Annotated in this window: 43 protein-coding genes; 26 read left to right on the forward strand and 17 right to left on the reverse strand. The window is 68.7% G+C overall.

The features are described from left to right. Positions 1 to 307 precede the first annotated feature (307 nt). Entirely contained in the window at positions 308 to 1906 is a 1599-nt protein-coding gene (locus tag ACWELJ_RS14560; protein ID WP_452366642.1) for a dynamin family protein, read from the forward strand. A 9-nt stretch (positions 1907 to 1915) separates the two neighbouring features. Here the strand turns inward: ACWELJ_RS14560 and ACWELJ_RS14565 are convergent, their stop codons facing one another. Further along, entirely contained in the window at positions 1916 to 3076 is a 1161-nt protein-coding gene (locus ACWELJ_RS14565; RefSeq protein ID WP_452366643.1) for a zinc-binding dehydrogenase, read from the reverse strand. Between the two features lie 100 nt (positions 3077 to 3176). After that, entirely contained in the window at positions 3177 to 4859 is a 1683-nt protein-coding gene (locus tag ACWELJ_RS14570) for an MFS transporter (RefSeq protein WP_452366644.1), read from the reverse strand. Between the two features lie 117 nt (positions 4860 to 4976). Here ACWELJ_RS14570 and ACWELJ_RS14575 point away from each other — a divergent pair, with 117 nt between their 5' ends. The 3 genes from ACWELJ_RS14575 to ACWELJ_RS14585 all read left to right on the forward strand — a co-directional run bounded on the left by ACWELJ_RS14575 (position 4977) and on the right by ACWELJ_RS14585 (position 7350). Beyond that, entirely contained in the window at positions 4977 to 5492 is a 516-nt protein-coding gene (locus ACWELJ_RS14575; protein ID WP_452366645.1) for a MarR family winged helix-turn-helix transcriptional regulator, read from the forward strand. Positions 5493 to 5561: 69 nt separating this feature from the next. After that, positions 5562 to 6449 (forward strand): haloalkane dehalogenase, encoded by an 888-nt coding sequence (locus tag ACWELJ_RS14580; protein WP_452366646.1) that lies wholly within the window; start codon positions 5562 to 5564, stop codon positions 6447 to 6449. Positions 6450 to 6504: 55 nt separating this feature from the next. Next, positions 6505 to 7350, forward strand: coding sequence for an RNA polymerase sigma factor (locus ACWELJ_RS14585; protein ID WP_452366647.1), 846 nt, complete (start codon positions 6505 to 6507; stop codon positions 7348 to 7350). A 25-nt stretch (positions 7351 to 7375) separates the two neighbouring features. Here ACWELJ_RS14585 and ACWELJ_RS14590 read toward each other — a convergent pair whose 3' ends face one another. Further along, positions 7376 to 7852: a winged helix-turn-helix transcriptional regulator gene (locus tag ACWELJ_RS14590; protein ID WP_452366648.1), complete on the reverse strand. Its 477-nt coding sequence runs from the start codon at positions 7850 to 7852 to the stop codon at positions 7376 to 7378. A gap of 121 nt (positions 7853 to 7973) precedes the next feature. Between ACWELJ_RS14590 and ACWELJ_RS14595 the strand changes: the two genes are divergently transcribed. Beyond that, complete coding sequence (locus tag ACWELJ_RS14595) at positions 7974 to 8462, forward strand: SRPBCC family protein (RefSeq protein WP_452366649.1); 489 nt, start codon at positions 7974 to 7976, stop codon at positions 8460 to 8462. Between the two features lies 1 nt (position 8463). Here ACWELJ_RS14595 and ACWELJ_RS14600 read toward each other — a convergent pair whose 3' ends face one another. Continuing rightward, a complete protein-coding gene (locus tag ACWELJ_RS14600) occupies positions 8464 to 9357 on the reverse strand; it encodes an LLM class flavin-dependent oxidoreductase (protein WP_452366650.1) in 894 nt (297 codons plus the stop codon). A gap of 191 nt (positions 9358 to 9548) precedes the next feature. Between ACWELJ_RS14600 and ACWELJ_RS14605 the strand changes: the two genes are divergently transcribed. The 8 genes from ACWELJ_RS14605 to ACWELJ_RS14640 all read left to right on the forward strand — a co-directional run bounded on the left by ACWELJ_RS14605 (position 9549) and on the right by ACWELJ_RS14640 (position 18174). Continuing rightward, positions 9549 to 10187 (forward strand): endonuclease, encoded by a 639-nt coding sequence (locus tag ACWELJ_RS14605; RefSeq protein ID WP_452366651.1) that lies wholly within the window; start codon positions 9549 to 9551, stop codon positions 10185 to 10187. Between the two features lie 84 nt (positions 10188 to 10271). Next, entirely contained in the window at positions 10272 to 11342 is a 1071-nt protein-coding gene (locus ACWELJ_RS14610; protein ID WP_452366652.1) for a DUF1707 SHOCT-like domain-containing protein, read from the forward strand. Between the two features lie 8 nt (positions 11343 to 11350). Continuing rightward, positions 11351 to 12124, forward strand: a complete 774-nt coding sequence (locus ACWELJ_RS14615) for a DUF1707 SHOCT-like domain-containing protein (protein WP_452366653.1) — start codon at positions 11351 to 11353, stop codon at positions 12122 to 12124. A gap of 211 nt (positions 12125 to 12335) precedes the next feature. Next, on the forward strand, positions 12336 to 14174 hold the full coding sequence (gene dnaK, locus ACWELJ_RS14620) for a molecular chaperone DnaK (RefSeq protein WP_452366654.1): 1839 nt from the start codon (positions 12336 to 12338) through the stop codon (positions 14172 to 14174). 20 nt (positions 14175 to 14194) lie between these two features. Then, positions 14195 to 14779: a nucleotide exchange factor GrpE gene (grpE, locus tag ACWELJ_RS14625; RefSeq protein WP_452366682.1), complete on the forward strand. Its 585-nt coding sequence runs from the start codon at positions 14195 to 14197 to the stop codon at positions 14777 to 14779. 75 nt (positions 14780 to 14854) lie between these two features. Beyond that, entirely contained in the window at positions 14855 to 16036 is a 1182-nt protein-coding gene (gene dnaJ / locus ACWELJ_RS14630; RefSeq protein WP_452366655.1) for a molecular chaperone DnaJ, read from the forward strand. Beyond that, positions 16036 to 16431 carry a heat shock protein transcriptional repressor HspR gene (locus tag ACWELJ_RS14635; RefSeq protein WP_452366656.1) on the forward strand — a complete coding sequence of 132 codons (396 nt, stop codon included), beginning with the start codon at positions 16036 to 16038 and terminating at the stop codon, positions 16429 to 16431. The genes dnaJ and ACWELJ_RS14635 overlap by 1 nt, the downstream gene beginning before the upstream one ends. Positions 16432 to 17004: 573 nt before the next feature. Beyond that, on the forward strand, positions 17005 to 18174 hold the full coding sequence (locus ACWELJ_RS14640) for a globin domain-containing protein (protein ID WP_452366657.1): 1170 nt from the start codon (positions 17005 to 17007) through the stop codon (positions 18172 to 18174). 23 nt (positions 18175 to 18197) lie between these two features. On the opposite strand, the gene ACWELJ_RS14645 is transcribed toward ACWELJ_RS14640, so the two are convergent. From ACWELJ_RS14645 to ACWELJ_RS14655, 3 genes are all read right to left on the reverse strand, one after another. Continuing rightward, positions 18198 to 18983 (reverse strand): FAD-binding oxidoreductase, encoded by a 786-nt coding sequence (locus ACWELJ_RS14645; protein ID WP_452366658.1) that lies wholly within the window; start codon positions 18981 to 18983, stop codon positions 18198 to 18200. Between the two features lie 210 nt (positions 18984 to 19193). Continuing rightward, a complete protein-coding gene (locus tag ACWELJ_RS14650; RefSeq protein WP_452366659.1) occupies positions 19194 to 20354 on the reverse strand; it encodes a globin domain-containing protein in 1161 nt (386 codons plus the stop codon). A 134-nt stretch (positions 20355 to 20488) separates the two neighbouring features. Further along, positions 20489 to 21466, reverse strand: coding sequence for an NADP-dependent oxidoreductase (locus ACWELJ_RS14655; RefSeq protein WP_452366660.1), 978 nt, complete (start codon positions 21464 to 21466; stop codon positions 20489 to 20491). A gap of 214 nt (positions 21467 to 21680) precedes the next feature. Between ACWELJ_RS14655 and clpB the strand changes: the two genes are divergently transcribed. From clpB to ACWELJ_RS14690, 7 genes are all read left to right on the forward strand, one after another. Continuing rightward, on the forward strand, positions 21681 to 24236 hold the full coding sequence (gene clpB, locus ACWELJ_RS14660; protein WP_452366661.1) for an ATP-dependent chaperone ClpB: 2556 nt from the start codon (positions 21681 to 21683) through the stop codon (positions 24234 to 24236). A 115-nt stretch (positions 24237 to 24351) separates the two neighbouring features. Then, positions 24352 to 25236, forward strand: coding sequence for a DUF5666 domain-containing protein (locus ACWELJ_RS14665; protein WP_452366662.1), 885 nt, complete (start codon positions 24352 to 24354; stop codon positions 25234 to 25236). A gap of 59 nt (positions 25237 to 25295) precedes the next feature. After that, positions 25296 to 26411: a hypothetical protein gene (locus ACWELJ_RS14670; RefSeq protein WP_452366663.1), complete on the forward strand. Its 1116-nt coding sequence runs from the start codon at positions 25296 to 25298 to the stop codon at positions 26409 to 26411. Positions 26412 to 26557: 146 nt separating this feature from the next. Beyond that, on the forward strand, positions 26558 to 27373 hold the full coding sequence (locus ACWELJ_RS14675) for an SDR family NAD(P)-dependent oxidoreductase (RefSeq protein WP_452366664.1): 816 nt from the start codon (positions 26558 to 26560) through the stop codon (positions 27371 to 27373). Between the two features lie 8 nt (positions 27374 to 27381). Continuing rightward, positions 27382 to 27927: an orotate phosphoribosyltransferase gene (gene pyrE / locus ACWELJ_RS14680; RefSeq protein WP_357284893.1), complete on the forward strand. Its 546-nt coding sequence runs from the start codon at positions 27382 to 27384 to the stop codon at positions 27925 to 27927. A 153-nt stretch (positions 27928 to 28080) separates the two neighbouring features. Then, a complete protein-coding gene (locus tag ACWELJ_RS14685; RefSeq protein ID WP_452366665.1) occupies positions 28081 to 29139 on the forward strand; it encodes a beta-ketoacyl-ACP synthase 3 in 1059 nt (352 codons plus the stop codon). Beyond that, positions 29139 to 29825: a lysoplasmalogenase gene (locus tag ACWELJ_RS14690; RefSeq protein ID WP_452366666.1), complete on the forward strand. Its 687-nt coding sequence runs from the start codon at positions 29139 to 29141 to the stop codon at positions 29823 to 29825. The genes ACWELJ_RS14685 and ACWELJ_RS14690 overlap by 1 nt, the downstream gene beginning before the upstream one ends. 110 nt (positions 29826 to 29935) lie before the next feature. Here the strand turns inward: ACWELJ_RS14690 and ACWELJ_RS14695 are convergent, their stop codons facing one another. From ACWELJ_RS14695 to ACWELJ_RS14720, 6 genes are all read right to left on the reverse strand, one after another. Then, positions 29936 to 30442, reverse strand: coding sequence for a hypothetical protein (locus ACWELJ_RS14695; RefSeq protein WP_452366667.1), 507 nt, complete (start codon positions 30440 to 30442; stop codon positions 29936 to 29938). A gap of 190 nt (positions 30443 to 30632) precedes the next feature. After that, positions 30633 to 32081: a DUF1254 domain-containing protein gene (locus tag ACWELJ_RS14700; RefSeq protein ID WP_452366668.1), complete on the reverse strand. Its 1449-nt coding sequence runs from the start codon at positions 32079 to 32081 to the stop codon at positions 30633 to 30635. Positions 32082 to 32253: 172 nt separating this feature from the next. Continuing rightward, entirely contained in the window at positions 32254 to 33333 is a 1080-nt protein-coding gene (locus ACWELJ_RS14705; protein WP_452366669.1) for a phosphotransferase enzyme family protein, read from the reverse strand. Beyond that, the gene (locus tag ACWELJ_RS14710) at positions 33330 to 34649 is read right to left on the reverse strand and encodes a purine-cytosine permease family protein (protein WP_452366670.1); all 1320 of its coding nucleotides are present in this window, start codon (positions 34647 to 34649) and stop codon (positions 33330 to 33332) included. The genes ACWELJ_RS14705 and ACWELJ_RS14710 overlap by 4 nt, the downstream gene beginning before the upstream one ends. A 97-nt stretch (positions 34650 to 34746) precedes the next feature. Next, positions 34747 to 35193, reverse strand: a complete 447-nt coding sequence (locus tag ACWELJ_RS14715) for a hypothetical protein (protein WP_452366671.1) — start codon at positions 35191 to 35193, stop codon at positions 34747 to 34749. Between the two features lie 112 nt (positions 35194 to 35305). After that, positions 35306 to 35965 (reverse strand): Uma2 family endonuclease, encoded by a 660-nt coding sequence (locus ACWELJ_RS14720; protein ID WP_452366672.1) that lies wholly within the window; start codon positions 35963 to 35965, stop codon positions 35306 to 35308. A 104-nt stretch (positions 35966 to 36069) separates the two neighbouring features. Here ACWELJ_RS14720 and ACWELJ_RS14725 point away from each other — a divergent pair, with 104 nt between their 5' ends. The 3 genes from ACWELJ_RS14725 (at position 36070) to ACWELJ_RS14735 (ending at position 38414) form a co-directional block, all read left to right on the forward strand. Continuing rightward, on the forward strand, positions 36070 to 36471 hold the full coding sequence (locus ACWELJ_RS14725) for a DUF4190 domain-containing protein (RefSeq protein WP_452366673.1): 402 nt from the start codon (positions 36070 to 36072) through the stop codon (positions 36469 to 36471). A gap of 28 nt (positions 36472 to 36499) precedes the next feature. After that, positions 36500 to 37207 carry a TrmH family RNA methyltransferase gene (locus tag ACWELJ_RS14730; RefSeq protein WP_452366674.1) on the forward strand — a complete coding sequence of 236 codons (708 nt, stop codon included), beginning with the start codon at positions 36500 to 36502 and terminating at the stop codon, positions 37205 to 37207. 64 nt (positions 37208 to 37271) lie between these two features. After that, positions 37272 to 38414: a glycoside hydrolase family 76 protein gene (locus ACWELJ_RS14735; protein ID WP_452366675.1), complete on the forward strand. Its 1143-nt coding sequence runs from the start codon at positions 37272 to 37274 to the stop codon at positions 38412 to 38414. Between the two features lie 17 nt (positions 38415 to 38431). Here the strand turns inward: ACWELJ_RS14735 and ACWELJ_RS14740 are convergent, their stop codons facing one another. Both ACWELJ_RS14740 and ACWELJ_RS14745 read right to left on the reverse strand, forming a co-directional pair. Next, complete coding sequence (locus ACWELJ_RS14740) at positions 38432 to 39148, reverse strand: DedA family protein (RefSeq protein WP_452366676.1); 717 nt, start codon at positions 39146 to 39148, stop codon at positions 38432 to 38434. 8 nt (positions 39149 to 39156) lie between these two features. Next, complete coding sequence (locus tag ACWELJ_RS14745; protein ID WP_379103686.1) at positions 39157 to 39810, reverse strand: DedA family protein; 654 nt, start codon at positions 39808 to 39810, stop codon at positions 39157 to 39159. A 228-nt stretch (positions 39811 to 40038) separates the two neighbouring features. On the opposite strand from ACWELJ_RS14745, the gene fbaA reads away from it, so the two are divergent. The 3 genes from fbaA to ACWELJ_RS14760 all read left to right on the forward strand — a co-directional run bounded on the left by fbaA (position 40039) and on the right by ACWELJ_RS14760 (position 43837). After that, on the forward strand, positions 40039 to 41076 hold the full coding sequence (gene fbaA, locus ACWELJ_RS14750) for a class II fructose-bisphosphate aldolase (protein WP_452366677.1): 1038 nt from the start codon (positions 40039 to 40041) through the stop codon (positions 41074 to 41076). 110 nt (positions 41077 to 41186) lie between these two features. Beyond that, complete coding sequence (locus tag ACWELJ_RS14755) at positions 41187 to 42305, forward strand: BTAD domain-containing putative transcriptional regulator (RefSeq protein WP_452366678.1); 1119 nt, start codon at positions 41187 to 41189, stop codon at positions 42303 to 42305. A gap of 65 nt (positions 42306 to 42370) precedes the next feature. Beyond that, positions 42371 to 43837, forward strand: a complete 1467-nt coding sequence (locus tag ACWELJ_RS14760; protein ID WP_452366679.1) for a DUF4185 domain-containing protein — start codon at positions 42371 to 42373, stop codon at positions 43835 to 43837. Between the two features lie 60 nt (positions 43838 to 43897). Here ACWELJ_RS14760 and ACWELJ_RS14765 read toward each other — a convergent pair whose 3' ends face one another. Beyond that, the gene (locus ACWELJ_RS14765; protein ID WP_452366680.1) at positions 43898 to 45007 is read right to left on the reverse strand and encodes a fused (3R)-hydroxyacyl-ACP dehydratase subunits HadA/HadB; all 1110 of its coding nucleotides are present in this window, start codon (positions 45005 to 45007) and stop codon (positions 43898 to 43900) included. Between the two features lie 180 nt (positions 45008 to 45187). Beyond that, on the reverse strand, positions 45188 to 45613 hold the full coding sequence (locus ACWELJ_RS14770; RefSeq protein ID WP_452366681.1) for an Rv0361 family membrane protein: 426 nt from the start codon (positions 45611 to 45613) through the stop codon (positions 45188 to 45190). Positions 45614 to 45734: the final 121 nt, after the last annotated feature.

A 45734-nucleotide genomic window follows, 5' to 3' on the forward strand; every position in this document is an offset into this window, starting at 1 on the left:
CTGTCGCCGGGCGATCGCCCGCAGCTCCCGCCCACCGCGCGCTGAACCTCCTGCGCACCGAGCCGCAGGGGGGCTCGGTGCGCACGGGAGGCCGGTACGGCACACCGAGGCCGGGTCGGGTGGATCGGCTCCGGACCGGGCAAGATCAGGGTGTGGCGGACGGAGTCGCGTCCCCGGACGGCGTGGTCCGATTCCCGGGGCTGGGAATCGGCTGTGAGACCTGGCGGGGTCTGATAACGATTCCGCGTGTCCCGGCGAATGCCTTGCGGATGCGTGGAGGTGCGGTGTGCTTCGGAATCGGGAGCCTATGAGGGACGACGCGAGCGGTGTCGGATACGGGCTGGTACCGGAGACGCGCGGGCTGCTGGCCGCGGCCCGGCGGGCGCTGGGCGAGCAGCCGCGGGTGCGGGCTCAGCTGGACGAGTGTGTGCGCCGGCTGGACGAGCCGCTGCGGGTGGCCTTGGCGGGCCAGCTCAAGGCGGGCAAGTCGACCCTGTTGAACGCCCTGGTCGGGCAGGACATCGCGCCCACCGACGCCACCGAGTGCACCCGCCTGGTCACCTGGTACCGCAATGGGACCGCGCCCCGGGTCACCGCGTACAGCGTGGACGGCGCCCGCGCGGACGTGGTGGTGCGCCGCGGTCGCGGGGCGGAGGGGCTGCCCGGCGCGCACGGTCTCACCTTCGACCTGTCGGCGTTGCGCTGGAATTCGCCGACCCCGCGCGAGGTGGATCAGCTGGCGGTGGAGTGGCCGTCGGCGGAGCTGGCGCAGACCACCATCATCGACACCCCCGGCATCTCGTCGCTGTCGCGAGAGGTGTCGGCCCGCACGTCGCGGCTGCTGACCCCCGGCGGCCCGGGTCCGGCCCTGCCGCCCGCGGACGCCGTCCTCTATCTCCTGCGCCGCCTGGACGCCGCCGATGTCGACTTCCTGGAGCGGGTCGGTGGCGGTCACAGCGGCAATACCGGTGCGCCGCAGAGTTTCTCGGGGCCGCTCGGCGTGGTCGGCGTGGTGTCGCGGGCCGATGAGATCGGTGCGGGCCGGATCGACGCCCTGCACTCGGCGCGCGATGTGGCCGCGCGTTTCGCGACGGAGCTGGAGCGAACGGGCTTGTGCCAGTCCGTGATTCCGGTGGCGGGCCTGCTCGCCTTCGCCGCCGCCACGCTCCGGCAGCGGGAGTACGACGCCTTCGAGGCGCTGGCCGCCATCCCTGTCGACGACCTGACCATCGCGCTCCTGTCGGCCGACCGTTTCGCCCACCCCGACCTACCCCTCCCGGTCCCGGCGGACCTACGCGCCCACCTGGCCGCGCGTTTCGGCTTGTTCGGCATCCGCCTGGCCGTCACCCTGATTCGCCTGGGTGTGCGCGGCTCGCAAGCGCTGGCCGCCGAACTCTCCAGCCGCAGCGGTCTGGACGAACTCCGCACCGTCCTGGATGTCCAATTCGCCCAGCGCGCGGACGAATTGAAGGCTCACTCGGCGCTGACCGCGCTGGCCCGTATCCTCGCCGCCAACCAGGGTTCCCCCGCCGACGCCCTCCTCCCGCGCGTCCGCACCCTGCTCGCCGACGTCCACGGCTTCGCCGAACTGCGTCTTCTGTCCCATCTCCGCGCCGACGAACTCCCTGTGCCCCCGGACGATCTCGCCGAGCTCAACCGCCTGATCGGCGGCACCGGCGTGGCCCCCACCCGCCGCCTGGGCCTGCCCGCCCACACCGATGTCGCCACCCAGCGCGAAGCCGCCCTGGCCGCGGTTCAGAAGTGGCGGAATCGCGCCCGCCACCCGCTGGCCGATCAGGTCACCGCCAACGCCTGCCTCACCGCCGCCCGCAGCGCCGAGGGTCTCCTGGAAATCCTCCACGAGCCCCCGACGACGCCGTTCCCGGTCCTGCGCCCCGGCCGATAAGGTCCCCGGTCAGGGTGCGGTGCGGTCGCTGCGGGGGTCGATGAGGATCTTGGCGTGGTGGTCGGGTGAGGCGAGGGTGGTGAAGGCGGTGTCGATGCCCTCGAGGCCGACCGTCCCTGTGATCAAGGGTGAGGGATCGACCTTGCCCTCGGCGATCATGTGCAGGGTGTCGCGGAATTCTCCGGGATCGTAGCCGAGTACGAAGCGGAGCTCGATCTCCTTGTTGATGGCGGTGGCGGGATGGAACGCGTCCTGCTGCATGCACACGCCGACGACCACGACCCGGGTCAACGGCGGTGCGGCGGTGAGGATCTGGTCGATGATGCCGGGGACGCCGACGCATTCGAAGACGACCGGGCCGGAGGGCCCGCGCTGCAGGGTGTGGGCGGCGCGGAACAGATACCACCACGGGATGCCGGGCAGGCGGCGCAGTCGCTCCATGGCGTCGAAGCCCAGGTTGAGGATGTCGGCGGCGCCGGTGATCCGGGACTTCTTCGGCGTTGCCTCCCACGGGGATTCGGTGCCGGGGTCGACCACCACATCGGCTCCGCAGGCCGTGGCCAGTTCCCGGCGGCGGGGGGAGAAGTCGCTGGCGACGACGGTGTGAACGCCGGCCGCCTTCAACATCGCGATCACGGCCAGACCGATCGGCCCGCAGCCGATGACGAAAGCGGTCTGGCCCTTGGTGATCCGGCTCTTGCGGACCGCGTGCCACGCCACGGCCATGGGTTCGGTGAGGGCGGCGAGGTCGGGGGACAGGCCGTTGGGGACCGGGAAGGTCATGGGTTCCTGGATCAGGACCTGTTCGGCGTAGCCACCCGGCGCGTGCGCGGACAGGCCGGTGAGTTCGGGCTGCCGCCCGGTGCGCAGGATCGGCAGGGCGACCACCGGGGTGCCGGGCTTCCAGCGCCGTCGGGTGCCGGGACCGTATTCCTCGATCTCCCCGGTGAATTCGTGGCCCATGACGATGCGCTGCTCCGAGCGCATGAACCGGTCGTAGCCGGTGGCGGCGGCCAGGTCGGCGAGTTCGTCGCAGTGCAGGCGGGCGTGCAGGTCGGAGCCGCAGATGCCGCAGCGGGTGACGGAGATGAGTACTTGGCCCGGCCCCGGTACGGGAGCCGGGAGGTCCTCGACCTGGAATTCGCCCTTACTGACCACGGCCGCGCGCATGACTGGCTCCTGTCGGAAGTCGATGATTCGTCTGGATTCTTCCCCCGAAACGGCCGCCGGTCCGGGGATTCACCGAACCGGCGGCCGCGGCGCGTGGCGGTCAGACGCCGACGAGGTCCGCCTCGGCGGCCACCTCGTGCTGTTCGAGTCGGGTGTCGCGCGGCAGCGCCAGGAATCCGGCGCAGACCAGGGCCATCAGCCCGATGCCCCACCACAGCGTGTACTCGAAGGTGTGCGCGAAGTTCACCGCATTGGCGTCCTCGCCGGCCCGGGTGAGGATCCGGCCGATCGCGGGGTCCGCGGGAGCGGACTGACAGCTGGCCGGAACCACCGACGGATCCACCTCACCGGAGCGGTCCCGCACGCAGGCGGAGAAGCCCGCGAGAATCTGCTCCCGCGCACCGTCCGGCACGCCGGCCGCGGCCAGCTCCGTGCGGGTCTGCGCCGCGACGGAATCCACGCCACGTGCCGAATCGTGATCCAGCTGCCCGAAGAACAGGATCCCGACCAGCGCCACGCCCAGCGCCAGACCCAGTTGCTGTCCGGTGTTCAGCAGCCCGGACGCGGCCCCGGCCTCGCGGTCGGGAATCCGCCCGAGCAGCATGTCGATGGTCGGCGCGACCACGATGCCGAATCCGATACCGGTCACCAGCAGCGGGAAAACCATTTGCCACGAGGCGAAATCGGATTCGTACCGGGTGGCCAGCGCGCCGTAGAACGCGAATCCGCCCGCGGTGACCAGCCCGCCGACCAGCAGCACCCACTTGCCGAACCGCGGCGCGAGGGCGCTCACCGAGATGCCCGCCCCGATGCCCGCGCCGACCGCGAAGAACGCCGAGGTGAGTCCGGCCCGCATGGGCGACCAGCCGAGCCCGGCCTGCATGAACAGCGTCCAGATCAGGAAGAACCCGCCGAATCCGATCCAGAACAGCAGCCAGCTGGCCAGGCCGACCGTGAACGGCCGCGACCGGAACAGTTCCAGGTCCACCAGCGGTGACCCGGCGGTGCGGGCCCGCCACCGCTCGTAGACCAGGAAGGCCGCGAAGGTCACCGCCGCCGCCCCGATCATGCCGAAAGTCCAGGCGGGCCAATCCAATCGGCGGCCCTCGGTGAGCGGGTACACCAGCAGCAGCACCGCGGAGACGGCCAGCGCCATGCCGACGATGTCCAGCCGCGGCGCGTGCGCGGACCGCGAATCCCGCATGACCAGGGCGGCCGCGCCCAGTGCGAGCAGCCCGACCGGCACGTTCACCAGAAAGATCGGCCGCCAGCCCAGGTCGAACAGATTCCCTTCGACGAGCAGCCCGCCCAGTGCCAGCCCGACCGCCGACGCGGACCCGCCGACCCCGCTGTACACGGCGATCGCCTTGGCGCGCTCGTCCTTCGGGAAGGTGACGCGGATGATGGCCAGGATCTGCGGCACCATGAGCCCGGCCATCGCGCCCTGCACGAACCGGGAGCCGATCAACATCGCGGGCGAGCTCGCCAGGCCGCAGGCCAGCGAGGCCGCGGTGAATCCGGCGACGCCGATCAGGAACAGGCGTTTGCGGCCGTAGATGTCGCCGAGCCGGCCGCCGGTGATGAGCACCGCCGCGAAGGACAGCACATAGGCGGCGATGATCCATTCGATCTGCGAGTAGGCCGCACCCAGGTCCTGCTGGATGCTGGGCACGGCGACGTTGACGATGGTGACGTCGAGCAGGTCCATGAAGCCCGCGGCCAGCACGACGGCGAAGGCGATCCAGCGGCGTGGATCGAGGGTGGGGGAGTTGTCGGTATCCACTGCGAACTCTCTTCGATTCGGTGTGGGTGGAGGTCCGCTTCAAACTATGCACCTGAAGTGATTATCAAACAAGAGGGCAATCACTGATTGTGCTCATGGGTCGGGTAGGCTATGCGGGTGACCGACGTCGATCCCCAGCGCGCGCCCCTCGTCGACAGCGCCGCGTTCCTGTTCGCGCAGCTGGGTTCCCACTCCGCGTACCGCTTCGACCAGCTGCTCGCCCCCCTGGGCATCAAGCCGCCGCAGTACGGCACCCTGCGCATGCTCGAGGCCAATGACGGCCGCACCCAGCAGCAGCTCTGCGACGCGCTCGGGATCCACCGCAATGTGATGGTCAGCCTGATCGACGACCTGGAGAAGCGCGGCCTGGTCGAACGCCGCAAACACCCCGCCGACCGGCGCGCGCACGCCGTGCACCTGCTGCCCGCCGGCCGCGAGACGATCGGGCGCGCCTCCGCCCTGGCCGATCGGTTGAACGACGAACTGCTGCACATGTTCGACGCGGACGAGCGGTCGCGGCTGCTCGCCATGCTGCAGCGGGCCGCGGTCGGCAACGGCCTCACGCCCGGCGTCCACCCGGCCCTGACGGTCGAGCCGGGCACCGTGCCGATGTATGACACAGGTCACATCTAGGTCTGGTCACAGCCCGTCCCGGCGCGTGTCCAACCCGGTGTAGGCAACTCACCCGGAAGGACACGAACGATGGCCACCATCGACGTTCTGGACTCGTACATCAACTACACCGACACCGGCAGCGGACCCGTCGCGGCCGGTACGGTCCCCGTCGTCTTCCTGCACGGCAATCCCACCTCGTCCTACATCTGGCGCGATGTGATCCCGCACGTCAGTGGTGAAACCCGGGTCCTGGCACCGGATCTCATCGGCATGGGCGCATCCGGCAAACCGGACAGCGACTACCGCTTCGTCGATCACGCCCGCTACCTGGACGCCTGGTTCGACGCCCTGGGCCTGGACCAGGTCGTCATCGTCGGCCACGACTGGGGTGGCGCGCTCGGAATGGACTGGGCCGCACGCCATCCCGGGCAGGTGCGCGGCATCGCCGTGGTGGAGACCTTCCTGCGGCCGCTGAGCTGGTCGGAGATGCCGCCGCAGGGCGCGGAACTGTTCCGCCGCTTCCGTTCCCCCGAGGGCGAGGAGATGGTGCTGGAGCGGAACATGTTCATCGAGTTCAACCTGCCCGCCTCCACCCGCAACCTCACCCCGGAGGCCCTCGACGCCTACCGCGCGCCGTACCCGACGCCGGAGTCGCGCAAGCCGATGCTGGTGTGGCCCAGGGAGTTCCCGCTCGACGGCGAGCCCGCCGACGTGGTCGCCATCATCGAGAACTACGACGCCTGGATGGCCGCCAGCCCGGCGGTGCCCAAGCTGATCATGCACGTCGACGGCGGCGTCGGCCTGGGCTCGCCGGACGCGGTGGAATGGGCGGCACGGACCTTCGCCACGGCCGAGCTCGCGAATATCGGCCCGGCCGGGCATCACTGCCCGGAGGATCAGCCCGACGCCATCGGGCGGGCCGTGGCGGACTGGCTGCGCCGGCACGCCCTGCTCACCGCCGCGGCCGTCGCCTGAGCGGCGGCCGGCCGGACGGCCCCGCGATGTCGGACCCCTTCCCTATGCTGGCGGCATGGAGACCGGGTCGGAGATCGACGAGCGCGATCTCGTCGCGCGGGCCGTCGGTGGTGATCGCGCCGCCGTCGCGGATGTGGTTCGGCTGCTGCAGGATCCGATCTACCGGCTGGCGCTGCGCATGGTGTGGCGGCCCGCCGACGCCGAGGACGCCACCCAGGAGATCCTGCTGCGCACGGTCGGCAATCTGGCGAGCTGGCGCGGCGAGGCCAAGCTCACCACCTGGGCGTACCGCATCGGCGTCAACTATCTGCTGAACCTGAAGCGGCAGACGCCGCAGGAGGCGCAGGCGCTGAGCCTGGACCAGTTCGGTGCGGGATTGCGGGACGGCTTGGCGGACGAGGACTTTCGCGGTCCGGAGGCCACCCTGCTCACCCATGAGGTCCGGCTCAATTGCAGTCAGGCCATGCTGCAATGCCTGGCCCGGGACGAACGCGTCGCGTACGTGCTCGCCGAGGTCTTCGAGGTGAGCTCGGAGGAGGCGGCCTGGATCGTCGGGGCGACGCCCGCCGCGTATCGGAAACGGGTGGAGCGGGCCAAGAAACGGCTCGGCAACTTCCTGCGATCCACGTGTGGCCTGGCCGATCCGCAGGCGTTCTGCCGGTGCTCGCGGCGGGTGGAGAAGGCCGTCGAACTGGGGCGGGTGGATCCGAAGCGCCCGGCCTTCGCCGCGCACCCGGTGACGCCGGGCGGGCGGAGCGTCGCGGAGGCGGAGCGGCAGATGATCCGGCTGCACGATGCCGCGGCCGTGCTGGGCGCGCACCCGGATTACGCCGCGCCGCGGGCGAAGATGGAGGCCATCGCGGGATTGTTGCGCTCGGGCCGGTTCCCGCTGTTGGAGTGAGATTCGCGTCGGACCGAGGGCTTCGCTAGGACAGCGACGCCGACGTCCCGTACTTCCGTTCATACGCCCACGGTGCGACGTCCGCGGTCACCTCGGACAGCCCGGGTGCGCGGTCGCAGTCCGAACATTCCAGGCGCACCGCGACTTTCCCGCCGCATCCACTGTGCCGGTAGGTGACCGGCGGCCCGTCCGGCGCGGCCCAGCGGTCACCCCATTCGGTGAGCGCGAGGATGACCGGTTTCAGGTCGAGTCCCTTGTCGGTGAGCAGATATTCGGGATGGCCGCCGGTGACGCGCTGCTCGAAGATCCCGGCGTCGACGAATTCGGCGAGCCGCTTGGTCAGGATGTTCGGCGCGATGCCGAGCGCGCGCTGGAACTCGGTGAACCGGGTCATGCCCGCGAACATGGCATTGCGCACGATCAGCAGACTCCAGCGCTCGCCGACCAGTTCCAGCGTGCGCGCCGCCGAGCAGACCTCCCCTTCGTACATGCGTCCCAACATGACTCCAGGGTGACTTATCCGCTTGTGTGATGCAAGCAACGTCGCTATCGTGATGCAAGTAAGTTCTCGCGAGACAGTCCCATCAATCCGCTGAACCCTGAGAGAAGAGTCGGGATCCGCCATGACTGATCAGAACTTCACCACCTCCATCACCGTCGACCGCACGCCCGCCGAGGTCTTCGCGGCGGTCCTGAACGCCCGCGGGTGGTGGTCGCCCGGCATCAAGGGCGGCACCGAGCGGGCGGGCGACCGTTTCGTCTTCGAGGCCCCCGGGGTGCACCGCAGTGAGATCGAACTGACCGAGGTGGTGCCGGACGAGCGCGTGGTCTGGCTGGTGAAGGACAACCACATGACCTTCATCGAGGATCAGACCGAATGGGTGAACACCGAGATGCGCTTCGAGATCGCGGCGACCGCGGGCGGTACCGAACTCACCTTCACCCACGTCGGCCTGGTGCCGGACTACGAGTGCTACGACGCGTGCTCCCCCGCCTGGACCTTCTACATCACCGAGAGCCTGCGCGACCTGGTCACCACCGGTGTCGGCCAGCCCAGCGAGTTCCCGGGCCAGGTCGAGGCCGAGGCTGCCGCCGCGGCCGCCCAGCACTGAATCAGAACTCCGACAACAGCTTTCGTGCGAGAGGCACGACCTGTCGTGCGAAACGCTGTACCTGGTCGACGTCGAATCCGGGCGGCCAGTAGATGAAGGTGTCGAATCCGCCGGAGTGCGCGAGGTCGGCGATGATGCCCGCCCACTCCTCGGGCGAGCCGTGGATCGGGTCGGTGCCCCGCGGATTCGGGTGCAGCGCCCGGTCGCTCACCACCCCGGGCAGCGCGGCCAGCCGGGCGATGGCGCGCGGGTCGCGGTCGTGCGCGCGGGCGGCGGCGTCGATGCGGGCATTGGCGGCGGCCCACTGCTCCCACGGCATCCAATTGGGCAGTGGCGCAACCCATCCGTCGGCGGTCGCGCCGATCAGATCGAGGGCGTGCGGGCCCATGGCCCCCAGCCAGATCCCGATCCGGTGCACGGGCGCGGGCCCGCCTTCGATGCCCTGCACGGTGTATTCGGTGCCGATCACCGACACCGGCTGGGCCGGCCGCCATTCGGCCCGGATGATGGCGATGCCCTCGGCGATGGCCATGAGCGCGGCCCGGCCCTTGCGGGCGGGTCCGCCCATGGCCACCACGCCGCTCTCGAAAGCGCCCGCCCCCAAACCCAATTCGAAGCGGCCGCCGCTGAGGATGTCGAAGGTGGCGGCCTGTTTGGCGAGCATGGCGGGTGTGCGCAGCGGCAGGTTCGCGACCCCGGGATAGAGGCTGACCCGCCCGGTCGCGGCGAGGCAGGCCCCGATGACGGCGAAGGCGTCGCCGAACTGCGCGTTGTAGGGGTGGTCCTGGATGCCGACCAGATCGAGTCCCTCGGCGTCGGCGGCCAGGGCCATGTCGATGACGTCCGGCAGCGCGGACGCGACGGGCGGGATCGAAATACCGAACCGGGCCTGCATCGAACCTCCTCACCAGCGGAAATCCATGAATCGATCTTCGTGTGCGGCCCCGCGCAACCCCGGCATTTCGGACGTCCGGCCCGCACCCGGGCGTGTCTGGGCCGCATCTCGGCGGACGCGTTCGTCCCGCCACGGATGCGGGTATAGCCGACGTGGAAGTGGATATCGTCCGCGAGAGGAGGCGGTCGCCCATGAACGAGCGGGACACGGTGCGCGCGCTGCTGGACCGGGCCGGCACCGGCTATGCCGCCGAGGCCGGCATCCATCTGGCCGACAAGCCCGCGCCGCTCTACCAGCTGCTGACGCTGGCGCAGCTGCTCAGCACCCGGATCTCGGCCCGCATCGCGGTGGCCGCCGCCCGCGAACTCCGGACCTCCGGTTACACCACCCCGCGGCACGTGGCCGAGGCGGAATGGTCGGATCTGGTCGCCGCGCTCGGCCGCGCCCATTACGTCCGCTACGACGAATCCAACGCGACCCGCCTGATCGCCAACGCCACCGCGCTGCTCGAGCGGTGGCACGGCGATATGCGCGGGCTCGCAACCGAATCGGGCCACGACCCCGCCGCGCTGTCGCGCTTGCTCCAGGAGTTCCGGGGCATCGGCCCGGTCGGTGCGGACATCTACCTGCGTGAAGTGCAGGACATCTGGACGTGGGTACGACCCTGGTTCGACGATCGGGCCCGGCAGGGCGCGAGTGAACTGGGCCTGCCGGCCGATCCGTCGGCGCTCGCCGACCTCGCTCCGCCCGGTCACGCCGCCGAGCTGGCCGCGGCGCTGGTCCGCGTCACCCTGGACCACGGCCTGAAAGCCGACCTGGGCGTTCGATAAGCGACGCGATTCGGGCGCTGAAACACCGAACGCGGGCGCGCGGAAGGCGCGCGACCGAACCGGAATCCGTCTACGATCCCGGGCGTGAGCTCGAAATCGTCCGGATCGGCCGGGGATTCGCCCGCCGCCGGGCGGATGCGGGCGCGGGACATCGACCGCGTGAACGCCCGCACCCTGCTCGACGCCGCCTACGCGGAGGGCGAGCTCGGGGCCGAGGAGTATCACCAGCGATCCGATCAAGCGCAGTCCGCGCAGACCCTCGGCGAATTGCAGCGGCTCATCGCCGATCTGCAGCCGAGCACCAAGACCGCGGACCTCGCTCCCGCGCGCAAGTGGTCGCGGCGGCCCGCCTCGGGCGGGTACCCGCCCCGGACTCGGGCCCGCGATGCCGATCGGCAGGCCACCTGCGTGCTGCTCGACGCCGCGCTCGCGGATGGGCAGCTGACCGCCGCCGACCACCGCACCCTCACCGAACTCGCCGGTGAGGCCCGGACTCTCGGCGAGTTGTCCCAGCTCACCGAGGATCTGCAGCGCCAGGCCGACGCCGCCCCGGACCCGGTCCCGCCGAAGTCGCGGCGCGAGAACTGGTTTGCCGCGGGCGTCGCCGCGCTGAGCATCGCCGTGGCGGTGGGCACCTTCGTGGCCGTGGCCCGCCCCGCCACCCCGCCCGCCGGGCCGCCCGCGGTGGACCTGGGCATCATCCAGCCGCTGGTGCTGCCCCGGCCGAAACTCACCGAGGCCGAGGGCATCTCGTACTTCCGCGACGTCTACCGGGCCAAATTCGGTGACACCGTGGTCGACGAGCTGGACTTCTACCCAGGCTACGCGGTGTTCACGCGCGCGACGCAGGCCAATCGGAAGGTGCACTACAACTACTTCGGTGGTTTCGACCAGACCGACCAACCCCAGACCCGGGACCCGAAGACCCCGACCGTGGACCTGGCGGCCTTGAACGTGCCCGCCGTCGCGGCGCTGGCGGCCCAGGCTCCCGCGCTCACCAAGGTCGATCAGGGCGTGGTCAACTACATCGATATCCAGGGCAGCGGCACCGGCCCGGTGGTCCGGATCTACGTCGGAAACCAGGCCAAGGAGTCCGGCTACGTCGAGGCCGCCCTCGACGGCCGGGTCACGCGCACCGTGGCGTTCGGGGGATAGGCGAGACCATGGCTGACGCACGCTCCCAAGCAGTCCGGGCCCGCGACACCGATCGCGTGGACGCCTGCACCCTGCTCGATGCGGCTCGCGACGCGGGCGAGCTCACCGAGGCCGAACACGCGCACCGGACCGCGAAAGCCATGGCGGCCAAGACCTTCGGCGATCTGGACGCGGTGCTCGACGATCTGCAGATCCCGGCCAATCTGGTGAATTCGCCGGTGGTGCGGGCGAATCGGCGCGGCCCGTCCACCCGCTGGAAGGTGGCGGCCGCGATCATGGTGGCGGCCGCCGTGCTGGGCGCGTTGGCGGGCTGCGTGTCCCGGGTCGCCGCGCCGAAGCCGGACCTGCCGGATCCGACCACGGGTCAGGGCCTGGCCAGTTTCGTCGAGGCCTACAAGGATCATTTCGGCGACACCAAGGCCGATGAGATCACCCTGTTCCCCACCTACGCGGTGATCGAGCGGCGTCCGGCGGATCCGGCCGCGCCGCGCGACGACTACTACCGCTACGACGGTGGTTTCCGGACGATCGGCGATATTCCCCGGTCGCCGGGCACCGACATCATCGACCTGTCGGTCCTGGATCTGAAGCGGATCGCGGGACTGCTGGCGGGGGCTCCGCAATCGGCCGGGGTGCCGAACGGCAGAATCAGTCATGTCACCATCGCGCGCGGCAAGGACGGCGGTCCGACGGTCACCGTCTACGTCGCTGACGGTCCCAAGAGCGGTTACTTCAAGGTCACCGCGACCGGTGAGCCGATCATGATCAACCTGCCCAGCTGAACGATCGCGATTCCACCAAGAATTTTTTTCCGGTTCGTGGAATAGATGACGTGCGCCTCCGGTTGGGACAGGTCAGCAAGGTTGAGCGAGTTGGACTCAAGTTCAAGTTGCGCGCCGCGGGAAGCGGGTGCAGGATTGAGCCGACCACGCTCAGTGTTACTGAGATGCAGTGCCCTCGGCACTCATGTTCGCCAACGTAGGAGGAATCACCATGGCTCGTGCGGTCGGTATCGACCTCGGGACCACGAACTCTGTCATCGCCGTTCTCGAAGGCGGCGAGCCGGTCGTCGTGGCCAACTCGGAAGGATCGCGGACCACCCCCTCGGTCGTCGCGTTCGCCAAGAACGGTGAGGTGCTCGTCGGGCAGCCCGCCAAGAACCAGGCCGTCACCAACGTCGACCGCACCATCAAGTCCGTCAAGCGCCACATGGGCGAGGACTGGTCGGTCGAGATCGACGGCAAGAAGTACACCCCGCAGGAGATCTCCGCGCGCACGCTGATGAAGCTGAAGCGCGACGCCGAGGCCTACCTGGGTGAAGAGATCACCGACGCCGTGATCACCGTCCCCGCCTACTTCGAGGACGCGCAGCGCCAGGCCACCAAGGAGGCCGGCCAGATCGCGGGCCTGAACGTCCTGCGCATCGTCAACGAGCCGACCGCGGCCGCGCTGGCCTACGGCCTGGACAAGGGCGACAAGGAACAGACCATCCTGGTCTTCGACCTCGGCGGCGGCACCTTCGACGTCTCGCTGCTGGAGATCGGCGAGGGCGTCGTCGAGGTTCGCGCCACCTCCGGTGACAACCACCTCGGTGGCGACGACTGGGACGAGCGCATCGTCAGCTGGCTGGTCGACAAGTTCAAGGGCACCTCGGGCATCGACCTGACCAAGGACAAGATGGCCATGCAGCGCCTGCGTGAGGCTGCCGAGAAGGCCAAGATCGAGCTGTCGTCCTCGCAGTCGACCTCGATCAACCTGCCCTACATCACCGTCGACGCGGACAAGAACCCGCTGTTCCTCGACGAGCAGCTGACCCGCGCCGAGTTCCAGAAGATCACCTCCGATCTGCTGGACCGCACCCGCAAGCCGTTCGCCTCGGTCATCAAGGACGCCGGCATCTCGGTCGGCGACATCGACCACGTGGTGCTCGTCGGTGGCTCCACCCGTATGCCCGCCGTCTCCGACCTGGTCAAGGAACTGACCGGCGGCCAGGAGCCGAACAAGGGCGTGAACCCGGACGAGGTCGTCGCCGTCGGCGCCGCCCTGCAGGCCGGTGTGCTCAAGGGTGAGGTCAAGGACGTCCTGCTGCTCGATGTCACCCCGCTGTCGCTGGGCATCGAGACCAAGGGTGGCGTGATGACCAAGCTCATCGAGCGCAACACCACCATTCCGACCAAGCGCTCGGAGACCTTCACCACGGCCGACGACAACCAGCCGTCCGTGCAGATCCAGGTCTTCCAGGGTGAGCGCGAGATCGCCTCGCACAACAAGCTGCTCGGCTCGTTCGAGCTGACCGGCATCCCGCCGGCCCCGCGCGGCGTGCCGCAGATCGAGGTCACCTTCGACATCGACGCCAACGGCATCGTCCACGTCACCGCCAAGGACAAGGGCACCGGCAAGGAGAACACGATCAAGATCCAGGACGGCTCCGGCCTGTCCAAGGAGGAGATCGACCGCATGGTGAAGGACGCCGAGGCGCACGCTGCCGAAGACAAGCAGCGTCGCGAGGAGGCGGAGACCCGCAACCAGGCCGAGTCGCTGGTGCACCAGACCGAGAAGTTCATCAAGGACAACGAGGACAAGGTCCCGGCCGACGTCAAGACCAAGGTCGAGGCGGCCATCGCCGAAGCCAACGACGCGCTGAAGGGCACCGACATCTCGGTCATCAAGACCGCGGTGGAGAAGCTCGCCACCGAGTCGCAGGCGCTGGGCCAGGCCATCTACGAGGCTTCCGCCGCGGACCAGGCCGCCCAGGGCAACGGCGCGGGCGCGCCCGAGTCCGACGACACCGTCGTGGACGCCGAGGTCGTCGAGGAGCCTGAGAAGAAGTGACGAACCAGAACCCGGACAACATGGTCGATCCGGCCACGGGTGAGGTGCTCGAGGCCGCGGCGGATACCGCCGCGGCCGTCGGGGCCGAGGGGACTCCCGAGGTCAGCGAGGATGCCCTCGCCGACGCGATCACGGCCGAACTGGCCGAGCGCACCTCCGATCTCCAGCGTCTGACGGCGGAGTACGCGAACTACCGCCGGCGGGTCGAGCGGGACCGCAAGGTCACCATCGACACCGCCAAGGCCGCGGTGGTCAGCGAATTGCTGCCCGTGCTCGACGATCTGGATCGTGCTCGTGCGCACGGTGACCTCGACAACGGGCCGCTCAAGTCGGTCGCGGACAAGCTGGTCACCGCCCTGCAGAAGCAGGGTCTCGAGGAATTCGGTTCGGAGGGTGAGCCTTTCGACCCGACCCTGCACGAGGCCGTGCAACACGAGGGCAGCGGTGCGGATCCCGTGCTCGGCATGGTGATGCGCAAGGGCTACCGCTTCGGCGATCGCGTGCTGCGGCACGCGCTGGTCGGCGTCACCGACGGTGTGGCGGACCTGGCTGCGACGCAGCCGGATTCGCAGAACGCTGGCACCGATGCCGCTGGCACTGATTAACAGCAATCGGACGCACCCGGTGTCCGCGACGGCACCGAAAGCGTCCTCGACCACACAGAAAGGAGGAGATGCCCGGTGAATCGAGAGTGGCTCGAGAAGGACTTCTACAAGGATCTGGGTGTTTCCTCCGGCGCCACCCAGGACGAGATCAAGAAGGCCTACCGCAAGCTGGCCCGTGACCTGCACCCGGACAAGAACCCCGGGGACAGTCAGGCCGAGGAGCGGTTCAAGGCCGTCAGCGAGGCGAACGCCGTGCTGTCGGATCCGGAGAAGCGCAAGGAGTACGACGAGGCCCGCAAGCTGTTCGCGGGCGGCGGTTTCGGCCGCGGCGGATTCCCGCCCGGGGGCGGCTACGGCCAGCCCGGCGGCGGGTTCTCCGGCGGCGAGTTCAACCTGGGTGACATCTTCGGGGCCGGCGCCGGTGGCGCCGGGGCCGACGGTGGCCTGGGTGACCTGCTGGGCGGACTGTTCAATCGTGGTGGCACGCGGGCATCCTCGCGTCCCCGGCGCGGTTCCGACGTGGAGACCGAGACGACCCTCGGCTTCCGCGAAGCCGCCCAGGGCGTGACCGTTCCGCTGCGCATGACCAGTCCGGCCGCCTGCACCACCTGCCACGGCAGCGGCGCCAAGCCGGGCACCAGCCCGCGAGTGTGCCCGCACTGCAATGGGTCCGGAGTCGTCAGCCGGAACCAGGGCGCGTTCGGCTTCAGCGAGCCGTGCGAGGACTGCCGGGGCACCGGGTCGATCATCGACGACCCGTGCGTCGACTGCCGCGGCTCGGGCATCCAGAACCGGACCCGCACCATCACCGTGCGCATTCCCCCGGGCGTGCGCGACGGGCAGCGGATCCGGCTGGCCGGTCAGGGCGAGGCGGGCCTGCGCGGCGCGCCTCCCGGCGACCTGTACGTCACCGTGCACGTCAGCCAGGACAAGGTCTTCGGCCGCAATGGCGACGACCTGACCCTGGTGCTGCCGGTGTCCTACGCCGAACTGGTGCTGGGCACCACGGTGTCCGTGCCGACCCTGGACGGCCGCGTGGGCGTCAAGGTGCCGCCCGGCACCGCCGACGGCCGCACCCTGCGGGTGCGCGGGCGCGGTGTGCCCAAACGCGACGGCGCCGCCGGTGACCTGCTGGTCACGGTGAAGGTCGCGGTGCCGCAGAAACTGGAGGACGATGCCACCGAGGCGCTGCGGCGCTACGCGGAGGCGGAGAAGACCAGTGGGTTCGATCCCCGTGCGGGATGGGCAGGTGCGTAATGAGTTCCGATCCGAAGAAGGCCGAGGCGCAGTACTTCCTGATCTCGGTGGCCGCGCAGCTGGCGGGCATGCACGCCCAGACGCTGCGCACCTATGACCGGCTGGGTCTGGTCACGCCGCAACGCACGTCGGGCGGCGGGCGGCGCTACTCGGACCGGGATGTGGAGCTGCTCCGCGAGGTGCAGCGCCTGTCCCAGGACGAGGGCGTGAACCTGGCCGGCATCAAACGGATCATCGAACTCACCAACCAGGTGGACGAGCTGCAGCAGCGGGTGAGCGAGCTGACCGCCGAGATGGAAAGGCTGCGGGCCGGTTATCGGCCCGCGCACCTGACCCCTCAGCCCAGCACGGCTCTCGTGGTGTGGCAGCCCCGAAACCGGCGTAAGCCGCAGTAGGGAAGCAAGCAGGAAGGCGGTGTCCCCGGGTGGGGCACCGCCTTCTCGCACGCTCGGGCGCCGGTGTCCCGCTGAGTGGACTTCACCGTCCCGCTGAGTGGGCACCGTCTTCGGTCGTTCGCCCGGTCGCGATGGTTGCGGCCGGTGTGCTGAATTGCGGTAAGGGACCGCGTGATTGGTGTTCTCCGGTGGCTGCATTAATAACAAACCGACCGGATGGTTATTAATTCCTGCCGATCGTGAGTTTTGTCCGTATGCTGCAGGGGAATTCATGGCATGACGGAGTTGCGGTGGGATCGCTGTTTTCCTGAGTCTTGCAAAACGGATCAGCCAGAATCGACGACTGAAAACCCGTGTCGTGCGGCGTGTTCTAGTTGATCAGTCGGTTTTCGGCTCGGAAGCCCCGCAACGTTCACGTTTTCGAGGAATAAAGGGCCCGTTATTGAAACGTCCCGTTCCGTTGCTGGCTAACCTCGCCTACACTTGCTTGGCAACGGCTGCTGTCGAGTGTCCCGCAGCACTTCACTCGCCGGTCACGCCTGCGTTCGATTGCGAAATGGGGTTGTGACACAAATGGATTCGCGGACCGTCGCATTGATAAGAACAACGTTCAAGGCGGTTGCTGCGGAAGATGGTGGCCCCGAGAAACTCGCGCGATCGTTCTACGCCATCCTCTTCACGGAGTACCCCCACGTGCGGGACTTCTTCCCCGCCGCCCTGGACGCCCAACGCGACCGGCTGGTCAAGGCCATCGCCTACGTGGTCGACCGGCTCGAGGAACCCGACCGGCTGCTGCCCTTCCTGGCCCAGCTCGGCCGCGACCACCGCAAGTACGGCGTGGTGGCCGAACACTATGAGGCCGTGGGGAAATCGCTCAAGAGCGCGCTCGAGGCCTACGCGGGCACCGAGATCTGGACCGACGAGGTCGGCCGCGCCTGGGACGAGGGCATCGGCGTCATCGCCGGCACCATGATCAAGGCCGCCGACGGCGAGACCACCCCGCCGGTGTGGACCGGCACCGTGATCGAGCACCGTGAAGTGCTGCGCAACCTGGCCGTCGTCCGCCTGAAGCTGGACCAGCCCATGCAGTACGCGGCCGGTCAGTACATGAGCGTGCAGATCCCGTCCCGCCCGCGCATGTGGCGGTACCTGTCCCCGGCCATCCCCGCCAATGCCGACGGCGAACTGGAATTCCATATTCGCGGCGTCACCGGCGGCTGGGTCAGCCCGGCCATGGTCGGGCACAGCCGGGTCGGCGAGCAGTGGCTGATCGGATCGCCGCTGGGCGGTCTCGGGGTGCCCCGCAACACCCGCCGCAAGATGCTGATGGTCGGCTGCGGCACCGGCATCGCGCCGCTGCGCGCCCAGCTCATGGCCATGACCGCGCGCCGATCCAACCCCAAGGTGGATCTGTTCGTCGGCGGCCACTACCCGTGCGACCTCTACGACCTCGAGGTGCTCAGCCAATTGGCCTGCGCCAACAAGTGGCTCACCGTGCACCCGGTCACCGAGTCCACCGAGAACCCGTGGTGGCACTTCGACAATTCCGAGGAGACCCGCGAGTACCCGGGACTGCAGCCCCGGGTGGTGGGTCAGATCGGCAAGATCGTGGCGAGCCACGGCTCCTGGGACGACCGCGACGTGCAGATCGTGGGAGCCCCGTCCATGGTGCAGACAACCAAGTTCCGGCTGATGGCGGCCGGCACCTCCACCGAGAACATCCGGCACGACCCGCTGTTCTGAGACTCCGAGCTCCGCTCGCGCGCTCAGAACCCTTCGTAGCGAATGGCTTCCGCCGGGGCGCCGATGGCGACGAGCTGGTCGATGGTGTTGCGCACCATGGCCGCGCCGCCGCACACCAGGATCTGGTGGTGGTCCAGGGGGCCGAACCGCTCCGGAATGTCGGCGATGGTGCCCGGCATCATCTCCTCCGGCTGGAAGCCGATGTCGACGCGGCACTGCTCGTACCAGGTGTCGACGAAGTCCGGGTCGTACTCGTCCTGCACCACGGGAACCACGGTGAGCCAGGGCATTTCGCCGGTCAGCAGGTAGAGCATGTCGGAGGCGTACAGGTCGCGCGGGTAGCGCGCCCCGACGAACAGGTGGGTGCGCGGCGGCTGCTCCCGGCGCGAAAGATCCAGCAGCAGCGCGCGCATCGGTGCCAGCCCGACCCCGTCGGCGATCATGACCACCTCGGTGGCGTCCGGCTCCACCGCCAGCCAGCCGCCCGGCGCGCTGATCCGCCATTCGTCACCGGGATGGGAATCGGCCACGATGGAACCGCTGCACCATCCGCCCGGCACGGTCCGCACATGGAATTCCAGCTTGCCGTCCAGCGACGGCGGCAGCGCGGAGTACAAGCGGCGCACCATGTTCGGGTGCTGCGGCGTGCGCACCTCCACCGACTGTCCCGCCGCGAACGGCACGAACTCGCCGATCAGCCGCACCACCGTGGTGTCCTCACGCAACCGGTGCGCGCCGACGACCGTGGCGGTCCACTCGGTCTGCGCGTCCAGGGGAATCGCGCCGGTCTCATCAGGGCCGATCGTCAAAACAACTCCTGCTCTGTTCCATTTGCCTTCGCTTCGCTTCGGCGGGTTCGCGGCCCCGAGGTCTCGATTCTTCCCTCCTCCGCTCCTCCGCTCCTCCGCTTCGCTCCGTCGCTCCGTCAGTCCAGAATCGAGACGGCTGCGAACCTTCGGGCGGGTGGGTTGCGGGTGGTTGAAACCGAACTCGCAGTGGCACAACGAATTTCGTAGGTATCACACCGGGTCTGAACTTATTGCCGATTCCGGTGCTCCCACCGCGAGCAGGGCTCGCTTGGTGTCGGCGATCATGCGGGCGGAACCGGCGATCTGGATCTGCCGGTCGGCCCAGGCGCCGAAGCTGGCCACCACCGCGCCCAGGTTCCCGATCAGTCGCCGGTGCATGCCGAAGGGCGGGTCGGCGGGCGGGTAGGGGTGCCACCAGGGGTTGGTCTCGTTCTCACAGACCGGGATCACGGTGAGCCACGGGTTGGACTGCGAGAGCTGCCACATGTTCTCCACGTCGTAGAGATCGCACGGGTAGCGGCCGCCCATGAACAGGTGCACGCGCGGGTTGATGCCGCGCCGCCCCATCTCGATGAGCTGCGCCCGCAGCGGTGCGATGCCGGTGCCCGCGCCGATCATGAGCACGTCCTTGCGGCGACTCAGGTCGACGTGCAGGCCGCCGAGCGGGGCGGCGATCATCCAGCGGTCGCCGACCTGGGTCTCGTTCACGATGCCGGGGCTGACCCAGCCGGTCCGGACCTTGCGCACGTGGAATTCGATCTCGCCGTACGGGTTGGTGGGGATGGCGGGCGACAGGTAGCGCCACATCTTGGGCCGCTGCGGGATGGCGACCGGTACGTACTGCCCGGCCTGGTAGGGGATCGGGGTGTCGGTCTGCAGGCGCACGATGGCCAGATCGTCCACCACCTTCCGGTGCCCGACCACCGTCGCCTCCCAATAGGGCTGCGACTTATCGGAATTCGCTCCGATGGCCATGGACGCCGAGATCAGGATGGTGATGTCGCGCCAGCCCGCCTCGAGCGGCCGCGACCAATTGGCGGCCCCGTTGTAGCTGCGGAAGGCCGACAGCAGGGCGCGGCCGGCGATGTCGTAGTGCGCGGCCTCCACTCCGTACTTGCGGTGGTCGCGCGCGAGTTGCTCGAGGAAGCGCTGCGCGCGATCCCAGTCCTCCAGATTGTCGAGCACGAACGAGATGGCCGTGACCAACCGTTTCGCCTGCATGTCCATGGCGGAGGGGAACAGTTCCCGCAGGGCGGGGATCTCCGCGAAAAGATGACCGTAGAACGCGCTGATCAGCCGTTCCGGCCCGTTGGGGGCCTCGACGACTGTCCGAAAGTTTGCGCGGACCAGCGCTGCCGAACGCGCATCCACGACGTCGAGCTTTCCTTCCTGTGCAACTACCCCGAACCGCCTGCTGCCAGGCGGCCCTCCGCGTCAAGTATCCCTTAAAACCCGGTGGTCGCACGGATATAGCCGGAGGTGGATCGATTTCCGTAACCCGGGGTTCAGATCACCAGCACCGTCTTGCCGCGCGCACCCGACGCGCCGATCATGGCGGGCGCGTCGGCCAGCGGCGGCAGATTGCGGATCGGCACCGTCAGATCGCCGGTCGCGACCAGGCGCAGCAGTTCGCTCAATTCGGCCGCGCCGCCGCGGGATTGGAGGTTGCCGCCGGTGATGCCGCGCGCCGTCAGATCGGCCTCGTCGGCCGATCCGATGGTCGAGTAGGCGTGGCCGCCCCGCCGCACCAGGCTCGCGTTGTCGGCGAAGACCGGCGGCGGGCTGACCAGATCGAAGACCGCGTCGATGCCGTCCGGATCGGTGATCCGCACCGAATCGGCGACCGACAACCGCGCGGCCTCGGCGTGCGTGGGCGAGTCGGTGACGGTCATGCGCCCGTAGTTCACCACCTCCGTCGCGCCGAGCCGGATCATCCGGTCGGTGTCGTCGGGGCGGGCGGTCGCGATGACGTGCGCCCCGGCCATCGCCGCGAGCTGCACCAGGTAGGAACCGACGCCGCCGGACGCGCCGACGATCAGCACCCGCTGTCCGCGCTGGACTCCGGCGGCGTGCAGCAGGTCCAGGGCGGTGATGCCCGCGGTCGGCAGCGCGGCCGCCCGCACCGCGGTGACCTCGTCGGGGAGCTTGACCAGGGTGTCGCCATCGGCGGCCACCAGGTATTCGGCGAAGGTGCCGTGCCCGAGCGGCGGCGACAGGAACTTGCCGACCACGCGGTCGCCGATGTCGAAATCGTCGACGCCCGCGCCCACCGCGCTGACTGTGCCCGCGCCGTCGACGCCGGGGATCATCGGAAAGTCGTGGGGGAGTTGACCGTCCAGGAAGCCGTCGATGATCCGCTGGTCGAGGGGGTTCACCCCGGCCGCCTCCAGGTGGATCTGGATCTGGCCCGGCCCGGCCTCCGGGACCGGCATGTCGGCGGGTTCGGGCGACCCACCGAATTCTCGGACGACGATCGCGCGCATTGCTGCTCCATTCGTTCGGGCGAACCGGGATGGATGAGCGGGTGTGATGCGTCAACGAATGGGGCCATCGTACGCGTAGCGTGTGGAGGGGCTCCTGGCCGTGAGAGAAAGGGCCTTGGTCTCTGGTGTCACCGCCGGAAATTGGTCAGACTTGAGCGGAACAGACTCAACTTCTACCGCGTTGTAGACAGCAACGACTAGTAGGAAGGTGACAGTGGACTCGTTCAATCCCACCACCAAGACCCAGGCGGCCCTGACCGCCGCGCAACAGGCGGCCTCGGTCGCCGGTAACCCGGAGATCCGTCCGGCTCACTTGCTGGTGGCGTTGCTGGATCAGACCGACGGCATCGCCGCCCCCTTGCTCAAGGCCGTCGCCGTCGATCCGGCCACGGTCCGGCGTGAGGCCCAGGAGATCGTGGATCGCCTGCCACGCGCCACGGGCGCCACCACCACACCCAACTTCGGCCGCGAGGCCATCGCCGCGCTCACCTCCGCGCAGCACCTGGCCACCGAGCTCGGCGACGAGTACGTCTCCACCGAGCACCTCGTCTACGGCTTGGCCGCAGGCGATTCCGATGTCCAGCAGCTGCTGCTGAAGTACGGCGCGACCGCGGACGCGCTGCGCGAGGCGTTCACCGCCGTGCGCGGCAACGCCCGCGTCACCTCGCCGGATCCCGAGGGCTCGTACCAGGCGCTGGAGAAGTACTCCACCGACCTGACCGCCGCCGCTCGCGAGGGCAAGCTGGACCCGGTCATCGGGCGCGACACCGAGATTCGCCGCGTCGTGCAGGTGCTGAGCCGTCGCACCAAGAACAACCCGGTGCTGATCGGCGAGCCCGGCGTCGGCAAGACCGCCATCGTCGAGGGTCTGGCCCAGCGCATCGTCGCGGGCGACGTCCCCGAATCGCTGCGCGGCAAGAAGCTGGTGTCGCTGGACCTGGGCGCGATGGTCGCGGGCGCGAAGTACCGCGGCGAGTTCGAGGAGCGGTTGAAGGCCGTGCTGGAGGAGATCAAATCCTCTGCCGGGCAGATCATCACGTTCATCGACGAGCTGCACACCATCGTGGGCGCGGGCGCGACCGGCGAATCCGCCATGGACGCCGGCAACATGATCAAGCCCATGCTGGCCCGCGGCGAACTGCGTCTGGTCGGCGCCACCACCCTCGACGAGTACCGCCAGCACATCGAGAAGGACCCGGCCCTGGAACGCCGGTTCCAGCAGGTGCTGGTCGGCGAGCCGTCCGTCGAGGACACCGTCGGCATCCTGCGCGGGCTCAAGGAGCGCTACGAGAACCACCACCACGTGCGGATCACCGACTCCGCGCTGGTGGCGGCCGCGACCCTGTCCGACCGCTACATCACTTCCCGGTTCCTGCCGGACAAGGCGATCGACCTGGTCGACGAGTCGGCCTCGCGGCTGCGCATGGAAATCGATTCCCGCCCGGTGGAAATCGACGAGATCGAGCGCGTCGTGCGACGGCTCGAGATCGAGGAGGTGGCGCTGGCCAAGGAGACCGACGAGGCGTCCAAGGCGCGCCTGGAGAAGCTGCGTTCCGAACTCGCCGACGACCGCGAGAAGCTCAACCAGTTGATGACCCGCTGGCAGAACGAGAAGCAGGCCATCGACGCGGTCTCGGTGCTGAAGGAGGAGCTGGAGTCGCTCAAGGGCGAGTCCGAGCGGGCCGAGCGCGACGGCGACTACAACAAGGCCGCCGAACTCCGGTACGGGCGAATCCCTAAGCTGGAGAAGGAACTCGCCGAGGCCGAGGCCAAGGCGAAGACCGCCGCGGACGGTGACGTCATGCTCAAGGAGGAGGTCGGGCCGGACGATATCGCCGAGGTGGTGTCGTCGTGGACCGGTGTCCCCGTGGGCAAGATGATGGAGGGCGAGACCCAGAAGCTGCTGCGCATGGAGGACGAGCTGGGCGGCCGGGTCGTGGGGCAGAAGGAAGCGGTGCAAGCCGTTTCGGATGCCGTGCGCCGGGCGCGGGCCGGGGTCGCCGACCCCAACCGCCCGACCGGTTCCTTCATGTTCGTCGGCCCGACCGGCGTCGGTAAGACGGAGCTGGCGAAGGCGTTGGCGGACTTCTTGTTCGACGACGAACGTGCCATGGTTCGCATCGACATGAGCGAGTACAGCGAGAAGCACTCGGTGGCCCGCTTGGTCGGCGCGCCCCCCGGCTACGTCGGCTACGACCAGGGCGGCCAGCTCACCGAAGCCGTGCGGCGCCGCCCGTACACGGTGGTCCTGTTCGACGAGATCGAGAAGGCCCACCCGGACGTCTTCGACATCCTGCTGCAGGTGCTCGACGAAGGCCGGCTGACCGACAGTCAGGGCCGCACCGTCGACTTCCGCAACACCATCCTCATCCTGACCTCGAATCTGGGTGCGGGCGGTGACCGGGACACGGTCATGAACGCGGTCCGCCGCGCCTTCAAGCCGGAGTTCCTGAACCGGCTCGACGACGTGGTCATGTTCCACGCCCTCGACGAGGAACAGCTGGAGCGGATCGTCGACATCCAGCTGAACCAGCTGCAGAAGCGGCTCGCTCAGCGCCGCCTCACCCTGGACGTGTCCGACTCGGCCCGCTTCTGGCTGGCCGGGCGCGGCTACGACCCGGCCTACGGCGCGCGCCCGCTGCGTCGCCTGATCCAGCAGGCCATCGGCGACTCGCTCGCCAAGGAACTGCTGGCCGGGGAGGTGCAGGACGGCGACACGGTGAAGGTGAACGTCACCCCGGACGGTGAGACCCTCATCGTCGGCCGCTGACCGGCTCGAACACCGGCCCCCGCGCGAACGTCGGCTCGCGCGGGGGCCTCGTCGTTTCAGGACCGTTCGGTCGAGTTCGCGGCTGGGTAGCTCCACTCCGCCTACCCTGGAGGCCATGACGAATCCGAGCGATCCGTGGTCGCGGCGGCCGGAACCGGGCCCCGGGGAGGGGCCCGCCGAGCAGGCCGTCCCCGGCGGCCACACCTCGGATAGCGCCGCGGCGTACGGGCCCACCGAGTCCATACCCGCTGGTCCGACCGACTATTTCGGGCAGCAGCCCGGGCCCGAGGCGACCCGGGTGTTCCCGCCCGCGGACGCCGGATGGGGTGGGTACGACACCGGCGGCGGGTACGAGCCGACCGCCGTCTACCCGGGGCAACCGGGGTACGCGCCCTCGGGGGCCTACGGCGCCGCGGGCTATCCGCCCGCGCCCGGCGCACCCGGCTATCCGGGTGGCCAGGGCATGCCGCCGCCGGGCGGCTATCAGCCCGCGGGTTTCCCACAGAATCCGGCGCCGCCCCCGCCGCCGCGCAAGACCACCATGTGGATCGCGCTGGGCCTGGCCGCGATCATCGCGGTCGCCATCGTCGGCGTCGTGGTGGGAACGCTGCTGTCCAACAACGATTCGTCGGACAGCGCCGCCGGACCGAGCACCTCCGGCCTCGCGATGCCGGGCTTCCCGGGCAAGGGCAACACCTCCACTCTGCCGCTACCCAGTGGTGTGCCCACGATTCCGGGCCTGGGCGATCTGGACCAGCTCGGCGCGGACATGGGGACCATCGCCTCCAACGACGGCTCGACGCTCACCATCACCGCTTTGTCCGGCAGCACGGTGACGGTGAAGACCGATGGCAAGACACAGGTAATCTCCCTGGGCAGCACCAAGGTCGCGGACCTTCCGGTCGGCGAAGTGGTGATGGTGCAGGGCGACAAGAACTCCGACGGATCCATTCAGGCGAAACTGATCTTCAGCACGTCCCTGCCGAGCGGGACTCGATGAGCGACAATGCTGTGGGCGTGCCGGGCATGACGCCCTCACTCTGGATAGGGTAGGCGGCGATGACGGCTATATGGTTCGGGCTGGCTGCGATCGCGCTGGTGGGTGCGATCGTGCTGCTCTATTTCGATCGGCTGCAGCGGCAGCGCACCGGGCATGTGCGACAGGTCTGGGCGAAATCCCAGGGCTATACCTATGTTTCGGTGGAGCCCGCGCTCGCCTCCACCTGGCGGCGCGGCGCGCTCGCCAAACTGGGCTACCTGTCCGCGGTGGACGTGGTGTCGGGCAACCGCAAGGGCGAGAAGTTCGTGCTCTTCGATCTGGAGGACGCCGCCACCCTGGTCGCGGTGCGCCGTCAGATCGGCTCGGACATCGATATCGACCTGCGGCTGAAAACCGCGGCGCCGCCGAAGGATCACGATCTGGAGCTGCTCGGCGCCATCGGCGACCGGGTGGTCTTCGCGACCAATCCCGATGTCGCGCGGCACGCGGTGGATCAGCGCATGGTGGCGTTCATCGAGTCGCTGCCCGACGAGGTGCAGCAGCTGTGGTCCGAGGGCAACTGGACGCTCGGCATGCTGCCGGTCGGCGCGGTCTCCAAGGACTGGGAGACCGCCATCGACGCGGTGCTGCGGCTGTCCGGCCTGCTGCACGTGCTGCCGCCGGTCATCAATGCCGAACGCGGCCGCGACGAACTGCCCGAACCCGGCCGCTCGCAAGCGGTTCCCGAGGACGACGGCTACGACGGCCACGACGAGTTCGGCGACTACGCCGACCAGGAGCGCGACCCGCGCGCCCAGCGTCCCGCCCGCGACGACCGCCCGCGCGGTGACGACGACTACGACTCCCCCCTGGTCGGCGATATCGCCGGGGGCGGGGAACCGGACGGCGAGCCCGAAAGCTGGCGTCCCGCACTGAAAGTCGTGCCGGATCCGCGCAATCGCCCGCGCCGTAACTGGCCGCCTGCCCCCGAGGGCGAGCAGGACCGCTACGACGCCGACGGCCCGGACCACGAAGACCGTTGGGACGAACCGGAATCCGGTGCTCCCCGGCGCGAGGAATCGGATCCCGACCGCGAGCCCGAGGAGGGCTGGCGCCGGGATCAGGGCCGCAGCGCCCCGCCCGGCGGACCCTTCCATCCGGGCTTCCGCCCCTACCAGGGACCCGCGCCGAGATGACGCCTCGGCCGTGTCTACGCGCGGCGCGCCGCAGTCACCGGGTGTCTGCGCGAATTCGCCGCGTGTGGGTCGGCCAGGGACCAGAATGAGGGCGCAGTTCAGGTCATCGCCGACCACTCCCCGATCGTGCGAGTGATGGGCCGTCGATGACCGAGAGTTCCCCTGACCAGGTGCGCCTGCCGGGCGCTCGCCGTCCGGTGGCCTTGGTCACCGGGCCGACCTCCGGCATCGGCAAGGCGTACGCCACCCGGCTCGCCGCCCTCGGCTACGACCTGGTGCTGGTGGCGCGGGATGAGGAGCGGCTGGCCGCGCTGGCCCACGACCTGCGGGTGCGGTTCGCCGCGCGCGCCGAGACGCTGCCCGCCGATCTGAGCCGGGCGGCGGATCGCGACCGGGTGGCCGCACGCCTGGCCGAGGGTGTCGAATTCCTGGTCAACAATGCCGGATTCGGCATGTCGGGTGAGTTCTGGACACAGGGCGCCGACGCCCTGCAGCACCAACTCGATGTGAACGTCACCGCCGTCGTGCAGCTCACCCGGGCGGCCCTGCCGCCCATGCTGCACGCGGCCAGGGGCACCGTGGTGAATGTGGCCAGCGTCGCGGGCCTGATCTCCGGACGGGGATCGACCTATTCGGCCTCCAAGGCCTACGTCGTATCCTTTTCCCAAGGGCTGGCCGGCGGGCTGGCCGGAACCGGAGTCCGGGTGCAGGCCTTGTGCCCGGGATTCGTCCGCACCGAATTCCATGAGCGAGCCGGCATCGAGATGGCCTCGCTACCGCGACCCCTGTGGTTGAACGTGGACGAGGTGGTGGCCGGTTCGCTGCATGATCTGGAGAGAGACCGGGTGATCAGCGTGCCCGGACTGCAGTACAAAGCGATCGTCGCGATCGCCGGGCTCATCCCACGAACCCTGGTGACCCGCCTGAACCGGGGCCTGTTCAACGCACGCGGAAGGACATAGACACAGCAATGCAGGTAACGACGACCGACCGGGACAGACTCGCGGCTCTGGTGCGCGAACTCGCCGTCGTCCACGGGCGGGTGACCCTGTCCTCGGGCAAGGAAGCCGACTACTACGTGGACCTGCGCCGCGCCACCCTGCACCACGAGGCCGCCCCGCTGATCGGCAAGCTGCTGCGGGAGCTCGTGGCGGATTGGGACTTCGACGCGGTGGGCGGGCTCACCATGGGCGCCGACCCGGTGGCGGCCGCGGTCCTGCACGCCCCGGGCCGCCCGATCGACGCCTTCGTGGTGCGCAAGGCCGCCAAGACCCACGGCATGCAGCGCCAGATCGAGGGCCCCGACATCGTGGGCAAGCGGGTGCTGGTGGTCGAGGACACCACCACCACCGGCAACTCCCCGATCACCGCGGTGCGCGCGCTACGTGAGGCGGGCGCGATCGTGGTCGGCGTGGCCACCGTGGTGGACCGTGAGACCGGCGCGGACGGCATCATCGCCGCCGAAGGTCTGGAATATCGCTCGATTCTGGGCCTGAAGGACCTCGCCCTGGGGTAGGACTTATGTCCCTGGTGTCAGGGTGTGTCCTTACCGGACGGTTAACCAGACTTGGCTCTGGGCTGAAACCTAGCTCTGGGTTAGCCTGGTCCTGGTCTTACGTCCGACAACGGTGTCGACAAATGATTGTGCGAAGGGTCGTGTGAGTCACCTGTGGTGAGCATTGCAATCAACAAGGGTCAGCAGAATATTGCGATGCTCGGCATCGGTGCCTATCGGCCCCAGCGCGTCGTCAGCAATGCCGAGGTGTGCGAGGTCCTCGACTCCACGCCGGAGTGGATCTTCGAGCGGACCGGCATTCACAACCGGCGCTGGATCTCCGGCGACGAGACGCTGCGCAGCATGGCGGTAGCCGCGGGTGAGCGGGCGCTGAAGAACACCGGCATCGACCGATCCAAGATCGGCGCCCTGATCCTGGCCTCCTCCAGCTGGCTCAAGCTGACCCCGCACGGCGCCCCGACCGTCGCGTCGGATCTGGGCATCAACGGCATCCCGGCCTTCGACCTGGTCTCCGGCTGCGGCGGTTTCGGCTATGGCCTCGGTGTGGCCGCCGACATGATCCGTTCCGGCTCGGCCGAGTACATCCTGCTCATCGGCGCCGAGACGATGACCGTCGGCCTCGACCCGACCGACCGCGGCACCGCCATGATCTTCGGTGACGGCGCGGGCGCGGTCGTGATCGGTCCCGCCGAGGAGAACGGCATCTCCCCGACCGTGTGGGGCTCCGACGGTGAGAACGCCGAGGCCATCGCGCAGGACGTGGACTTCCTGGAGTTCATGAACAAGGCGCAGCGCCTGCAGGGCACCGATCCGTCGGTCGAGGCAGTCGGCCGGATGTCGCTGCACATGGAGGGCCCCAAGGTCTTCCGCTGGGCCGCCGTCACCCTGCCGCGCGCGCTGTCCAGCGCGATCGAGCTGTCGGGCGTGTCCAAGGACGACATCGAGGTGTTCGTCCCGCATCAGGCGAACGCCCGCATCAACGAGCTCATGCGGAAGAACCTCGGCCTCCCCGACGATCTGCCGATGGCCAATGACATCGAGAACACCGGCAACACTTCCGCGGCCTCGATTCCGCTGGCCATCGAGGAGATGCTGGTGACCGGCAAGGCCAAGGGCGGTCAGCTGGCGCTGCTGCTCGGCTTCGGCGCGGGCCTGTCCTACGCCGGCCAGGTCGCGGTGCTGCCGCCCGCCCCGGCCGAACCCAGCTTCTGATGGCCCGCCCGTTCCGCGCCGCCTTCGTCGGCGCGGCCGCGGTCACCGTCTACGGCGCGGTCACCGGCCGCGAGCGGCTGCAGTGGGTCGCGAAGCCGTTGCTGATGCCGCTGCTGGCCGCCGACGTGGTCGTGAACGGCACACGCCTGGATCCCGCCGACCGCACCGTGCTGCTCGGTTCGCTGGCCGCGGCGACGGTCGGTGACGTTTTGCTCATCGAACCCGATGACGATCGTCGATTGATCGCCGGCGCTTCGTCTTTCGCGGTCATGCAGACCGGCTACTCGTGGCTGTGGTGGCGGCGCGGGGCCCGGCCCCGGCCCGCCATCGCGGGTCAGCGGCTGGGTGCCTGGCTGGGCGCGGCGACGCTCATGCGGTTCAAGGCCCCCACGGTGGCGGTGCCGCTCACCGTGTACGGCGCGACCCTGGGCACCGCCGCCACCCTGGCCTCGGATCCGGAACTGGCGCGCGACGCGAAGAACATCGCGGGCGTGAACGTTCCGAACTCCGATCCGCGCAGCCGATTGGGTCTGGGCGCACTGCTGTTCACCGTGTCCGACGGATTGATCGTGCTGCGCCGCATTTTCGCGCGCGGTGAGAAGTCGCGCCGGATCACCGAGGGCGTCATTCTCGGCACTTATGCGGCGGCGCAATATCTGCTCGCGGATCCGCGCGCGCATCGGTAGGTAAATCGGCGGGTATATCGGTAACCGAATAGGTCACCGTATCCGTCACCCGGAATTCGATACGAAAGAACCCCATCCAGACATTCTGGATGGGGTTCTTTCGTGCGGGATCAGGGCAGGATCTGCGGAACGGAATTCGGGGCGATCGCGCCCACGAGCAGGCCGACCAGCGCGAGCTGCAGGCCGGGGCCGACGGCGCAGAGCGGGATGAGCGGAATTCCGATAATGGTGACGCCACAGATGACGGCGCCGGTCGCGGCTCCGATCACGAAACCGAGCGCGGCGGCATTGGCCATCGGGTCGTGGTTCTGGGCATTCGGGTCGGTGGCGATGTCCTGCGGCTGCGAGATCTCGGCCGCGGCCGGGGTGACATCCGGGGTCACGGGCTGTGCCGCCGCGGGCGCGATGGGCTGGGCGGCGTCGAGCTCGAGGGGCTGGGCGACAGCAGCCGCGGCCACCTGGTCAACCGCGGCGAGCTGCACGATCGGGGCTGCCTGCGGGGCTTCGACCGGCGCGGTGGCGGAAGCCGTTCCCGCGCTGGCGAATGTCGCGGCGACCGCCAGCGGCAATGCCGCGACAACTGCCTTACGACCGAAATTGCGAATAGTGCGACGCATGATTTTTCCTGTCCTCCCGGACCCCCGATGCACGCTGAACTCGTATGGCGTGCAGAACGATTCGCGTTGCCATGGCAACGGAACAAGTTCTATCGGATGTCGGTCCAAGAATCAAGTTCCGATATTTCGCGCCGGCGAAATGAGAATGCGCCTCGAACCGTGTTCGGTCCGAGGCGCATTCGCGGATGCGTCAGTTGGAGACGGTGACGGCGGGCGGATTCCAGCTGCCGTCGACGATCTTCTCGTCGGGCCAATAGGTGCGGATCATCAGATTGAAGTCTCCGGACTCGGGGGCGGGCAGCCAGTTCGATTCCTTTGCCGGTTCCGGCTTTTCGCGCTGGATGTAGATGTCGATCGAACCGTCGGGGTTCTTCGGCAGCAGCTCACCGCGCACCGCGTAGCGGTTGATCGGGTTCTCGACGAAGAAGCCCTTGCCGTCGTACATCGTGACCGACCAGAATCCGTGCACCGGAGGAATCTTGTCGGCGGCGAAGTGCAGCACGTAGTTGTGGGCGGAGTTCAACCGCTGGTTCTTCTCGTCGACGTAGGTGCCCGGGTACAGGGCGTCCTGTGGCAGGTTGGCGCCCAGACCCGCGTAGGCGACGATGGCGCGGGCCGCGTAGTTCGTGCCGTAGTCGCCGATGTCCTTGCGTGCGGTCTTCCAGCCGTTGACCGGCTGGTTGCTGATGTCGGCCTCGATCTGGCCCAGCGCCTTCGGGAACGCCTGTTCCCAGCGGGCGCGTTCGGCGCTGGGCAGCGTGGCGAGGTCCAGCTTCTTGTCCGGGCTCCATCCGATGTCGGCGAGCTGTTTCAGCAGGGCCTTGTCGTCCGGTCGGGGCTGGGTGTGCGACAGGCTCGAGTAGTAGAGGTCCCAGTACTGCTGGGGGCTCAACTTGTTGATGTAGTCGGCGACCGGCTGTTTCGCGGGCCAGTCCGGATGGATGTCGGTGTTCTGGGGCGGGGTGTAGGGCTTGCCGTGCGCGCTGAGCGGGACCGCGGTCAGCTTGTCCTGGATGGCGATCACATTCGGAACGTCCTCGGCGCCGTTGACCTGGATCCGGCCGATCATCCATCCGGCGTCGGTGGGCAGCCGATACTCGCGGACGCCCGCGGGCAGATCGCCCTTCCAGTTCGGGCCCACGATGGCGAATTCGTAGCCCTTGCCCGCGTCGTCGATGGTCCGGGAACCCGGGGCGGCGTCGACATTGGTCCACATGTCGAGCAGGGGGAACAGGTGGTAGCGGTCGCCCATGGGCGGCACGCTGACCACCACCGGTTCGGTGGACACGTCGAAGAGCATCGACGTGTAGAGGGTGTCCACGTTGGGGCGGACCACGTTCTTGAAGTTCGCGTCGGGCAGGAAGGCCAAGGGCGCCAGCTGGTTCATCGGGGCCACGCCCTTGGACGGGTCCGGCGTGGGCACATTGGTCTGCTGTCGCCGCGTCACCTCCACCGACACCAGCGGGTAGGTGTAGACGTAGGCGTTCACCGCGGCCTCGTCGCCGTTCGCGGCGGGCGTCGTGGTGTCGGACGAGGTCGAGGAGTTCGACGAGCAGGCCGCCGCGGTGGCGGCGACGGCCAGGGTCGCGAGCAGGGCGATCGCGGTGCGCGCGTGCTGGAACCTCTTCTTGCTGGGCAACGCAGACCCTCCATCGATGTGGGGTGTGAGGAGCTCGGACAACCAGGCGATTGCAGCTAATTATCAGCAATGCTGGTGCGGATCCAGTGAACCTGATTTTCCGGAACTTCGTTAGGGAATTTCCAGCCCCGATGGGAGTGAACACCGGCCGGTATGGACACGTGCCAGTGTTTTAGCGAACTGTTAGCAATCTGTGGTTGTGATTCCACCAGTCCGTATGGCCGAGGAAATAGTCCCGGTAGGCGATCTCGGCGTTCTGCTCGTTGCCGCCGGGGACGACGGCCAGGAAGTAGTCGATCTCCGAGAGCTCGTATTCGCAGTGCACCAGGGGCAGCAGCGCGGGCAGGGCACGCCGTTCCGCCGATGACAGCGGCCGCGCCGATTCGTATCCGCCGAGCAGCGCCCGGACCTGATCGCCCCGCACGTTCGCCGGACCGCCCGACCGGATCGAAATCCAGTCCACCGCACAGCGTTCGATGGCGGTGGCGAGATCGTGGACGGCCGTGGTGCGGTCGCACAGGCCGAAGTCGATGACCGCGGTCACGTCGCGATCGCGCCAGAGCAGATTGGTGCCGTGCCAATCATTGTGTGTCCACAGCGGTTCCAGGTCGGCGAGCAGGGGATACAGGCGTTCGTAGGCCGGGAGCTGGACGCGGGCCATATCGCCGCGCCAATCACGCCGCGCCAGGAAGGCGCCCAGCGCCGGCCGCTCGACGGCCCGATGCGCCACGGCCGCAAGGGGATCGGCGGAGGAGAAGATGGTGAAACCGGCCAGCAGCGGGCGTGCGGGGCGGCGCGGCGCGTCGTAATCGGCCGCGGCTAGGTGCAGTCGCGCCAGGGCGCGACCGGCGGCGGCCGCCTCGTCGAGGGAACGGTAGGGCGACCAGGAGAAGACACCCGCGTACTCGTCGGCTCCGGCGCCGAGTTCCTGTACCTCGTAGGCGAATTCGCCGAGGTCGAGGGTGCGCGGTACGGCGGGGACCGGAATCCCGCGCTCGCGCAGGTGATTCATGAAGCGGTGCTCCTCGCCGAGCGCGGCGGCATCTCGCAGCGTGCGGGGCAGGCGCTTGAGGATGACCTCGCGGTCGTCCGGCAGCCGGATCCGCGCGGCGGCCGAGAGCGGTCGCGGGCTGCGCCAGGCGATGGCGGTATCCGGGCCGAGCACCGCTTCCACCTCGGCGGAAGTGAGTGCGGGCCAATCGGGTTCGACCAGCGGGTCGAGCCCCATGCCGTAGACCCGGCCGTCGGTCATCCCCGGCGCAGCCGCGCCAGGATCGCCGTCACGGCGGCGGCCGCCAGGAAGGAGTACAGCGAGGCCGAGGACCACCAGCCCGGATGGATGCCGAGGGCATCCTGCGCCTTGGTCCAGAATCCGCTCCACCAGCTGATCGAGCCGGGATTGAACAGCTGGTAGGTGACGAAGCCGATGGCCCACGGCAGCAGCATGAGCGGCCGGGTGGGGGCCGACTCGGTGAGGTCCCAGCCGCCGCGCCCGCGCCCGAAGAAGTAGTCGACGACCAGGACCGCGCACAGCGGTACGAACACCGAACCGATCAGCACCAGGAAGTTGGCGTAGTCGCTGAAGTCGCGCACCGGCAGGGCCAGCAGCGTCACCAGCGTGCCGACCAGCGTGGCCAGCAGCCGCCGATCGACCCGGGGCAGCAGGTTCTGGATCGACATGGCCGTCGAATAGATATTGGCGAAGGACTGATCCGATTCGCGCAACACCAGCACCGCGAAGAACAGCCACCCGGCGGTGACGCCGAGGAAGGTGTCGAAGATGCGGTCGACACTGCCCGCCTGCAGGATGGCGAGGATGCCGAGCAGATAGCACCAGACCTGCGCGACCGAGTAGCCGATCACGGTGGCCCCGGCCGCGGTACGGGCCGACCGCGAGTGCCGGGTGTAGTCGGCGGCCAGCGGCACGAAGGAGATGGACACCGCGAGGGTGCTGTCGACGGCGGGCCAGAACCCGCTCCAGCTGGTGTCGACCGGCATCGGAACCGGTTGCCGCAGCAGCTGAATCGTGAAGTAGATCAGGGCGATGCCGACCGCGACCGACACGTATTTGCGCAACGCCCGCACCGCGGACAGCGGCCACACGGCCATCACGGTGGACAGCGCGCCCGCGCCGACGATGACGATCCAGTGCGGCACCCGATCGTGGGTGAGCGCCGAGACGCCGAGCGTGATGACGGTGAGCTCGTACACACCCCAGCCGACGCACTGCACGATATTGGCGACCGTCGGCACATACGACAGCCGGGTGCCGAACAGTCCGCGCAGCACCGCCATGGCGGGCGCGCCGGTGCGGGCGCCGATGGCGGCCGGCCCGGCCACCATGGCCGCGCCGACCACGGTGCCGAGCACGGTGGCCAGCAGCGCTCCGGTCAGCGGCAGGTTCGCCCCGGCGGGGGAGAGCACGACCGCGGCGCCGCTGAAGCCGATCAGGCTGACGCCGAGATTCAGCCAGAACGCCGCCTGATCGGTGAAGCCGAGGGTGCGCGGCGGCTCGGTGTCGAGTACCAGCGGCGCTTCCCGGCGGTCCGGTGTGTCGGCGATCGTCATGGTCAGGATGCTACGGCCAGGATCGGGCGAATCCGGCAGAGCATCCCGGCGAGCAGGCCCGGCTCGACCCGCTTCACCGGCACATTCCGACCCCGGTTCACAGGCACAGCATGATGCGGTCGCGGTTGCGTGGATCGACGCGGATCGAAATCGTGCCGCCCACAGCGATTCTGGGCTTCACCACCGGTTCGACGTCGAACACGATGCTGCCGTAATAGGTTTCCGACCCCGGCACCACCAGTTCGAGGTCGAGTTCGGTGAGTTCGGTGCAGTGGTCGGTGCGCTGCAGCGGGTGCACGCCCTCGATATTGGCCCAGCCTTCGAGCCCGTGCCGCAGCAATTTCCGGTCCGAGCGGGTGGGGCGCTGGGCGAGCAGCATACCGAGTCCGAGGAAGGTTCCGTACAGGCCGACCAGCGTGACGATCTGTACCGGGATGGTTCCGGGCGGGGTGAGCGGGACCAACCAGCCCAGCCAGAGGCCGAGTGCGACGAGATATGCCGCCGTCACTCCGAGCACCGTTCTGGCTATGCGCGCGTGGTCCATGACACCCTCCAACCACGGCCTCCGGGATTCCAGGATAGTCCCGAATTTTGTCCCGTGTGGTCGATCAGGCGAGGTCAGAGGCTATGCGCGGCAAATCGAGAGCTGTCCGGGATCACACCGAGACGCCGGAGGAGTCGGGCATCGAGACGCCGGAGGGGCCGGGCATCGAGATGCCGGAGGGGCGTAGCGCGGTGAGCGCGTCCAGGTCCAGGGGCAGGTCGATGTCGTCGAGTTCCAGGGTCACCCGCCCGGCATGCTCACCGGTCGGTATGTACCGGCCGTCCCGCAGGCGAAAGGTGCACAGCCGCAACGCATCCTCGGTCTCCAGCAGCCAGTAGTGCCCGATTCCGGCCGTCGCGTACTCCGCGAACTTCATCACCCGGTCCACCCGCCGCGATCCGGGCGCCACGATCTCGATGGCCGCCAGCACATCCGGCGGCCGCACCCGGGTCGCGTGCTCGGCCCCGGCCGCCCCGCCGACGATCAGCACGTCCGGTACCCGCACCGTCGGCGGCGTGCCCTCGTCGATCAGCAATTCGATGCGCGCCATGGCGGCCATCCGCCGCGGCAGCGCCCGCTCGAGCTGAGCTGCCAAGCGCCACACCGCGAGTTGATGCCGCGGCGGTTGCGGCGCCACCACCAGTACGCCGTCCACCAGCTCCCGGCAGTGCCGGTTGTTCTCGGGGAGCAGCGACCACTCCGCGATGGACAGCAGGTGATTCGGCCAGTATTCAACCGATTTCAGCAATTCCGCGGAACTCGACCGAGTCATGGTGCCAGTCTTCCACGCCCGGCAACCGCGCAGCGATGTTTCACACCTTCGACCGCGGCGGCGCTCGCACCCGTTGCGGCACACCACCACCTAGGCTTGCGCGCATGACCTACGACGCGCCCCCGCCGGGCTGGGATCCGCAGTCCCAGGGCGGGCAACCGGGCTACTACCAGCAGCCGGGGTACCACCCCGGCTATCAGCCGCCGGTCCCGGGCTACTACCCGCCGGGCTATTACGGCGCGCCCGCCCCGGATCATCCGCAGGCGGTGACGGTGCTGATCCTCGGTGTGATGAGCCTGGTGTTCTGCCAGCTGCTGGGTCCGGTGGCCTGGATCATGGGCGGCAAGGCCCGCCGCGAGATCCGCGACTCGCACGGCGCCATCGGCGGCGCCGGGATGGTGACGGCCGGCTGGATCTGCGGGATCATCGCCACCGCGCTGATCCTGATGGTGATCCTGTTCATCGTGTTCGCGATCATCGTGGGTGCGGTCGGGGCGTCCCAGTAGCGATTCACCCGGCAACTACCATCGCCGGGTGAGTTCCACCCCGATCGCCGACGAATCCGATGCCCCTGGCCAGGCCGAAGCGCAGGCCCCCGGCCCGACCGAATGGGGCGAGCATCCGCACGGCGTCGGACCGTGGCGGGACGAGTTCGGCACCGAGCCGCCGGCCGATCCGCGCCTGGATCCGGAGCTGCTCGCGCACGGCGACCGCCGCAATGTGGTGGACGCGTACCGGTATTGGCGGCGCGAGGCGATCGTCGCCGACATCGACGCCCGCCGGCATCCACTGCACGTGGCCATCGAGAACTTTGGCCACGACGCCAATATCGGCACCGTGGTGCGCACCGCCAACGCCTTCGCCGCGGCGGCCGTGCACATTGTCGGCCGCAAGCGCTGGAATCGCCGCGGCGCCATGGTGACCGACCGCTACCAGCACATTCACCACCACCACGACACGGCCGAGCTGTTGGGATTCGCGGCGGAGGCCGGGTTGAGCGTGGTCGCGGTCGACAATGTGCCCGGCGCGGTGCCGCTGGAAACGGTGGAGCTGCCGCGTGATTGCCTGCTGCTGTTCGGTCAGGAGGGGCCCGGGGTGACCGAGGCCGCGAAAGCGGGCGCGTTGCTGACCGTTTCGATCGCGCAGTTCGGTTCCACCCGCAGTATCAATGCCGGAGTGGCGGCGGGCATCGCCATGCACGCCTGGATCCGGCAGCACGCGGACCTCACGCGGGCGTGGTGAGGCGTACGACTCTCGGTAACAAATCAGCCACGAACACGGTTGTCCGGCTGGCACCATTAGTCCCATGACATCGCGGACCGGACGCAATATCGAGCCGACCGCTGCCCTCTGGTCGCAGCGCGCCGATCTCGCCGAATCCGCGATTCTGTCCCGTCACCTGCGCAAACTCTGGGGCTGCCCGGGCACTCAGCTCGGCGTGGTGGGCTGGCCCGCCACCAAACGCGAGCGCACCTTCGCGTTCTGGCACTACTGGTGGCAGGCGCATCTGATCGACTGCGCGGTCGACGCCGCCAATCGCGCGCCGACGCCGGCGCGGCAGCGTCGCCTCTGGTCCATCGCGCACGGCATGCGGTTGCGCAATATCACCGGCTGGACCAACAACTACTACGACGACATGGCCTGGCTGACCATCTCGCTGGAGCGTGCCGAGCGCACCCAGGGTGTCGAAGAGGTCCGGGGCGCGCTGCTGATTCTGGAGAAGACGCTGGTCAACGGGTTCGAGCCGGAGTTCGGCGCGGTGCCGTGGCGCAAGGGCTCGGATTTCTTCAACGCCCCCGCCAACGGACCGGTCGGCATTGCCATGGCCCGGCTGGGCCGCTACGCCCGCGCTCAGGAACTGGCCGACTTCCTCGATACGAACCTGCGCGACAAGGAGACCGGTCTCATCTTCGACGGCATCCACCTACCCTCCGGCGAGGTGGAGAAGCCCGTCTACAGCTACTGCCAGGGCGTCACCCTCGGCCTCGAGACCGAACTCGCCGTGCACACCGGCGAACCCCGGCACGCCGACCGCGCGGTCCGGCTGATCGACGCCATCGACGAGCACCTCACCGAGAACGGCATCGTGGTCGGTGACGGCGGCGGTGACGGCGGCCTGTTCAACGGCATCCTCATCCGCTACCTGGCGCTGGCCGCGCTCATGCTGCCCGGCGACGAGCCCGACCGGGTGGCCGCGCGCCGCAAGGCCGCCGCCATCGTCCGTGCCTGCGCGACCGCGGCCTGGGAACACCGCCTCGATGTCGAGGGCGAACCGCTGTTCGGCGCGGACTGGCGCCAGCCCGCCCGGCTGCCCGGCATCGCCGGCGCGGGCGTCTTCGAGGGTGGATCGGTGAGCGCCTCGCGCAGCCCGGAACGCGATCTGTCGGTACAGCTTTCGGGCTGGAAACTGATGGAGGCCGCGCACACGGTGACGGCCGCCGGACTCTAGCGGCCGCCCGGACCGGATCAGGCGTGGTGCTGCCGGGGGAGCGGAATGGTCGCGGGGTCGTCGATATCGACGTCGAAATCCTCGGCGGGCCGCGCCATCTCGGCCCGGTACTGCCGCACGCCGATCACGGTTCCCAGGATCAATCCGACGATCAGGGTGCCGATGACCGCGGGCATCAGCCAGGAGACGTCCTCGATGAAGCTGCCCGCGTAATAGCTGGCCAGCAGGATCACCGGCGCCCAGATCACCGCGCCGATGGACGAGGCGATGGTGTACTTGCGGTGATCCATCCCCGCCGCGCCCGCGACCAGCGGGCACAGCGTGCGCACCCACGGAATCCAGCGGGCCACCAGCACCGCCAGGAATCCGTGCTTGTGCAGCAGTTCCGAGACCCGCGCCAGATTGCGGGTGTTGATGTACTTGCCGTTCTTGCGCGCGACCAGATGATGCCCGGTGCGCTGCCCGAACACGTACCCCACCTGATTGCCCGCGATGGCCGCGATCATGGTGCCCACCGACAGCGCCCACACGTGGCCCTCGCCATTGACCTGGGAGGCCAGCACCACGCCCGCGGTGATGAGCATGGAGTCACCGGGCAGGAACAGCCCGATGATGAGGGCGCACTCCAGGAACACGAACGTGAGGACGATGGTCCACACGAGCACCGGTCCGGCCGTCTCGAGCGGTCCGAACCCGCCGGAGGCGAGGGTCGTCGTTAGCGGGGTGGTCGGCACCGAAGGGCTCAGCGGGTCGACTCGTTCGACGAGGTGGCGAGCTCGGCCTGCTCCGGGTGCTGACCGCGGTGCAGCAGGTTCTTACCGACCGCGATGATGCCCGGGAGGATGGACACGAACACGATCAGCAGGAAGATCGCCTCGACGTTCTTGCGGATGAACTCCACATTGCCGAGGAAGTATCCGAGCACGGTGACACCGCCGCCCCACAGGACCGCGCCGATGATGTCGACGGTCGCGAACTTGCGGTAGTCCATCTTCGAGACACCGGCCAGCACCGGCATGAAGGTGCGCACGATGGGCACGAAACGGGCCAGGATGATGGTCTTGGGGCCGTGCTTCTCGAAGAAGGCGTGCGTCTCGGTGATGTAGCGCTGCTTGAAGAAGCGAGTGTCCTCCTTCTTGAACAGCGCCGGGCCGATGGTGCGCCCGATCCAGTAGCCGCTCTGGTCGCCCAGCCAGGCCACGAACGCGGTGGCCGGGACCAGCCACCAGATGTTCATGCCGGCCGGCGGGTGCGCCTGGGCCGCCAGCAGACCGCCAGTGAACAGCAGCGAGTCGCCGGGGAGGATCGGGAACAGCAGGCCGGTCTCGATGAAGACGATGGCCAGGATCGCCGGGAGCACCGCGTGGGACAACCACGTCTCCGTGAGGAGGTGCATGGGGTCCAAGATCGCGGGCAACGCGGCGTTCGTGGTCACGGCATCGGATACGGCCAGCAAGGTCACGGCCACCACAGTACCGGTACCCCGGACATCACACCGAACGTCGAAGCAACCTCACAAAGTTGTCGAGTATCCGAGGCCCCGGGCCGTGGAAAAAGGCGCTCCCCTATGGTGTGGGCTGACAGAATTTTGTTGTATCGCAGCACACACCCCACGGAGGTCCACGTGCCCATCGCGACTCCGGAGATCTACGCCGAGATGATTGCTCGGGCCAAGCAGAACTCCTTCGCGTTCCCCGCCATCAACTGCACGTCCTCGGAGACGATCAACGCGGCCATCAAGGGCTTCGCGGACGCCGGTTCCGACGGCATCATCCAGTTCTCCACCGGTGGTGCGGAATTCGGTTCCGGCCTGGGCGTGAAGGACATGGTCACCGGCGCGGTCGCGCTCGCGGAGTTCGCGAACGTGGTGGCGGCCAAGTACGACGTCACCATCGCGCTGCACACCGACCACTGCCCGAAGGACAAGCTGGACACCTTCGTGCGCCCGCTGCTGGCCATCTCGGCCGAGCGCGTGAAGAACGGCCTGAACCCGCTGTTCCAGTCGCACATGTGGGACGGTTCCGCGATCCCGATCGACGAGAACCTCGAGATCGCCAAGGAACTGCTGAAGCAGGCGCACGCCGCCAACATCATCCTCGAGGTCGAGATCGGCGTCGTCGGCGGTGAAGAGGACGGTGTCGAGGCCGAGATCAACGAGAAGCTCTACACCTCGCCCGAGGACTTCGAGAAGACCATCGACGCGCTCGGCGCCGGCGAGAACGGCCAGTACCTGCTGGCCGCCACCTTCGGAAATGTGCACGGCGTCTACAAGCCGGGCAATGTGGTGCTCAAGCCCGAGGTGCTGGCCGAGGGCCAGCGGGTGGCCGCCGCCAAGCTGGGCCTGGCCGCCGGCGCGCAGCCGTTCGACTTCGTCTTCCACGGCGGTTCGGGCTCGCTGAAGTCGGAGATCGAGGACTCGCTGCGCTTCGGTGTGGTGAAGATGAACGTCGACACCGACACCCAGTACGCCTTCACCCGTCCGGTCGCCGGCCACATGTTCTCGAACTACGACGGCGTGCTCAAGATCGACGGCGAGGTCGGCAACAAGAAGACCTACGACCCGCGCAGCTACCTCAAGAAGGCCGAGACCTCGATGGCCGCGCGCGTCGTCGAGGCCTGCAACGACCTGAACTCGGCGGGACGCTCGATCAGCGCCAAGTAAGCTCAACGCTCGGGATTCCGCGCAGCCCACCGTGTTTCTCGTGTGTGCGGCGGAATCTCGGGCAATTTTCGAGCGGCGGGCGCGCCGCGGTCTCTATCGAGGCAGGTGGCATGACTGTCGATGTACGGGTCCTGGGCCCCGTGCAGCTGTTGGTCGCCGGCCGGTCCATACCGGTCGGTGGTCCCAAGCCCCGCGCACTGCTGGCGGCGCTGGCGGTGAACCGGCGGCGCGCGGTGTCCTCCCAGGCCCTGGCCGACATCGTCTGGAACGATGATCCGCCGGACTCCTATCAGGCCAGTCTCCAGGTGTTCGTCTCGAACATCCGCAAGACGCTGCGCACCGCCGGAATCGATCCGGTGGCGTTGCTGCGCACCGAATCCTCCGGCTACCGCCTCGAAATCGAGGACGGCGAATGCGATCTCGGGCGTTTCGAGACACTGCGCCGCGAAGGCTCCGAGGCCGCCGCGATCGGCGACCCGGCCGCCGCGTCCCGGCTCTTCGGTGACGCGCTCGCCCAGTGGAGCGGGCGCGCGCTCGACGATCTACCGGGTCTCGGTTTCGCGGAGAGCTTCGCCACCGCGATGGACGAGGAGCGGTTGCTGGTCGCCTCCGCGCGCATCGACTCCGAAATCGCCCTGGGCCGGGCGTCTTCCGTGGTCGGCGAACTGGTGTCGATGACCAACGCCCATCCGTTGCGGGAACCGTTGTGGGCGCAGCTGATCACCGCGCTGTATCTGTCCGGCCGTCAGGCCGACGCGCTGGACGCCTGCCGCCGGGTGCGGACCGTGCTCGCCGACGAGCTCGGCATCGATCCGGGGCCGGCGCTGATCGCGCTGGAGCAGAAGGTGCTGCGCCAGGAACCGTTGAGCACCGGGCAGATTCACGAGGTCGAGCGGATGGCCAAGGCCATGACCGAGACCGTCACCGAGATGCCGCGCGCGGTCCGGGCCGGGCAGCTGTCGCTGGCCGACGGGCGCGTGGTCCCGATCGGCGCCAACGGCGTGAAGATCGGTCGCATGACCGACAACGATCTGGTGCTCGACGATCCGAAGGCCAGCCGGTACCACGCGCAGATCACGCCGAGCCGGGCCGGGCTGCTGATCAAGGATCTGCACTCCGCCAACGGGATCTACATCAACGAGCAGACCATCGAGTCGGCCGCGGTGCTCGCCGACGGCGACGCGATCCGGATCGGCACGACGGTGATCACCTTCCAGGCCCTGCGCTGAGCTTTGGGGTAGGGTCCATGCCCGGATGATGTCCGGATAACCCTAATGTCGAGAGGGTTGAACGCATGGCCAAGCGGCTCGTCGCGGCTGCGGGAGCGGTGATCTTCGGGGCGGGAGTACTGGTCGGTATGGACCGGGCGGTGGCGTCGGCGGATACGGAAACCGGTGCGGCACCGGCGGTTCCGGGCCTCGGTGCCTGCGCGACCGACGCCAAGCCCCAACACGAGTCGGTGGTGCCCAAGACCCTCGAGGTGCCGCTGGCCTACCCGGTCGTCACCGTCGACACCGGGCCGCTGCCGGAGAACACCACCCGCGTGCGGATGGAACTGCCGCCGGACCCGTGCGTGAACCCCTGCCCGGACCTCACCGACACACCGGCCGCGCCACCGGGACTCGCCGAACAACTCGGCATCCCGAAACTCATCGTGCGGCCGCAGCCGTTCAATTTCGCACTGCCCAACCCGAATCCGCCCGTGCTGCCGCCCGGGCCCGACCCCGCGCACCCGCCCAGCGAGCCCGCCGAGCGCGCCCCGGCCCGGCCCACGCCGCAGGTCTCCGACGTGCGCGAGGTGTCCAAACTGACCGGCGCCAACTCGATCAACCGCACCGACAAGCGCTGGCAGGTGCAGGGCACCGACCTCGGCATCATGTGGCAGAGCGCGCCCGACGAGATCGCCATCGCCTTCGGCGACACCGTGGGCCGGGAATTCCATCCGCCCGGCGGCATGGGCGAGGACTGGCGCTCGAACCTGCTGGCGTTCAGCAAGAATCGCGATCTCGCCAACGGCGTCGTCTTCGACCGCATGGTCACCGACGACCGCTGCCACGCCGCGGAAATGCTGAGCAGCCGTAAGCTGGACAATATCGAGATCACCACGATCCCCACCTCCGGCTTCGCGCTCGGTGACCGGCAGTACATGAGCTACATGTCGATCCGCACCTGGAACAGCCTGCCCGGCACCTGGTACACCAATTACGGCGGCCTCGCCTACTCCGACGACCACGGCGAGCACTGGACCAAGGATCCGTACGCCAAGTGGGAGAACATCTTCGGCGTCTCCGACTTCCAGGTCGCGTCCATGGTGCCGCAGGGCGACTGGGTGTACATGTTCGGCATCCCCAACACCCGGTTGGGCGGGGTCGGACTGGCCCGGGTGCCCAAGGAGCAGGTGCTCAACCCGACCGCCTACCAGTACTGGCGGGGCGACTCCTGGGGACCGGCGGTCAACGGAAACGTCGGCGCCGCACCGATCGTCGACGCGCCCGCCGGAGAACTGTCGGTCCGCTACGACGAGAACCGCAAGGTATGGCAGATGAGCTACCTCGACACCGCGAAGGCGGCTCTGGTTGTGCGGGAATCGGATTCACCGCAGGGCGTGTGGTCCGACAGCGCGGTCACGGTCAGCGCCCTGCAATTCCCGGAGCTGTACGGCGGCTTCATCCACCCGTGGTCGACCGGCCAGGATCTGTACTTCACCATGTCGACCTGGAACGACTACAACGTCTACCTGATGCACGCGACAGTGGGCTGAGCGGACGAAAAGAGCGGGCCCGCACAGATTGTGCGGGCCCGCTCCTTCGGATTCGGGAGCTCAGCTCAAGCGAACTTCGGCGACGGCGCGGCCGAAGAGCTTCTTGCCCTCCGAGGTCGCGCCCAGCACGACGGTCGCCGCACCGGTGGCAGCGTCCACCGACTTCACCTTGCCGGTGAACTCGACGTAGGTCGGGGCGGTCGGCTCCACCGGCACGAAACCGGAGAAGCGGACGCTGAACTTGCCCAGCGCCGACGGGTCGCCCAGCCAGTCCACCAGGTAGCCGGCGGTCAGGCCCATGGTGAGCATGCCGTGCGCGACCACGGTGGGCAGGCCGACCAGGGTGGCGGCGGCATCGCTGAAGTGGATCGGGTTCGGGTCGCCGGAGACGCCCGCGTAGTTGACCAGATCGCCCCGGGTGACCGGCACCTTCGCGGCGGGCAGTTCGGTGCCGGCGGTCACGCCCGCGGCGGTCGGGACGGTGTTGACCGGCAGCGGCGCGGCGGGCGCCGACAGCTCGGCCACGTCCTCGGGGGCCAGCAGGACCAGACCGGACGGATCGAGGTCGAAGTCGCCGGGCTCCACGACATGGCCGTGCATGACCACGCCGGACACCGTCTCCACCGCGACCGGATCGATCTCGACGCCCTTGCGGGCCACGATGGTGGTGGTGGCGACCAGCACCGGCAGCACATCGGCGTCGGTGAGGGTGACCTTGACGGTGATGAAGTCGTTGTCGCCGAAGCTGCGGATGTTCTCCACCACCACGTCCACGCCCAGCCGGTCCCCGGCCAGGATCGGGCGGTGGTACTCGAAGATCTGATCGGTCTGCAGGATCTGCGAGACGTCGTACTCGGTGAGCACCGAGCCGATCAGCGAGCGGGTGGTGGCCGCGCCGATCACCGACGCGAAGGTCGGCGAGGCCAGCAGACCGCCGTAACCGAGCTCGGTGGCATCGGCCTCGTGGTGGTGGGCGGAATGGTTGTTGCGCACGGCGCGGGCGAACTCGCGGACCTTCTCGCGGCCGACGTCGTAGTGATCCCGAACCCGGAAGTGACGGCCGACCAGTTCGGCGGCGGTGGCCTTGGTCGGCTCCACGATGGTCTCCGCTTCCAGCGCCGCCAGGGTCTCCGCCGTATCCGGCACGATGTGCTCAGCCGTATCCGGCATCCGATCTCCTGCATTCGTAACTTTATGGACGGTGTACAACACCGCTGAAGTGCCGGAATGCCGCAACGGTCAGCCCAGACAACCCAGACACCCTACCGACGTGTCGGACTGTTGACCAGGTGTATGTGATGTTCATCGCGAGTGATCTCGCGAATGTGTCAGGCCAATTCGCGCGCTGGATCAGTGCCCGTTCTGCGGCTCGCACACCTTCCATGAACCGCCCTCGTTGCGCAGGTCGAAGGTGCGCGAGGAGAGCTTCGCCGGATCCGCCGCCGTGAACACCGTCGCCTGCGCCAGCGCGGTGTCGCCGGTGATCTGGATGGCGTCCACGCTCTTCACCTGCGGGATGCTCTTCTGATCCTTGGACGTCTGGTAGACGCTCGCGAACTGGTCGGCCGAGATCTTCTGATAGAAGTCGTGCTGCGCGCCGCAGGTCACCGCGCGCAGGGTGTCCAGGTTCCCGCTGTCCAGGGCATCGGTGTACGACCTGATCGTCTGCTGCACCAGCGCTTCCGGCGAATTGTCGTCATTGTGCTTCTTCACCCCGAGCACCACACCGACGATCGCGACCACCGCGATCACCGCCGCGGCCACCCCGATCCACAACTTCTTCGAGCCGCCACCGGACTTCGCGGCGCCGCCAGGGTCTCCGCCGTATCCGGCACGATGTGCTCAGCCGTATCCGGCATCCGATCTCCTGCATTCGTAACTTTATGGACGGTGTACA

The organism is Nocardia sp. NPDC004582, from assembly GCF_053602115.1.

What these genes read in the sequence shown, in the direction of transcription:
- ACWELJ_RS14715 (WP_452366671.1), bottom strand. Translation starts at nt 35,193, where the DNA reads ATGGACCACGCGCGCATAGCCAGAACGGTGCTCGGAGTGACGGCGGCA.
- grpE (WP_452366682.1), top strand. Translation starts at nt 14,195, where the DNA reads ATGGTCGATCCGGCCACGGGTGAGGTGCTCGAGGCCGCGGCGGATACC.
- ACWELJ_RS14560 (WP_452366642.1), top strand. Translation starts at nt 308, where the DNA reads ATGAGGGACGACGCGAGCGGTGTCGGATACGGGCTGGTACCGGAGACG.
- ACWELJ_RS14605 (WP_452366651.1), top strand. Translation starts at nt 9,549, where the DNA reads ATGAACGAGCGGGACACGGTGCGCGCGCTGCTGGACCGGGCCGGCACC.
- ACWELJ_RS14760 (WP_452366679.1), top strand. Translation starts at nt 42,371, where the DNA reads ATGGCCAAGCGGCTCGTCGCGGCTGCGGGAGCGGTGATCTTCGGGGCG.
- ACWELJ_RS14635 (WP_452366656.1), top strand. Translation starts at nt 16,036, where the DNA reads ATGAGTTCCGATCCGAAGAAGGCCGAGGCGCAGTACTTCCTGATCTCG.
- ACWELJ_RS14640 (WP_452366657.1), top strand. Translation starts at nt 17,005, where the DNA reads ATGGATTCGCGGACCGTCGCATTGATAAGAACAACGTTCAAGGCGGTT.
- ACWELJ_RS14725 (WP_452366673.1), top strand. Translation starts at nt 36,070, where the DNA reads ATGACCTACGACGCGCCCCCGCCGGGCTGGGATCCGCAGTCCCAGGGC.
- dnaK (WP_452366654.1), top strand. Translation starts at nt 12,336, where the DNA reads ATGGCTCGTGCGGTCGGTATCGACCTCGGGACCACGAACTCTGTCATC.
- ACWELJ_RS14735 (WP_452366675.1), top strand. Translation starts at nt 37,272, where the DNA reads ATGACATCGCGGACCGGACGCAATATCGAGCCGACCGCTGCCCTCTGG.
- ACWELJ_RS14755 (WP_452366678.1), top strand. Translation starts at nt 41,187, where the DNA reads ATGACTGTCGATGTACGGGTCCTGGGCCCCGTGCAGCTGTTGGTCGCC.
- ACWELJ_RS14670 (WP_452366663.1), top strand. Translation starts at nt 25,296, where the DNA reads ATGACGGCTATATGGTTCGGGCTGGCTGCGATCGCGCTGGTGGGTGCG.
- ACWELJ_RS14615 (WP_452366653.1), top strand. Translation starts at nt 11,351, where the DNA reads ATGGCTGACGCACGCTCCCAAGCAGTCCGGGCCCGCGACACCGATCGC.
- ACWELJ_RS14565 (WP_452366643.1), bottom strand. Translation starts at nt 3,076, where the DNA reads ATGCGCGCGGCCGTGGTCAGTAAGGGCGAATTCCAGGTCGAGGACCTC.
- ACWELJ_RS14595 (WP_452366649.1), top strand. Translation starts at nt 7,974, where the DNA reads ATGACTGATCAGAACTTCACCACCTCCATCACCGTCGACCGCACGCCC.
- ACWELJ_RS14690 (WP_452366666.1), top strand. Translation starts at nt 29,139, where the DNA reads ATGGCCCGCCCGTTCCGCGCCGCCTTCGTCGGCGCGGCCGCGGTCACC.
- ACWELJ_RS14705 (WP_452366669.1), bottom strand. Translation starts at nt 33,333, where the DNA reads ATGACCGACGGCCGGGTCTACGGCATGGGGCTCGACCCGCTGGTCGAA.
- ACWELJ_RS14745 (WP_379103686.1), bottom strand. Translation starts at nt 39,810, where the DNA reads ATGCACCTCCTCACGGAGACGTGGTTGTCCCACGCGGTGCTCCCGGCG.
- ACWELJ_RS14580 (WP_452366646.1), top strand. Translation starts at nt 5,562, where the DNA reads ATGGCCACCATCGACGTTCTGGACTCGTACATCAACTACACCGACACC.
- ACWELJ_RS14695 (WP_452366667.1), bottom strand. Translation starts at nt 30,442, where the DNA reads ATGCGTCGCACTATTCGCAATTTCGGTCGTAAGGCAGTTGTCGCGGCA.
- ACWELJ_RS14600 (WP_452366650.1), bottom strand. Translation starts at nt 9,357, where the DNA reads ATGCAGGCCCGGTTCGGTATTTCGATCCCGCCCGTCGCGTCCGCGCTG.
- ACWELJ_RS14720 (WP_452366672.1), bottom strand. Translation starts at nt 35,965, where the DNA reads ATGACTCGGTCGAGTTCCGCGGAATTGCTGAAATCGGTTGAATACTGG.
- pyrE (WP_357284893.1), top strand. Translation starts at nt 27,382, where the DNA reads ATGCAGGTAACGACGACCGACCGGGACAGACTCGCGGCTCTGGTGCGC.
- ACWELJ_RS14590 (WP_452366648.1), bottom strand. Translation starts at nt 7,852, where the DNA reads ATGTTGGGACGCATGTACGAAGGGGAGGTCTGCTCGGCGGCGCGCACG.
- ACWELJ_RS14710 (WP_452366670.1), bottom strand. Translation starts at nt 34,649, where the DNA reads ATGACGATCGCCGACACACCGGACCGCCGGGAAGCGCCGCTGGTACTC.
- ACWELJ_RS14665 (WP_452366662.1), top strand. Translation starts at nt 24,352, where the DNA reads ATGACGAATCCGAGCGATCCGTGGTCGCGGCGGCCGGAACCGGGCCCC.
- ACWELJ_RS14675 (WP_452366664.1), top strand. Translation starts at nt 26,558, where the DNA reads ATGACCGAGAGTTCCCCTGACCAGGTGCGCCTGCCGGGCGCTCGCCGT.
- ACWELJ_RS14655 (WP_452366660.1), bottom strand. Translation starts at nt 21,466, where the DNA reads ATGCGCGCGATCGTCGTCCGAGAATTCGGTGGGTCGCCCGAACCCGCC.
- ACWELJ_RS14585 (WP_452366647.1), top strand. Translation starts at nt 6,505, where the DNA reads ATGGAGACCGGGTCGGAGATCGACGAGCGCGATCTCGTCGCGCGGGCC.
- ACWELJ_RS14765 (WP_452366680.1), bottom strand. Translation starts at nt 45,007, where the DNA reads ATGCCGGATACGGCTGAGCACATCGTGCCGGATACGGCGGAGACCCTG.